Origin of the sequence: Chryseobacterium sp. PMSZPI (genome assembly GCF_002835665.1) — a bacterium.
Classification (GTDB): domain Bacteria; phylum Bacteroidota; class Bacteroidia; order Flavobacteriales; family Weeksellaceae; genus Chryseobacterium.
Window position 1 is genome coordinate 1 of sequence record NZ_PIZV01000039.1, and the last position, 46,328, is coordinate 46,328.

Consider the following 46,328-nt stretch of genomic DNA (forward strand, 5'->3'; position numbering starts at 1 on the left):
GAATAAGCCGATTTCAGAATCCATTGCTGAGGTAGAAAAATGTGCCTTAATGATGAATTATTATGCAGATGCTGAAAATATATTAAAACCGGAAAATATTGAATCTGAATTTACATATTCTGAAGTTCATTATGTTCCAAAAGGAGTAATTTTAGGGGTAATGCCTTGGAACTTTCCTTTCTGGCAGGTATTAAGATTTGCTATTCCTGCTATATTGGCCGGAAATACGGTAGTTTTAAAACATGCTTCAATTTGTTTCGGAAGCGGAAATGCTATCGAAGAAGTTCTTTTGGAAGCAGGGTTCCCTGAAGGTATTTTCCAAAATCTAGAAGTAGGACATAAAGCTGTTAAAGAAATTCTTGAACATGATGTTGTGAAAGGAGTAAGTCTTACAGGAAGTGGAAAAGCAGGTGGAGAAGTTGCCTCAATTGCAGGCCTAAATATTAAAAAATCTTTACTTGAACTAGGAGGAAGCGATGCTTTCATTATTTTTGAAGATGCAGATCTGGAAGAAGCAGCTAAAGCGGGAGCCAAATCAAGACTTCAAAACTGTGGACAGACTTGTACCGCGGCAAAAAGATTTATTATCGATGAAAAGGTTGAAGAAAAATTTTTACCAATCTTTATTGAAGAATATAAAAAATATGAAATTGGAGATCCTTTAAATAAGGAAACCAAGCTGGCCGGAATGGCAAGACCTGACTTAGCAGATGAATTGGAAGCTCAATTCAACAGAGCATTAGAGAATGGCGCAGAAATCATTATTCCTTTGGAAAGAATTTCAGAGAATCAATTTAAACCGGGGTTAATCAGAGTTCAGGAGGGAAATCCAATTCTTAAAGAAGAACTTTTTGGCCCTCTTGGAATGGTGATGACAGCTAAGAACGATGAAGATGCATTACAAATTGCTAATGATATTCCTTTCGGACTTTCTAATTCTGTCTGGACTCAAGACAAAGCCCGCCAATTATTCTTTATTGACAACCTTGAATCCGGAACGGTAAATATTAACAGAATGACAAGTTCTGATCCTCGTTTTCCATTTGGAGGTTCAAAGGCTTCAGGATATGGAACAGAGCTGTCTTTACTGGCTTTAAAAGAGTTTGTAACGGCAAGAACTATTGTAGGTAATTAAGATATTTCTAAATCTATACCAATGTCATTACGAGGAACCGAAGAATCTCTGAGATTCTTTACTTCACTACGTTGCGTTCAGAAATCGAAGATTCGACGGAGTCAATGACAAATTACCTTTTACAAAATATACTGAGTTAATCATCAATACTCTTTTTACATAATAAAATAAAAACTCCCGAAAATTAATTTCCGGGAGTTTTTTATATGCTTTGACAAAAAGTAATTTTGCCTATTGCCTATACTGTTGTTAGTCTCAACGTATTCGTTTTACCACCTTCATACGATGGAGTGGCATTGATGTTGATTACGAAATCTCCAGTTTCAATATACCCATAATTGTGTGTTAGCATATTTACTTGGATAATTGTTTCATCCGTAGACTTCTTCATATCGTAATAGTATGCATGAACACCCCAAAGAAGGTTAAGCATCGTGATTACTCTTCTGTTACCACTATAAACGATGATATGAGAGTTAGGTCTGTGAGCTGCAAGCTGGAATGCTGTATACCCTGAATGAGTCAACGTAACAATAGCAGAAACATTCGTAGTTTTTGCAATTCTTACTGCTGCAAGACATACCCTGTTCGTGATGAATCTCTCATCGATACAGTTGTAATCTTTCTCGATCGGTTCGTTCTTGTGTTGATAGAAGTGAGTGGTCTCAATGTTTTTCACAATTTTAGCCATATTTTCCACAACCTGTACCGGATATCTACCTACAGAAGTTTCTCCTGAAAGCATTACCGCATCGGCACCATCCAATACAGAGTTGGCAACGTCATTTACTTCCGCCCTTGTTGGCGTTAAGCTATTGATCATTGTTTCCATCATCTGTGTAGCAATGATTACAGGTTTAGAATAGAATCTTGCCTTTTCTACCAGGTTTTTCTGGATGGCAGGAACCTCTTCCATTGGAACTTCTACACCCAGGTCTCCACGAGCAACCATAAGCCCATCACATTCCACTAAGATTTCTTCAATATTTTTAACCCCTTCAGGCTTTTCAATCTTCGCAATAATCGGAGTTTTGAATTTGCCGTTTGGATGTTTAGCGATTAATTCTTTCAGGTCAATGATGTCCTGAGCATGACGTACGAAAGAAAGAGCAATCCAATCAACTTCCATGTCCATCATAAAGTTAGCGTCCTGAACATCTTTCTCTGTTAGCGCAGGAAGGGATACCTGTGTATTAGGCAGATTTACTCCTTTTTTAGAGCTTAGCGGTCCTCCTTGAATGGTTTTTGCCTTTACAGTATCTTTTTCGTTAGTTTCAATAACTTCCAATACAAGTTTACCATCGTCGATAAGAATCCTCTCTCCAACTTTTACATCTTGTGGAAACTGTTGATAAGTCATATATACCTTAGTAGAATCTCCCTCCATCTTTTCGTTGGTGAAGGTAAGAATGTCACCAGGATTTAGATAAGAACCTTCTTTTACAACACCTACTCTTAGCTTAGGTCCTTGAAGATCTCCTAGAATTCCCACTGAATACCCATACTCGCTGTTTAGTTCTCTAATTATTTCAATATTTTTTCGAACTAAGTCATAATCTGCATGTGAAAAATTTATTCTGAAAATATCAACACCCGCTTTCATCAGATCTAACATTACCTCCTTCGATGATGAAGCAGGCCCTAGTGTTGCGATAATTTTTGTCTTCTTTAAATACTTATTCATAATACTGGATAATTTGATAAAGTTCTTCGTCAGAACTCAGTGTATAATCTTGAATTGGAAATACAAGATTTTCAGGGAGCAAAATTACGGAAAAATCAGGAAATTGTTCCGAAGTATGCAGAATATATTCTACATCTACCTGATTATTTAATAAAAATTTAATGTTTTCTTCTTCTGTAAAGAGCTCTGTCTGAACTTTTTTTTGCTTACTTTCGGAAGATTTGTTTGAAATAAAAGTGAAGCATGTCTTTGAATACTTGTGGTATGCTTCAAATCTTGGAAAAAAATAATCAAAATAATCTCCGTGGAAAACCAGGTCCTTCTTTCTTGAAAAATTGAGATCATTAGTTTGATTTATTTTATAAAAAAACTCATGAGCGGGTATATCTTTGGCTAATCTTACCAATCCTATGGCAATATCTTCAAATTCTATATCATCGAAATCATAAAGCTTTTGAATTTCCAAGTATATTTTCTTTTTTATTTAAAATATAAAATGCTCTTTGTGCTGCCTTTTCCTCTGCTTTCTTCTTGGATGTTTCTGTTGCATTAGCGATTTTTTCATCACCTAACCATACATAGCATCTGAATACAACGGCTTTATTGGCCTGTATTTCTTCGCAGGTTTCGTACTTGATGTTTACCTTCTTTTTCTGGCTCCATTCAAGCAAGAGACCTTTGTAGCTCACAATTTTATTTTCAAGCTTATTGATTTCGGAAGGCGTTAACAATTTTTCCAAAATGATCTTTCTGCAAGTATCATAATGGAAGTCCAGGTAAACGGCACCGATTAAAGCTTCAAATAAGTTTCCGGAGATATTTTCTCCCAAAGCCGAAGAACTGTTTTGCTTTTGCAAAAGGTTGGTAAGCTTGAGATCTTCTCCTAATTTATTGAGGTTTTTCCTATTAACAATCTTAGATTTCATTTGTGTCAAATATCCTTCATTAGCCTGAGGATAAGTTTGGAACAAATGACAAGAAATAATTGTACCCAAAACAGAATCTCCCAAAAATTCAAGCCTTTCGTAGTTGCTGTCTTGATTTTTAGAAGAATTTTTTAAAGAAAAAGCTTCGCGGTAAAGAGCAATATTTTGTACCTCAGTACCTAAAACTTTACTAAGTTCAGTACTAAGAAAATAATCTCTCTCCGTTAATTGTCTTTTTCTTTTTTTGAGAAGGAATTTAGAAAAGTATTTCTGTAACTCCATTCATTGAATTTAGATTTTCTTAAATAGAACGCAAGCGTTATGCCCGCCAAATCCAAAAGTATTGCTCATGGCTACTTTTACATCTTTCTTCACCGCGGTATTAAACGTAAAGTTTAGTCTGCTGTCAATCTTTTCATCATCAGTAAAATGGTTGATGGTAGGAGGAACAGTACCATGAATAATAGTTCCCAATGCAGCGATAGCTTCAATAACACCTGCAGCCCCTAAAAGGTGACCTGTCATTGATTTAGTAGAATTGATCTGAATGTCATAAGCATGCTCGCCTAATAACTTCGAAATTGCATTGGATTCTGCGATGTCTCCTAATGGAGTAGACGTACCATGCATATTGATATGGTCTACTTCATCAGCAGTTAAGCCTGCATCGTCCAGACAGTTTTTCATTACCAGATAAGCGCCAAGGCCTTCAGGATGCGGAGCAGTCATATGATATGCATCTGCACTCATACCACCTCCTAATAATTCTGCATAAATTGTAGCTCCACGTTTTACCGCGTGCTCATATTCCTCAAGAATGATACATCCTGCACCTTCACCTAATACAAATCCATCTCTGTCTTTGTCAAAAGGTCTTGAAGCTGTTTTTGGATCATCGTTTCTTGTAGAAAGTGCCATCATTGCATTGAATCCACCGACACCACTTGCTGTAACGGCTGCTTCAGAGCCCCCGCACACAATCACGTCTGCTTTTCCTAGCTGGATAAGCATCTTGGAATCAATAATAGCATTAGCTGAAGAAGCACATGCAGATACCGTTGTATAATTAGGTCCGTGGAAACCGTATTCAATTGAGATTTGACCAGGAGTCATATCTGCAATCATTTTAGGAATAAAGAACGGGTTAAATCTAGGGATTTCCGTATTGGCCCATCCTAATACTTCTGTTTCAAATGTTTCCAGACCTCCGATTCCGGAGCCCCAAATTACACCAACTCTGTTTTTATCTACATTATCTTCAATAATGCCTGAATGTACTACTGCTTCTCTGGCAGCAACAAGTCCCAATTGAGTATTTCGGTCCATTTTTTTAGCTTCTTTCTTATCGAAATGCTGTAATGGATCGAAATTTTTCACCTCACAAGCGAACTTTGTTTTGAAGTTTGTGGCATCAAAAAGAGTAATCGGAGCGGCACCGCTCTCACCTTTCACAAGATTTTCCCAGTATTCTTTTGCATTATTTCCTATTGGTGTTATTGCTCCAAATCCGGTTACAACTACTCTTTTTAATTCCATAAACTTTTAAAATTTTCTTTTTTGTTGAAGAATATTATTTATTTACTACTTCTTCGATGTAAGCGATAGCGTGTCCTACAGTAGTAATTTTTTCAGCTTGATCATCAGGGATTTGAATGTTGAATTCTTTTTCAAATTCCATGATTAATTCAACTGTATCTAGTGAATCAGCTCCTAAATCGTTAGTGAAGCTAGCTTCAGGAGTTACTTCTGTTTCTTCAACGTCAAGCTTATCAGCGATGATAGCTTTTACTCTTGATGCAATGTCTGACATAGTAAATTATTTTTTTAATTGTTAGATGGTGCAAATATATAAAATTCTTTACGATAAAACATTTTTTTAGTCTTTTTTGTGGAGAGCAAGCCTTCATTTTAGATATTGATACTTTAGTGTTTTAGTTTTCAGTCGTTTATATTTTACTGTATTATAGCGTATTAAATTTTATTTTCTGATAAACGGCTATATTCTGCAGATAAAATGTTTTGAAAAAAACTGTTTTTTGTCCTTTCGGGAGTAAAAATGAAACGAAAGTCTAAGGTTTTTTACCTATATTTGGATGTTATGAAATTAATACGTTAGCTTTTTTGAATTGACAAATTGTCTTTTTAAAGAGTAGTGGTAAGCACTATTCTTTTATTGTCATATTTTAAAAGCTATAAAAATGAAAAATTTCTTTGAAAGTCCTTTTAAAGGCAAAATCATCCAAGACCATATTCAAAATCCTAATATTATTGCCGGCAAATATTCTTATTATTCAGGATATTACCATGGACATTCTTTTGATGAATGTGCTCGCTATTTACTTCCAGATAGAAATGATGTGGATAAGTTAATAATAGGTTCTTATTGTTCTATAGGTACAGGAGCCAGTTTTATTATGTGTGGGAACCAGGGGCATCGGTATGACTGGATATCGAGTTTTCCTTTCTTTTATTATTTTAATTCAGTATTTCATTCATTTTTGTTAAAATGATAGGCTCTCCATCAGTAATTAATATAGTATGTTCGTGTTGAGCCATATAGCCACCTTTATTGCCTGCCATAGTCCAGCCATCATTAAGCTCTACTGCAATATTGGAAGAAGTTGAAATAAATGTTTCGATAGCCACTACGGAATTCTTTTTAAATCGTCTGGTATCAAAACGGTTTTTATAATTTAATAATTCATCCGGTTCTTCGTGTAAACTCCTTCCTACACCATGGCCACCAAGATTTTTAATGACCTTAAAACCTCTTTTTTTTGCTTCGGTTTCCATTAAGTGCCCTATATCTGCAATTTTTACACCTCCTTTTATATTGTTGATCGCTTTTTTCAAAATATCTTTGGATGCATTCACGAGCTTTTGATGTCCGTGAATATCCTCACCAATAATAAAAGAGCTGCCATTATCTGCCCAAAAACCATCCATTTCTGCGGAAACATCAATATTGATTAAGTCTCCTTCTTTTAGAATTCGTTCTTGGGTAGGAATTCCATGACAGAATTCATTATCTACACTGATGCAGGTCCATCCCGGAAATCCATAAGTAAGATAAGGAGCGGATTTTGCTCCTAAATCAGATAGTATTTTCGCTCCGTACTCATCAAGATCCTTTGTACTCATACCGGGTTTGGCGTATTGAACCATTTCTTTCAATGTATAAGCGACAACATCACTTATTTTCTGCATTCCGGTCAATTCATATTCATTTGTTATGGACATACTATAAATTTTTGCATAAAATTAGCTATTTCTTATAACGTACGGAAATTGTGGTAGTTATTATTAGATAGATTAGTTTTCGCATTGTTTTTGCTGCTCATAATAGATAACCATCTTAAATATTAATATAATGAGCAAAGTAATCGGAATTATAGCCGGAAGTCTGCGTAAGGAATCTTTTTCTAAGAAGATTGCAAAAGCATTACTTTCCATGGTGCCTCAGGGGTTTGTCTTTGAAATTATTTCCATCGGGGAGCTGCCTATATACAATCAGGATTTTGATGATCATAACAATGTTCCCGAATCTTATGTGAAGTTCAGAGACGAAATAAAAAACATCGATGGGATTATTTTTGTAACACCCGAGCACAACAGATCAATACCGGCGGCATTGAAAAATGCATTGGATGTGGCTTCAAGACCGGCGGGTAAAAATAGTTGGGACGGAAAGACTGGGGCAGTATTTAGTAATTCTCCTGGTAATTTATCTGCTTTTGGGGCAAATCATCACATAAGGCAATGTTTTGTTTTTCTTAATATTCTTACCATGCAGCAGCCGGAAGTTTATCTCCCTCATATAGATAAGGTTTGGGACGAAAACGGAAACTTAAAAGATGAAGATACTAAAGCCTTTCTCCAAAAAGCCGTAGAAGCTTATATTGAATGGTTTAAAAAAATAAAAGGGGAATAATTTTCCAGAAAAGCAGTAAATATAAGTCTAGCTTTATTTAAACTTAAAGGAGATTTTGAAAAAATATTCGGAATAGAACCGGGAAAATGGTTGCTTCAAAGAAGACTTCAGCAGGCTTAATATTTTTTTTGAAAAAGGAAAGAAAGCTTCGGAGATTTATCTTGATCTGGGTTTGAAGATTTGTCCCATTTCTCATTTACATTTAAAAAACAATTTGGATTGTCACCCGGTAAATTGTTGTAAAAAAGTTGAAATTGAAAAGAGAGTCTTTCGTTTAAGGCTCTCTTTTTTATTATTTGAAGAAAGTTTATTGTATACTGTTTTGTTAAAAATTATATTGGTTTTCAATGTGTTATGTTGGTGACGTAGATTTGAGATAGTGCTTTTTTTGTATGTTGTCATGATTTGGGATTTACTTTGCTAAAAAATTATCTGAAAAAATTGATAAACTTTTAACCGGGCTATTGTAAGGCCTGATCAATTTTAAAATTGTAATATAATTTAATACACAAACAAGATGAAAAAACAATTATTATTAGCAGCAACAATTGCTGTTTCCTCTATTGCGTACGCTCAAGTCGGAATCAACACAGCTACTCCTAAGGCCACATTGGATGTCGTATCTTCGCCTTCGGACCTTGCGAAAACTGATGGTTTTATAGCGCCAAGGTTAACAGGAGCTGAACTGAAAGCAAAAGATATTAATTATGATACTCTCCAGACCGGTGCGATTATCTACGTTACCCAGGCATTACTTCCTGCTGATACAACAACAAAAACTGTTAATGTGACTACTGTCGGGTATTATTACTTTGATGGTAGTGTATGGAAAGCTTTGACAAGCGGAGGTCAGGAGCCTTGGAATGTTTCAGGGACAAACACCCAGGCATCTGCTAATACTCAGAATATTTATCAAACAGGGAAAGTCGCTGTTGGATTTGATCCGGGAGTAATACCTGTTGGTAATCTTTCTGTTTATGAAAATAATACCTCGGGAACAGCAGGAACTTCCCATGGTATTCAAAATATACTGACCTCAAATAAGCGAGGAGATAAGATAGGAATCTCTACACAAATGGTGGATAATGCTGTAAATGGTGGTGGGTATGTATTTGGTATGTCTTCCGGTACAACTGGTATGGCGCTTTCAGGGAATTTATCGACGAGTGATATGCGGGGTATTAATACGAACGTCCTTGTCTCTGCTTTTAATGGAAATACAGCAAATGTTAATTGGTTGTATGGTTATAAAAGTAATATTGGATTGAATGGAAATGGGATATTTAACATTCCTCAGATTCGAGGATTTATTACTCAATTTGCCCCTAATATTACCGGTACCTTTAATTCAAATGCATCTATAGAGGTAATGAGTTCTTATACTGATTTTATAGGGTCCGGGAATTATAATATTTCCAGATTAACTGGATTGGCTATTACTACCGGTAATAATAACGGGACAAAAAATATTCAGAACTCTTTTGGACTTTTCATAAGTCGATACCGTTTTACCGGAGATACTGCAGCTAACGCTTATAATTTATATTCACAGGGATCGGATACTAAAAATTATTTTGAAGGAAGAATTGGGGTTGGGATCAATACACCTGTTGCACAAATTCATATTGTAAAGCAGGCTTCGGACCTTACCCCTGCAATCATTGAAGGGTGTAATGAATATGCAGATAATGCAGCAGCGGTTTCTGCGGGATTACCGATAGGTGCGTTATATAGAACTGGGGATTTTATAAAAGTGGTTCATTAATTCTGTATCATCAAAACGAAAATAAAATGAAAAATGTGATCAAAGCGAATCATATTTTTCATTTTCTAAATACGTCGATAGTGATATGTGTTTTGTGTTTTTCCATGAACTCTTATTCAGGGGCTCTTTGAATAGCAGTCGCCTTGGTGGCTGCTATTTTTAATTCCGAATAAAAAAGATGATCAAAATTGATAATAAAAAGAAGATTAATTTCTGGATGTACTTTTATATTTTCAGTATTATGTTGGGGTTGTTTATTTTGGTGATATCATGTCTGTTTTATGTTAATTCTATCTATTTGTATAGTATTCGATTGACTATTTTTATATTAATTGTTTTTGCATCGTTTCTTTTTCTTAATCTGAGATATATTGAAATGGAAAATTCTGAAATGGTATTGAGTATAAAAGAATATCATCCGATGGGTGGAAGGTTTTTTCCGCAATTTTATAGGCAGGTAGAGATTCCTATTACGGAAATTCATTCTATAAAAATAGAATTGATCACAAAGAAATTCTTAATTTTTATTGAGAGCAAAACCATAGGAAAAATAATTACCAGAACTTTTGTGTTACAATATATGGATGAGGAGTGTTTACGTAAAATGGATGAATCTTTGAAAGGTTCTATTTGACTTTCAGATTGTTTTGCATATTAGACAATATGGGTTCCATTTGAAAATGGTATTTTTTTTGAATTGCTTAAAATCATAAAAACACAAATAGATATACTGGTGAAAAAAATACTTTTTTTATTCTTTGTAATTTTTATCTCTGTGCATTTTTCAGGACAAAAATATACTTCCAAACAAATAGACAGTTTGGGGAAAATTGCTGCTTTTAATATGCCAAATAAAAAGGAAGCTTTAAAACAACTTTTTAAATATGTTGATATTGCAGATAAAAGAGGTTATGAGAAAGAAAAAATGCGAGCAATGTATCGTGTTACCGTAGTGTATCTTGATCTTGGAGAATATGAAAAGTTAATAGAATATTCAGTACCACTGGAGGATTATGCACGCGAGCTTGATGATCCTTTTTTTGAAATGCTTGCTATTCGTATGAGAGCTGTAGCTTATATGAAATTAGGGATTTATAATAAGGCAGAAAACTTGTTTAAGCAAGCACTAGATAAAGCTTCAAAATTAAAAGGAGATGATTTGTTTGTAGGAAAAGGATCGTTATTTAGTGATTTGGTGATTCTTAGAGGTGAAATGGGAATGTCTTCTGATGATAGTACGTTGGCTTATCTTAGGGAAAGTTTGAGATGGTATGAAAAAATGAAAGACAAGGAAAAAAAAGAAGTACCATTGTTTTCATTGTATTCTAATATGGGGCGTTATTTTTCAGATGTAAATCAGCTTGATTCAGCACTTTTTTACAGCCAAAAGGCAATGAGACTATCGATTTTAAGAAAAGATACGGCAAACTTAGGTTTCATTTCTAGTAATATCGGACTTTTCTACTATAAAGGGAATAAACAAGATAGTGCTCTCTTTTATCTAAAACAGGCTTTATCTATGACCCAACTTAGTACAAGACCCTATCAGCTAAAAGATATTTATGATAATCTTGCTCTTGTTTATGAAAAACAAAAGGATTACAAAAGCTCTTTGTTGTATAGGAATAAATACAAAAGACTGGATGACAGCTTGCGTAATGCAGAAAAGAAAGCTGTCAATAAAGAATCCATACAGACCAATGAAAAAAATAAACAACAAGTCAATCGGTTTTATCTCATATTAGGAGGTGTTTTAGTTATATTGCTTATTATTATATCTTATGCCACAAGATATTTTAAGCGTTATCAAAAGGAAAGAAAAGAAAAGCAACAAAAAGAAGTAATGATTTCCAGTTTGGAAGATAAAGTGAATGATGCTTTTGAGGAAGTTGTTCAATTGGCGAAGTCTGATGATCCTGCATTTCTTTCCAGATTCAAAGAAATCTATCCGGAATTCTATAAAAAACTATCGGAAACCTATCCTTTTCTTACCTCAGGACAACTTAAATTCTGTGCATTGCTTCGTCTTAATTTCTCTACTAAAGAAATTGCTCATTATAATCACTTGACTATTCGAGGAATTGAAACCAAGAAAAATAGATTACGAAAACAATTGAATATTCCATCAGATGAAGACCTTAATAATTGGATGATGCAGTTTTGATGAACAGTAGATATGAAAAAGAGACTTAGTATCTAAGTCTCTTTTAGTGGAGTTGGAGGGATTCGAACCCTCGTCCAAACAAGCAATACATAAGCTTTCTACATGCTTATTCTACTATTGGTTTTCGACTGAAAGCAGAGAGCAGACACCCAACTTTCAGCTTATCTTCTAAAATTTTCGTGCTGTAGCCGAAGCTTCTACAGCCTTATTTCCGCATTCCTATATCCCAGACTCAAATGCCGCAGAACAGAGCATTTGTGGAATATCTTGCTTCCTTACTAAAATCTTCGGGAAAACGCTTGAATCTACTATACTTCGATATTAAGCTGCAAGAGCGAACTCTTCGTTGCCAGTTAAAATTTTGTAGCAAGGGATTATAGAGATCGCGCTACGGTTCTCTGCATGCTTACTTACCCATTGGTCTTGCTGTCGAAACCAGTCAACCCCATGAATAAAGTGAATGCAAAGATAAAATATTTTGTTTAAATACCTTTAATATTATTTATGGCTTTTTTTAATAATAATGATTTTGTCAAATTGTGATTTCAATCAATAATAAAAAGTGAGGCTATTTCAAAAGTTAATTGTTTGATTTTTTTGAGACAACCTCATTTAAATTTTAGTCTCTGTTTTTTAAAAGGACCCACCCGGATAATTCCTCAGGTTTCTTGGTAATTCGGTTTTCCCATGATAATTTATACCAGTAAGTTCCGGTAGGTAAAGGGTTTCCAAGGTATTTTCCATCCCATACAGGGGTCTGTATACTGATTTTGAAAATAGATTTTCCGTATCGGTCAAAAATATTTCCCTCAAAATTTCCATATTTACTAATGGTGGTAAAATCGATTACATCATTAATTCCATCATTATTAGGAGTGATAACATTGGCCATAAAGAAAGTGTAATATTCTGTGTTTGAAGAACAGTTTACCCCTTTGTTTCTTACAGAAATAGAGTATTTTGTGTTTCTGAGTACCTGGAAGATATTAGAAGACTGCCATGTTACTCCACCGTCAATGGAATACTCAAGTGGTGTAACTCCGCTATTCTTCGCAATGATGGTTAAAACAGGATCTTTATAAATCACTTCCAGAATTTGTGGAGTTGGGATATATGAAACCTTCGAACTAAATGTTTTTGAGCAATATCCATTATTTATGGTTACAGTATAAGTTCCTGCAGTGTTTGTGTTAATAGTACGTGTAGTGGCTCCGTTGTTCCATAGGTATGTGTAATTGGCTCCCGGTCCTGCATCCAGGATGGTTGTGTCTCCCTGACAAATTTCGATATCATGTAATGTTGATACAATTTCAGGGACGACATTAATAGTAATATTGGCGGTTGATGTGCAGCCATTGGCTCCGGTGCCGGTTACAGAATATGTGGTAGCACTACTAGGACTTACTGTTTGTGTGTTTCCTGTTCCGGGAAGAGATGCCCATACATAGGTTGTCGCTCCACTTGCTGTTATCGTAACAGATTCTCCTCTGCAAATGGTCAGCTTAGGAGATGAAAGTATAACAGTTGGTGAGGTCGTATTTCTTATAACAGTAACTGATGACTGTTGTACACATCCATTCGGAGTCGCACTGGTAATTCTGAGCGTATAATTTCCTCCATTATTGACGGTTGGAGTAAGGGTATTTCCTCCGGAAACAATGTTTCCACCACCTGTTGCTGTCCATAAGAATGTAGCTCCGGGTTGATAAACGGAAGTGCTGGCGTTTAAAGTAACTTGTGAAGTTGTACAGGTGATTTCTGCAGGTGTAGCTATGTTGATGATAATTGAAGGATCCATTGCCACAGTGACTGATTTTTGATATTGGCATCCTGTAGCTGTTGTCACCGTTGCAGTGTAAGTTCCTGGGGTTGTAATCGTATTTGTATTGGTATTTAGACCATTAGACCAAGAGAAAGTATTCCCTGTGCCTGTTGCTGTGGCAGTTAATGTGGTAGAAGATCCTTGGCAAAACGTTGTGTTTCCTGTAATCTGAAGATTGGGGTTAGTGCTTGCTGTGATCGTTATACTTACAGCGTTGCTTGTGCATGATCCATTGCTATTGGTTAAAGTATATGTTCCGGGAGTGTTGATGGTAATAGATGATGTTGTAGCTCCTGTTGACCAGGTATTGCCTGTTGGTAGACTGGAAGTTAAAGTAACACTGGAGCCATCACATATTGCCTGGGCAGAAGCAGTAATAAAAGGAACGGGATTTACGTTGACATTAAGTTGCAGTTCTGCAACTTTTGAACACGGTGCAGAAGATTTTACTCTGACATAAATGGTTGCATTTCCTGATACATAAGCCGTTGGATTAGCAATAGTATTGGTGTTTCCTGCAACGGCATCTGCCTGCGATATATAATAATCAAAACTTACTCCTGGAGTTGAAGAAATACTGTTTTGAGCTGAGGTAAGATTGAATGTTGCTGTTGTTGAGCTGGAGCATTGGCTTAAGCTGGAATTTTGAACAACGGGAATCACTCCCTGGACAATATCTACAGATTTCTGGTATTGGCATCCCGTCGGAGTTTTTACCGTTACGGTATAAGTCCCCGGCGCAGATACTGAAATTGTGTTTCCTGATGTTCCGTTTGACCAGGTGTAAGTATTTCCTGTACCTGCTGAAGAAGCCGTAATCTGTGTGGGGGATTCACATAATGTCTGGTTTCCTGTGATTTGGACGTTCGGGTCTGATTCTCCTGTAATCGTAATAGAAGCCGGGGAACTGGTACATCCTGTTGAGTTGTTGGTAAGGGTATAGGTTCCGGGATTTGTTACAGAGATAGAAGGTGTTGTTTCTCCATTGGACCAAATGTTTCCTGTAGTTTGATCGGATGTCAAAGTTATATTTCCTCCATAGCAAATAGTAGAGGAGGAAGCTGTGATCGTAGGGGTAGAAACAGGGGTGATATTGAGTTGTATTTTGCTGTCGGAATTGTCACATAAGAGCTGTGTCGAATCTTTAATGGAAACGATGATCGTTGTATTTGAGCTAAATTGAAAGTTAGTAGGGTTGGCAATAGGCGTTGAGCTTCCCTGAATATAATAAGTGAAAATATAATTATTAGGATTGGAAGTAAGTTGAGCGTTGAATGATGTAAGATCTATCGAGTTGGTTCCCGGACAGAAAGATTTTGTAATCGTGCTTTGAAGAACCGGAACTTTGTCTGTGTAAATTTTCACATTTTTAATCGAGTTTCTTGCTGATGCTGCTCCTGTGGATGCGGAAAATCCAAAATATCCCTGTGTCATATTTGCTGCATTTCCTGAAGGTGCAAATGACTGAGACGTGATGGTATTGCCATCAATCCTTACTGTAATGATCCAGTTGGCAGGGGTTGCGGGGTCTATTTGACCTGTTACTTCTACGTGTTTATAATTAGTACCTACAAAGGGTTGTGTAGAATTGAGATCGGGTGAGTGGAACGAACTCCCTGTGGTGTTAAAAAATTCTATATTATTGGTGTTCGTAGTGTTTTGTACTACGCCGTAAGCAAGGTGTACTTTGCTCATTGCACTGCCGGTAGTATTGTTGTAAATATCAAAACCTACCATAAGTCCTACTGCATTCTGTGGAATTCCTAACCCCGATCCTCCCTGACTGGTGATAGGAGGATTTGCAAGATACCAAAAGGCGAAACCATCACCTCTTCCGTAGTTTGAGGTACCATTTCCGTCAATTCTAAAATCAAATTCAACCCTCCATTTATCACAATACTTCAAATTAATAGGATCATTCAGCTTTATGGCTCCGGATTGACTGGTTTGGTCGTTTACAAGCCTGACAAAGTCTCCGCTTACAATTGTACTGGGAACAATAGTCCATCCTGTTGTGTTCACAGGGTTGCCGGTTAACTGATATGTTTGTGATAAAAGCTTGTTATTGATGCAAAACAAGAAGATAATGAAATATAAGAGTAGTTTTTTTTTCATCGATTTAATTGTTGTGTTTTGCAAATATATTTTTTTTATAAACATTGATAATGAGGTGGTTATGTAAATGGTAATGTTGTAAAGGGGATGCTGGTTGATGTATTTCTTTTTTCTTAAAAAAAATCTAATTTTTTACATTAAATTCAATTAAATGTGGAACTTTCGTGATTTTAGAAAAAAAGTTTTGAGAAATATTTTGTAGTTAATGAAAAAAAAAGTACTTTTGCAATCCAAAATGAGATGTAAAATATGTTAATAATTCCAGTAAAAGATGGGGAATCCATCGACAGAGCATTAAAAAAATATAAAAGAAAATTTGATAAAACTGGTACAGTTCGTCAATTAAGAGCTAGACAACAGTTTATTAAGCCTTCAGTAACGTTAAGACAAGCTAGACTAAAAGCGGCTTACAAACAAAGAGCACTTAGCAAAGAAGAGCAGGCTTAAGAATTTTTCTTAACCACATATTAATTCACTTCTTAAATTCTTATATTTGAGAAGTGAATTTTTGTTTTTATACCTGAACGATGTTTGAAAAGTTTTTAGAATATTTACAATTCGAAAAGAGGTATTCTCCTCACACCATTACAAGCTATAAAAAAGACCTTGAAGACTTTTCTCATTTCTATCTCCGAACAGAATCTTCTGAGAATATCGCTAAAGCTGACAAAAAAATAATCCGAAATTTTATTGTAGACCTGAGTGAAAATAATATTTCTAAAAGAAGTATCAATAGAAAATTATCTTCACTCCGTAGTTTTTATCTTTTTCTTTTAAAAATAGGGGAAATTAAGGTTTCTCCTACTGAAGGAGTTTCTTCCCTGAAATTTTACGCAGAGAAGCAAATTCCTATGTCTAAAGAGGAAATGACGGATCTCAATGAAAGAGTCTTTGAACAGATGCATGATGTGCTGGAAAAATGTATCATAGAAGTGCTTTATCAGACCGGTATAAGAAAAGCTGAACTTTGTGGCCTGATATTTGAGAACGTTAATATAGATGAGAATGAATTAAAAGTAATAGGAAAAGGGAATAAAGAAAGGGTAATTCCTATTTCCGAAGACTTGTCTGAACTTCTTAAAAGTTATCTGGAAATAAGAAATCCACAGGCAGAATTTAAATCATATTTTTTTGTGAATAAGAAAGGGAAAAAACTCAATGAAAAATTTGTTTATGTGGTAGTTAATAAGTACCTTAGTCTTATAACAACAAAAGAAAAAAGAAGTCCTCATATCCTTCGGCATAGCTTTGCTACTCATGTGTTGGATAATGGGGCGGAGATCTCCAAAGTAAAAAAAATATTAGGGCATTCCAGTCTTGCCAGTACTCAGGTCTATACGAATGCTAATATTGAACAATTGAAAAAAGTGTTTAATCAGGCTCACCCTCGAGCATCAAAAAAAGAAGAATTATGAAGATTTCAGTACAATCAATTGGTTTAACTCCTCACGAACCACTAGAGACACACATCGACAAAAAAGTAAGTAAATTAGACACCTTCTATGACAAAATTCAAGAATGTAAAGTCTTTTTGAAAGTGGAAAATAATTCAGATAAAGCGAATAAAACGGCTGAAATTATTTTGGCGGTTCCAGGAGATGATATCGTAGTAAAAAAGACAACTACAAGTTTTGAAGAAAGTTTGGACCTTTGCGTTGATACTGCTAAAAAGCTACTAATCAAGAAAAAAGAAATGGCGTAAGAAAAAAAGTTAAAAAAAGTTTATAAAAAATTTGAGAATTCAAAAAATCCGTTCTATATTTGCACTCGCAAAAAAGGAACAGCGATCTTTTGAATTCTTTTTTATATTTGCCTCCATAGCTCAGTTGGCCAGAGCACGTGATTTGTAATCTCGGGGTCGTGGGTTCGAATCCCTCTGGAGGCTCATAAAATATAAACTTTTGGGGAGATTCCAGAGTGGCTAAATGGGACTGACTGTAACTCAGTTGCTTCGGCTTCGTAGGTTCGAATCCTGCTCTCCCCACATTTTATATTAGAAAAAAAACTTGCAAGATTAAATAAAAGTTCTTAGTTTTGCACAGCGTTTACCAATAGTTTTGGAAACAAAATTGCGGAAGTAGCTCAGTTGGTAGAGCGTCAGCCTTCCAAGCTGAATGTCGCGGGTTCGACCCCCGTCTTCCGCTCAACAAAAATCACTTTAACCGGTGGTTTTTTTAACACTGAAATGTGTAGAGTAGAGTTTCTCAATCACCTTCAGTCTAAGTATTAAATGCCTCCATAGCTCAGTTGGCCAGAGCACGTGATTTGTAATCTCGGGGTCGTGGGTTCGAATCCCTCTGGAGGCTCTATTTAATATAAACATGAGGGGAGATTCCAGAGTGGCTAAATGGGACTGACTGTAACTCAGTTGCTTCGGCTTCGTAGGTTCGAATCCTGCTCTCCCCACATTTTATATTAGAAAAAAAACTTGCAAGATTAAATAAAAGTTCTTAGTTTTGCACAGCGTTTACCAATAGTTTTGGAAACAAAATTGCGGAAGTAGCTCAGTTGGTAGAGCGTCAGCCTTCCAAGCTGAATGTCGCGGGTTCGACCCCCGTCTTCCGCTCAATAAAAATCACGCTTTTAGTGTGATTTTTTTAGTTGATGCCGACTTAGCTCAGCGGTAGAGTGCTTCCTTGGTAAGGAAGAGGTCACGGGTTCAAGTCCCGTAGTTGGCTCTCGATTTTCCCGAATTTCTTTCGGGATTTTTTTTGTCCTAATTTTTTTATCATTATAAAGTCTCAATGGGATTTCTTTCATTTACTTTCTCAGATCATTAGGGTGTCGCAGATATTTGTGTAAATAGCCGTTTAATTTGTTTGTTAGAGATATGGATAGTGCTTGTTACTTTCTGTGTCTTTTAACAATTGGAATAAGGGATCAGTCCCAAAAGTTGTGGCAACATAGAAATGCATGAATGTGAATTGAAAAGTATGATTTTCTTATTTATACTTTTGTCTTAAAACAAAAGTATACAAAAATTCAAGACTGGAATCATCCGCTAAAAATTGATATTGACTCCTAAAATTTCCAAACTCGCATGGAGTCAAACCCTTCTTCTTCGACTCAAAATTCCAGCCATGCTCAAACAGTGGAAATTTTTTAACGGATCCAATCTCAATTTTTTTAACGCTTCTGCTTCCTAGGTCAATTAAATATTACCCATTCAAGTCCATCCGTTTTTTATCGTCGTTTTTCTTTGTATTTAATATAAAATTCAAATTCTCCACAACTTTTGCGCTTAATCCGGAATAAGCCGATATTGTGCTTTCCACCTGTTTACTTCTTATCATTTAAACATAAGAAAAGCCGGAAAAGAATTCCGGCTGTAAATACATTGAATAATAGTTTAAGAGTTGATAGGTACTGCTTCCCAGCTTTCCGGAAGTTCATTATCAAGGTCGTGATGAATTAATTTAAGATAATGTCCTTTTCCATTAGCTGTAGCGGGCCATGGAGCTTTCTTACTATAAGTTACCTTATCTGCAATAGCTCCGGCTTTGTCCATAAAAGTAATAGGTTCTCCATCATTGCTTAAATTTCCGCTTGTCCATTGATGTTTATTTAAGTCAGGATATCCGGTAATCAGAGTTATATTCTTGGCCAGCATTAATGTTTTACCACTTTCTAATATTATTCCTTCTGGGAAAGTATAGGTAAATGCATCTGATATTGCATATCCGGATAAATCCAAATGCCCGGCCCCTGCATTGGTGATCAATAGAAATTCTGCATCGGCATTAACTTCCGGTTTGTAATTAATACCCGAAATAACAAATTTTCCTTTTTTATCGGAGATTACTTTTACAGATTTTGAAGCAATAGGTCCCCAGTTATTAGGTGAAAAAGCTCTGGATGTAATAGTATAATCCCCTTCAGACAATGAAAATTTTGAAGTATATAATTGGGCGCTAGGTGAAATACTGCCATCTTTTCCCATAGGGTCGCTACCATCGATGGTGTAATAAATTTTACTGTTTTTATCGTTAGGGTTAATAATTGATATTGTGTTTTTTTCTGTAATCTTGAATTCTGTTTGAATTGTTGGAGCAGAGAAGGTATGGGCTAAATTATATTCAAGCCATTTTTTTAAATTGTATTCAACTCTCTCAGATACCTGAGTAAGAATTCTCGGGTGATCTATGTTTTTCCAATCGTCATATACTTTAGGTATGTTACGATATCCCAAATATGCAGCATCTATTTTATACACAAGATCCAATTCTTTGACATTGTTGATCATATGTTTTTGGATGTTTTTTACAGATAAAGGAGCACCTTCTTTTCCTTGGAAATCACCTGAAGCCGGACCAATATATTTTAACACGGCATCTTTCACCAATGTTTTGAATTCTAAGTTACCTGTTTTAGGATCTGTTTTAGTTCCTATAAAACTACCGAACAGCTGACCGGGTCCTGCTAATGCTACCGTATAATTATCCCATTTAAACTTATAATTACCACCGCCACCAAAAAATCCGATAGGAGGTAATGTTTTTTCTGAAGTAGAATACGCATAGCCGCCAAAGAATGATCCGTCTGTGTCATTAATGATAAACTTTGCTTTCATAAATTGCGGAGCAAGATTATGAACGATGGCTACTGCCTCATATTCATTATCGGTAATCATGTTCATAAGTTGATACTTGATTAAGTCATCAAGATCTACCAGCTCTTTAAAAGCCTGTAGATTTTTATCAGTTACCGCTGCTTTTTTTATTTTTCTCCATAATTCACCGTCTCCATCTTTTACAGCTCCGGGGGCAGGACCATAGATATACATTCCTCCATCCTGGAAGTTTATTTTGGTGTAGTTTTTACCATCATCACAAAAATACTCTTCAATATTCTGCTCATTGAAATCATCCCTCATGGTTCTGACTCCTTTGTATTTTCCATTAATGAAAAGGTGAATATATTTGGTGCAAAGTGCATATTTCCCCATTTCTTTTTTCAGGTTCATGACGATCTTTTCACTATATCTCATAATGCCGGTGTTAAAAACCATTCGGGATGGTCCATCCTGACCTTCTTTAAGCTCTAATGAATTAATTTTATTGGAAGGTGGATTCGGATCATTTTCTATAGGATCAAAAAAATTGTAATTGGCTTTTTTAACTTCCCAGTCTTTGTTGAATTTAAATTTTAATCCCTGATTGGCTGTAAAGGCAATACTTTCCTGACCAAAAGGCCTGATGCCGGCATTGCTGTAAAAGTTTTTATTTCCGGGATTAATATTACTGTCAATATATTCAAATGATACTCTTTGATAAGTTGGTGGAACAACAGCTTGAAAATGAAGATAAGGACTTGAATTAAGGGCTGAAATAGAAATGATTGGAATTTGTAGTAACCCTTGAGCATATTCTTCGGAAGTAATATTGGCTTTGTATTGAAAATTTTCATTCTTGTAATTGTCTTGTAAGATATAAGAATGAGCAATTACTCCTGAATTATTTCCTTTAGCATCAAAAACATAATATTTAACAACGGTAGTCTTCTGAATAGAGATAGGTTTTGTATAGATTGTACCAGTTTTTTCTGAAGGGAAAGAGCCATCCAGTGTATATTTTATAGTACTGCCTTCCGGAGCCATAATCGAAAGCTCAAATCCGGTAGGATAAACTCCTCTGGTGTGGCTTACACTGGTTTCCAGCCTTAAAAATCCTTTTTCATTGGAAGTTTTATAGGTTGAGTTGATGAAAATAGCAAATTCTCCTTTACCATCCGTAAGTCTGCCATAAGTTTGATTGAAAGGAATTTCAGGATATGTCACTTTATCTTGTTCAACAATTTTTCCATTGGCTGATCTGGAAAGGAATAAAGTTCCACCTGAATTGTCTATTTTAAAATTGAGCTGATCATCACCTAATTCCGGAGTTTTATCAGCAATAAATATGGCATATCCTTTCGCTGGAATAACCGTATTTTTAATTTCATAAAGGGTTTTATTATTTTTTTTGTTGGATAAATATACTCCTTCTCTAATATACAGCGGCTGATCATGATCGTTATAAAGCTCTACCCAATCTCTGCTTTCATCAGTTGTACCCTGAGGGGCAATTTCGTTGATATATAATTCAGTCATTAAAGCCGGATCATATATTCCGTCGATCTTTTTAGAATCACCATCAGCCTGTAAAGATTCAATGATCAGTTTAGGAATATAGTTGGTGTCATTGATTTCAAATGAACATACTTTGGTTCCGCTGTTGGAACTTAATCCTACTAGTTTGAAAGCTAAGCTGTTTCCGGATTCCCATCCTCTCCATAGATTTTCTACTATAAGCGCTTTTAAATTAGGAGTCCGCAAGGGCATTCTATCTTTTGTAGTGGCTGCTGCCTGCCATATTACCTTTTGGGAGTTGTATTTTCTTGAAGTAATATCTTTGGTGTTTGTAGAATAAGTTGCTGCATTTCCAATTTCTAAATAAATTTCGATATTGGATGCCGAACTCACTCCATATGCATAAAATTCAAGGTAAGCATCCGTTATTTCTCCATCTTTAGGAATTTGAATGTTTTGAAAACGGAAAGCATTATTTTTAACATCCGGGCGTCCCCCCAAATCCAGATTATTATAGGTTAGAGTCATTTCTCCGGTTGTTTTTTCTCTGGCGTCATCACTTCCGGTTGATACAGGAGTTTTTGAAACATTAACTTTTGATGAATATTTAATATATAAGGTAGGAGCTAAGCCTTGATTTCCATTGAATGAATGCATGGTGAAGGTTCCCTGTCCGTTTCCTGTAATTCTGAAAGACAGCTTAGCTTTACTAACACTATCGGGAAGCATTTCCTTAAGTACGTCTTTAAGATCCGGGCTGGTATATTTTTGAGAAGCAACTACCTTATCTGTAGTCCATACTGCATTTTTCTCAGTATATTTTCTTGCTTTAAGATTAGCTCCTGTAGTAGGGGCTGTTGATGCGGGATAAGGACTAGAGTTTCCTATTTCTCCTCTGATTGTTATTACAGATCCGACAGTACTGTTGTCTCTTCCGCTAAATTCTAAATAGGCATTAATAATTTCCGCATCAGGAGGTAGTGTAATTTCTTCGAAACGGATAAAAGTTTCCTGTGTAATATTTCCGATTTTACCATGAAGCTCAAGTCCCGAGCTGGTGAAGTTTGCTGTGTTATCAGCCATAATTTCTACGTCATGATCACCGCTGATCATGGGGAATTTTAATAAATTTTCCATAAAGAATAATTGTGTTGTTAAGGTTTAAATATATTTCTATTTTTTTATATCAATTTACACGTTTATAGTTATTTATATTAATTTATGATGTAGAATGATATTTTAAATCTATATTTTTTAGTGTGCAATTTAAATCTTTATTGTGTGATATAATTGTTTTTTATTTTAATTTTTTTTTTTATATTCTATAACCTGTTTCTTATTGAAATTTCAGGATTAATGTCATGGAGGTAGCATCTTTTACAAAGGGAATGGGATTGATAGACAAAAAAATGACTAAATTCGTGTAAAATAAATTTTGATGAATATTCTTTTATTAGAAGATGATCTCATTCTGTCTGCTGAACTTTGCAGGTTTTTAGAATCCAATAGTTTTAACTGTGATAAAATCTATGACGGAGAGACTTTTCTTCGCCAGATTAAAAATAATAATTATGATCTCTATCTGCTGGATATTAATGTCCCAAAAATAAATGGACTGGATGTCTGTCAAACAATTCGTTCTTTTGATAAAAATACACCTATCATCATCATTTCTGCCTACGGAGATATTTCAGATAAAAAAGATGCATTTACAAGGCTTGCAGATGACTATCTGGTGAAACCTTTTCAGTTTGAAGAATTGCTTTTAAGAATCAATTCATTGTTGAGAAGGAAAGCACCTGCCGATACATCAGATCAGGATATTATAAGAATTGACGATCTTATTATCAATAAAACAGAACAGAAGGTATATCGGGGTGGAAATGAAATAACGCTTACCTTAAAGGAATTTCAATTGTTGGTATACCTGGCGGAAGCTCAGGGAAGAACGGTTTCAAAACAGCAAATTACTGAACATGTCTGGGAACACAATTTTAACACCAATACCAATACAGTAGAAGTTTATATTAATTTTTTAAGAAAGAAAATTGATAAAGATTTTAAAATAAAATTAATCCATACCCGTTCCGGTTTCGGTTATTATCTAAGTCCATTATAAATAATGTCTTTAAAAAGAAAGATTGCTTTAACGATCAGTATTGCCTTTTCATTGCTCTTTGGAATGGTGATGGCGGTTATTTATCTATCTTTTAATGATTTTAGGCGAGAAGAATTCAAAGAAAGGTTTAGACAAAGACTCGAATTTACTACTCATTTCATCTCAAAATCAAAGGACTTTGAAGAAGAAGCACCTGTTTTTTTTAATGAAAATTCAGATAACATTCTTTTGAATGAGAAGATTTTAATTTTCAATGCAAAAAAAGAACTTATTTATAGTACCATTAAAGATCGGAACGTTACATGGGATAGCGTAATGCTTAAAGAGTTGGACAAGAAAAAAATTATCTATACCGAAAAAACGGTTCCGGAAGTTTATGCAGCACTGCGTCACATCAATGGAGAAGATTATTATATTCTTACCAGTGCTTTCGATACCAATGGAAAATCAAAATTGGTTTATCTTAAGTATCTTTTAATCCTATCTTATGTAATGAGTACCCTTCTTATTGGATTTTTTAGCTATTATTTTGTGGAAAAATTTCTTCGTCCACTGGAAGATCTGAATAAAGAAATTTCTGAAGTTACAGCTCATAAATTAACCACGCAAATTCCCGTTCAGCATTCAAATGATGAAGTGGGTGTTCTGGCCAACTCTTTTAATACCATGATTGCCCGATTGAATGATGTATTTCAGTCTCAGAAAGATTTTACGGCAAGTGCTTCGCATGAAATCCGTACTCCTATCACAAGAATGTCTTTTCAGCTGGAGAATCTGATCAAATTTGAAGAACACTCTCCTAAGACATTATCTTCTCTGCAACAAATTCAACGCGATATTTATCAGTTGTCGGATTTAACCAATTCATTATTACTGCTTACCAAATTTGATAAAGAAAATATTCAGAGTATTTATGAAGAGGTAAGGATTGATGAAGTTATTTTTGAAGCTTTTGAAGCGGTGGAAAAAAGCTATCCGGATCTTAAGCTTGATTTTTTAATTACCGAAGAAACGTCCGAAAATGCATTGCTCACCATAAAAGGGATTCAGTCATTATTAGTTATCGTTTTTATTAATCTGTTTAAAAATGCAGCGTTGTATTCAGACAATACAGAAGTGAACGTTCTGATCACAGAAATCAATGATTGTCTTACTGTAGATGTAATTTCTCATGGGAATGTCATACCGGAAAAAGAACAGCTTAAATTATTTGAAGCTTTTACAAGAGGGGATAACTCCCAAAATATATCAGGATCAGGGCTCGGTCTAAGAATTGTAAAAAGAATTCTTGAATACCATGATGCAGAAGTAGTTTATTCTTCTCCCGCCGACTCTCTGAATAAATTCAGTGTATTTTTCAAAAAATAATCCTATTAATATTCTTCATTTGCTCCAAATTGCCTGAGTTTTTGGGAGAAATTTGGCTTAAATTTTATATGAAAATTCAAATAATGGAGAAAAACTTTTCTATTAAAACTTAATTTAATTGAGCTGTAACCTTAGTATTTAAGGAGATTTTAATTTTTTTTTAAGGATACTTTAAGTTTCTTTTAATCACATCAAAGCAATTTTGTAATTTAAAAAGAAAAAATAATGAACAGAATTGCAGTGCTGTGCCTGGCCATTTCCTCATTCGCGGCGGCACAACAGCAAATGTCTCTTCTGGAATGTGAAGAAGCTTTCCAGAAGAACAATCTTCAGCTGCTTGCTGCGCAGTATAATATCAGCGAGGCAGAAGCAGATATTATTCAGGCAAAAATATGGGATCTTCCTAATCTGTCTGTAGAGCTGAATGCTTTAGACCCTGAAAATAATAAAGTCTTTCATATAGGAGGTACTGGAGCAAAAGAATTTGGTGTCGATCAGCTTTTGGTATTGGGTGGTAAAAGAAAAAATGAAATAGCTTTTGCCAAATCCAACAAAGAGATTGCGGAACTACAGTTTAAAGGACTCGTTATAGACTTAAGAGCACAATTGAGAAATACTTTTTACAGTGTTATTTTTGATGAAAAAAAACAAGAAAATATTGATCTGCAGCTTAAATATATTACCAATCTTCTTAATGCCTACGAAAACCAGAATAAAAAAGGTAATGTCTCACTGAAAGATGTAGTGAGGCTTCAATCGTTGGTGATAGGATTACAAAGTGATAAGACAGAAATTAGCAATGCCATTATTCAACAAAAAGAAACTTTGAAGCTTCTTACCGGAAGCCAGACGGATATAGAGCCTGTTATTTCGGATGAAGAACTGGAACAATTATTCAATAGGCAACCTTTGATTGAGCTTAAAGACCTGCAACAAAAAGCATTGGCAAATAACACCAATTATCTTACTTTCATTAAAATAACAGAAAGCAATCAGCTTAATCTTAAGTGGCAGAAATCTCTCAATATACCGGATTTAACAGTAGGAGCCCGGTATACTCAGCGAGGTGCCGCTTTTGATAATCAAGTGGCTGTTTCTTTCGGAATACCTATCCCATTATGGAAGAAAAATAAAGGAAATGAAATGAAAGCAGGATATCAGATTGAAGAAAGTAAAAAAGATGAAGAAAGACAAAAGGAAGAGCTACTATCTCAAATCAATACTACTTTTAAAACATGGAATAACCAGTATCAGCAATATTATACGCTGAAGCCGCATGATTTTAAAAATATGGATCTTGTGTTCAATGGTATTGTAACTAATTTTCAAAGGGGAAATGTAAGTCTTATTGATTTCACCGACTTTATGGAAAGTTACAAACAAAGCGTTCTACACATTTATGATATGAAAAAGCAAATTATGCTTTCGGCAGAACAACTTAATCAACTAGTACAAACGAAAATCTTCTATTAAAACAATGAAAAAATATATTATTCCCATATTAATAGGTCTATCATTAATGGCCTGCTCCAAAAAAGAGGTGGAAAAACCCAATCAGGCTAAAAAAGGTTTTGAACTTAGCAATACCATGCTGAAGTCTATTTCTATGGCAAAGGTTGAAAAAAAGAATATTGAAAATGAATATAGTTTTTACGGAAAGATTTCAGCAGATAAAAACAGCTATATTGATGTCTATCCACTGGTAGGAGGGAATGTAATGAGCGTAAATGTCGAACTGGGTGATTATGTAAGAAAAGGTCAGGTTCTGGCAACAATTAGAAGTACAGAACTCGCAGAAATCCAAAAAGACGTAAGCGATGCGAAAACAGATTTGGTAGTAGCCAAAAACAATTTACGGGTTGCCAAAGAACTATACGAAGGAAAATTAAATACGGAAAGAGACGTACTTGAAGCGAAAAGCCAATTGCAAAAGGCACAAGATCAATTGCAGAGAGCTACTGCGGTAAGTACGGTTTATAATGTGAATAAAGGAAATATTTATAGTGTTGTAGCACCAATCAGCGGATATATTGTTCAGAAAAGTATCAATAAAGACATGCAGTTGAGAAGCGACAGAAGTGATAATATTTTCGATGTTGCTAACACAACCAATGTATGGGCGATTATGAATGTTAACGAATCTGATATTGATAAAATTAATCTGGGAATGAAAGCTCAGGTTTCTACCCTTTCTTATCCGGATAAGGTTTTTGATGGCAGAATTGATAAAATATTTAAAATTATTGATCCGCAAACAAATGCTATGCAGGCAAGAGTGGTTCTGGATAACGCCAATGGATTATTGATCCCGGATAGTAAAGCCACCATAAAAGTATCCAGTGTGGAAGACAGTACAATGTTGACTGTTCCCTCCAAAGCTGTAATCTTTGATGATAACAAAAGTTTTGTAGTCGTTTTTAAATCAAGAACGGATGTGAAGATTAAAGAAATAAAAGTATTGAAGCAGGTAGGTGATATTACTTATATCGCTGATGGTCTTTCCGAAGGGGAGGAAGTGATTACGAATAATCAGCTGCTGATCTATCGTTCCCTGAACAGCTAACCTAATATTTCTTAATCTATCATGAATAAATTCATTAAAAATATAATTGCTTTCTCATTAAAAAATAAAGCATTTACCTTTATTTGGGTAACGATTCTGGCGGTCTCCGGTTTTATCAGTTTCAAAAATATGCCTATTGAAGCTTTTCCGGATGTTACCAACACTCAGATTGTGATCATTACCCAGTGGAATGGACGTAGCGCAGAAGAAGTAGAACGTTTTGTAACTACTCCTATCGAATTGGCGATGAGTCCGGTCCAGAAAAAAACGAGTGTAAGAAGTACCACTATGTTTGGACTATCTATCGTTAAAATTCTGTTTGATGACGGGGTAGATGATACTTTTGCCAGAAATCAGGTCAATAACCAATTAAGAACTATAAATCTTCCTGATGGGGTAGATCCTGAAGTACAGCCTCCTTACGGACCTACCGGAGAGATTTTCAGATATACTCTGGAAAGTAAAACAAAAGACTCCCGAAAGCTTCTTACTTTGCAAACCTGGGTGATTGATCGTGCTTTAAGAGGAGTTCCGGGAGTAGCAGACATCAACGTTTTCGGAGGGCAAGACAAAGTTTTCGAGTTAAGTATTGATCCGAGAGCATTAGATAAATATAATCTGACACCGCTTCAGGTATACGATGCTGTCACCAAAAGTAACCTTAACGTAGGAGGTGACGTCATCGAGAAAAACGGGCAGGCCTACGTAGTAAGAGGAATTGGTTTAGTGAAATCTATTACAGATATTGGAAATATCACCATTCAGAATGATAATGGAAATCCTGTTTTAGTAAAAAATGTAGCAGAAGTTCATGAAAGCTCTATGCCTAGAGTAGGGCAGGCTGCTTTAAATCATCATGATGACTCTGTAGAAGGAATTGTGGTGATGAGAAAAGGGGAAAATCCAAGAGAAGTTCTGGTCGGCGTAAAAGCGAAGATTAAAGAGTTAAACGAAAAGATTCTTCCGAAAGATGTAAAGATGGTAACTTTCTATGATCGTGATAATCTAATGGATTTTACCACACGTACCGTAATGCATAATTTGATTGAAGGGATTATACTGGTAACGGTAATCGTTTTGATTTTTATGGCCGATTGGAGAACAACATTAATTGTTTCTATTATCATCCCGTTATCCTTGTTATTTGCGTTTTTATGTTTAAAACTTGCGGGAATGAGTGCCAATTTGCTCTCATTGGGAGCTGTAGACTTTGGGATTATTATCGATGGAGCCGTCGTCATGGTGGAGGGACTCTTTGTAATGCTGGATCATAAAGCCCATAAATATGGAATGGAGAAATTTAATAAGCTTGCAAAAGGAGGTTGGATAAAGCAAACCGGAACCGGTTTAGGAAAAGCGATCTTCTTTTCAAAATTGATTATTATCACTTCCCTGATCCCAATTTTCTCATTCCAGAAGGTAGAAGGAAAAATGTTTTCACCTCTGGCATTTACTTTAGGGTTCGCATTGATGGGAGCTTTGATTTTCACATTAACTTTAGTTCCGGTACTCTCACATCTTCTTTTAAATAAAAATGTAAAAGAAAAGAATAATCCATTCGTGAATTTTTGGGACAGGATTGTATTAAAAGGCTTTAATATTACTTACAAAAATAAAAAGATGAGTATGATTGTGGCTATTTCATTTCTTGCCCTGACATTGTTCTCCGGGAAATTTCTTGGAACGGAATTCCTACCACAACTTAACGAAGGCTCACTTTGGATTACTGCAGAAATGCCGATGAGCTCGTCATTAAAAGAATCATTGAAGACAGCAGATCTTTTAAAGAAAGACATTATGAGTTTTTCTGAGGTAACTGATGTTTTAGCACAAACAGGACGAAGTAATGATGGTACGGATCCGAACGGATTCGGATTTGTACAGTTTGCGGTAAACCTTAAGCCCAGGGAAGAATGGAAACGTAAAATTACGTATGAAGAATTAATTAATGAAATTGATAAAAAATTAAGAAGTTACCAAGGAATTACTTTCAACTATTCCCAGCCGATTTCAGATAATGTGGCAGAAGCTGTTGCTGGATTTAAAGCTGAGAATGGAATTAAAATTTATGGTGATAATCTCGAAACTCTGGATAAATTGGCGCATGAAGTGTTAACAAAAATCAAAGATGTAGACGGAGTGAAAGATCCGGGAATTATTAAAAATATCGGTCAGCCGGAAGTAAGTGTGGTTCTCGATAGAGATAAAATGGCAGCTTACGGAGTAATGCCCGCAGATGCTCAGGCTGTATTGGAAATGGCTTTCGGAGGAAAAACAGCTTCAGAAATGTTTGATGGAGAAAGAAAATTCCCAATCCGTCTTCGTTATTCCCAAGAGTACAGAATGGATGAGAACGATATTGCTTCTTTGATGGTGCCTACACAAGACGGGGCAAAGATTCCTTTAAAAGAGATCAGTAATATTGTTAAAGATAATGGTGCTGCGTTTATTTATAGGGATAATATCAAAAGATATATAGGAGTGAAGTTTTCCATTCGGGATAGAGATTTAGGAGGGACAATTGCTGATGCACAGAAAAGAGTAGCGGAAATTGAACTTCCGGATGGGTATTCCGTAGGATGGACAGGTCAGTTTGAAAACCAACAACGTGCTTCTCATAGACTCGCTCAGGTGGTGCCGGTAAGTATTCTGATGATTTTCTTCTTATTATTTGTCCTGTTTGGAAATATGAAGGATTCTCTTCTGGTATTGGCTAACGTTCCTTTTGCTTTAATTGGAGGAATTATAGCTTTACATGTTACCGGAATCAATTTTGGGATCTCTGCAGGGGTAGGAATGATTGCCCTTCTGGGAATCTGTATACAAAATGGAGTGATACTTATTACAGAGTTTCATCAGAATGTAAAAGATGGGATGGATATAGATGCCGCTATCCTCAATGGAGTGAAATCCAGAACAAGACCCGTGATCATGACAGCCCTTATGGCGTCTATCGGGTTGATGCCGGCTGCTTTATCCACAGGTATCGGGTCGGAATCCCAAAAACCTTTGGCAATTGTAATTATTGGAGGACTTATTACAGCAACTGTACTTACATTGCTTATTTTCCCAATTATTTTCTGGATCTTTAATAGAAGAAAAAGACTTCGCCAAGCGTAATTATTCTTTCATTTATATCATAACGAAGCCTGGAATATTCTGTATTTCAGGCTTTTTCATAAAAGGTTTCAGAAAGTTTTTTTCAATCAGGAAAATTATGTAAATTTGCAGTCTCAATACGTTGAAATATAAGGTTTGTCCTTCACTGGATGATAATATTGAAAGTTTTTTTAATAAAAAGTTTTTGGTATTTAAAAATTCATTATATTTGCACACCGAAAATTTGAAAAACAATAAATAAATAATTTTAAATCATGGCAAAGGAAACGTTTAATCGTAACAAACCACACTTGAACATTGGTACTATTGGTCACGTTGACCATGGTAAAACTACACTTACTGCAGCTATCAGTAGTGTATTAGCTAACAAGGGTCTTGCTGAGAAGAAAGATTTCTCTTCTATTGACTCTGCTCCAGAAGAAAAAGAAAGAGGTATCACTATTAATACAGCTCACATCGAGTACGAAACTGAAAACAGACACTATGCACACGTTGACTGTCCAGGTCACGCCGACTATGTTAAGAACATGGTAACTGGTGCTGCTCAGATGGATGGAGCGATCTTAGTATGTGCTGCAACTGATGGACCAATGCCTCAAACTAGAGAGCACATCCTACTTTGCCGTCAGGTAAACGTGCCAAGAATCGTTGTTTTCATGAACAAAGTTGACATGGTGGATGATGCTGAGCTTTTAGAGCTAGTTGAACTTGAACTTAGAGATTTATTATCTACTTACGAATATGACGGAGATAACTCTCCAGTAATCCAAGGATCTGCTCTTGGTGCTCTTAACGGAGACGAGAAGTGGGTTAAAACTGTTGAAGAATTAATGGAAGCAGTTGATACTTGGATCGAACAACCTGTTAGAGATCAGGATAAGCCATTCTTGATGCCAATCGAAGACGTATTCTCTATTACAGGTAGAGGTACTGTAGCAACTGGTAGAATCGAGGCTGGTGTTATCAACACTGGTGATCCAGTAGATATCGTAGGTATGGGTGATGAAAAATTAACTTCTACAATTACAGGGGTTGAGATGTTCAGAAAAATCCTAGATAGAGGTGAAGCTGGTGATAACGTAGGTCTATTGTTGAGAGGTATTGAAAAAACTGACATCAAGAGAGGTATGGTTATCGCTAAGAAAGATTCAGTTAAGCCACACAAAAAATTCAAAGCTGAGGTTTATATCCTTTCTAAAGAAGAAGGTGGACGTCACACTCCATTCCACAACAAATACCGTCCTCAGTTCTACGTAAGAACTACTGACGTTACAGGTGAGATCTTCTTACCAGAAGGTGTAGAAATGGTAATGCCTGGTGATAACTTAACAATCACTGTAGAATTGTTACAACCAATCGCTCTTAACGAGGGTCTTAGATTCGCGATCAGAGAAGGAGGTAGAACAGTTGGTGCAGGTCAGGTTACTGAAATCATCGAGTAATTATCTTAAAAATAAAAAAAGCTTCCGTAAGGAATCTCTTTACGGAGCTTTTTTAATCTACGGGCATCGTCCAATGGTAGGATACCGGTCTCCAAAACCGTTGATCAGGGTTCGAATCCTTGTGCCCGTGCAAATATAAATTATGAGTTCATTTGTTGATTTTTTAAAAGGTTCTTATAACGAATTCAGACATAAAGTTGAATGGCCAAAGTGGGCTGACCTTCAGTCATCTACTATTGTAGTGACTATTGCGACAGTGATTTTGGCATTATTTACCTTTGGAGTTGATGAATTGTTTTCTAAAGCAATCAGCAACATCATCGGAATACTAATCAACTTGTTCAATTAATTAAAAAGTATTTTCCATAATGAGCGAATTGAAATGGTATGTGCTGAAAGCTATCAGCGGACAGGAAAATAAAGTGAAAAACTATATTGAGACAGAAATCAAACGTCTGGGGTTTGAGCAATATGTTACTCAAGTGGTTATTCCTATGGAAAAGGTTATTCAAATTAGAAACGGTAAAAAAGTTCCTAAAGAAAGACCTTACTATCCTGGCTACTTGATGATTGAAGCTGACCTGATGGGAGAGATTCCTCACGTTATCAAAAATATTCCGGGAGTTATTTCTTTCTTAAGTTTAACGAAAGGAGGTGATCCTGTTCCGATGAGAAAATCAGAAGTGAACAGAATGCTTGGAAGAATGGATGAGCTTTCAGAATTTGCAAGCGACGTTGAGATTCCATATGTAGTAGGTGAAAACGTTAAAGTAATCGATGGACCTTTCAACGGATTCAATGGTACAGTTGAGAAGATTCTTGAAGATAAAAAGAAAATTGAAGTTTCAGTTCTTATCTTCGGTAGAAAAACTCCAATGGAACTTAGCTACATGCAAGTAGAAAAAGTATAATACATTACTTATAAAAATATAAAGACTGCTGTTTAGGCAGTCTTTTTTATTTCCCTATTTTCAGCCTCTAAAATAAATATCTTACGGATATATTTCAATTTTCACTAGATAAAAATATGGGCGATATTCTTTTTCCCTATCGTTTGAGTTTTAATTAATTTTTGAAAACAGTTTTATTATATTTATTTTTATAAATCCTTGTTTCATTGCTTCTATATAGCACTTTACTGAAGTGCAATTATCACTATTGTGTGGATAAAGACTGTATTTGTTTGTTTTTAAATGCTTTCTGTTATATAATTTACTTCTTGTGGCATGTTTATTGTAATTTATCAATTGAGTAATCCATAAAACTTTATATTTTTCTTATTTAACGCATTTTCTTCAAGAGTGCGGATATTTTATGTGTTTAAGCGTAAAAATGTATGTAAGAATTATATTAGGAATTAGGAATATTTATAAACACAAACTTTAAAATAAACACATAACCCAATGACAAAAATTATTTCGATGATTCTTTTGGTGGGAGGAGTATGCCTAAATGCACAAGTTGGAATTAATACTACAACCCCTGAAAAAGAACTCTCCGTAAATGGTACAATGAAAACGTCTGGAATGGTTTTCAAGAAACCAATGGAAAAGCTAGGTGCTGATGAGAATTATACTTTCATTATTAAATCTCCGGCCCCAGAGAATAAAATTACGGCATACAACGATTCTTTCGTTCCTAATTCGCCGGCTCCGATTAATCTTGTTCAATTCAAGGTCACCTGTGATCCTACAGATAAAGATTGGGTTAATCAATTTGATACTAAAATCAATTCAAATAAGTTTCTTGTTGTGATTTCCTCTTTTGGATTTACTCAGCCAACCAGAACTTATTCTGCAGACTGGCTAACACCGGTACCTCAGATTTTTGCCTATTCTTCAGGGGGAACCTGGAAACTAAAAGCGGATTACCAAGGGTTTTCTCCGGATTCTTCTTTTCCTACAGGAGTATGGACGCTTAACCTGTTGGTATTTGACCGGTCATATGCTAAAGATTTTAATTCTACCCAAAGTCTTGGAACTTCTACCACAGGTGCGGCTGCAGCTCCATTAATTCAATAAAAAACACAATTACTATATGAAAAAAATTATTGCGATCTGCCTGATGGCTTTTGCTTCTTTAGGCATTAAAGCTCAGGTGGGTATTAATACAAATACACCTAAAGGAACCTTAGATGTAGAAGGGGAGACTTTAGTGGAGTCCTATTTAATAGATACTGAAAATACAAAGGCAAGCGGAAATTATCTTCTTCTTACCCGTTCAAAAGATACTTCACCTGTAGGTAAAGTAAAGCTGTTGGATATATCGCTCCGTAATGTGGCGCCCGTAAATATGTATAATGTTGTATTGAGAAATGTGAATCAGGATGAAGTGGTAAATCTCAATACAGGATTAGATGCTGATAAATATGTAGTGGCAATTACAGGTGCAGTTTTTACAGGGGCGGTTTCAGCGGCAAATATGACAACAACGCCTAAATCTTTTGGCTCTTATTCTACCGAAGTTACTCAGATAACAAGAGCAGGGAAAAAATACCATGCGATCAATTTAAGTTTTAAAGGAGCAGGAACTGTTTCATCACAAAACGGAACATGGACGCTCACATTGAATGTTTTTGAAAAATCATTAGTAAAAGATTGGGGAACTTTCAATGGTTCTGTATCAGCATCCGCTTCACCGGCTTACTCAGGAGTTTCAACCAATACGCCTTTAGGGCTTCAATAAACACAATATGAAAAGAAAAATTTATATCACTATAATCATGTGTCTGGGATTATTTTTGAATGCCCAGAAAGGAAAAGTAGGAATCAATACAGCAAATCCTACTGAAACACTTGATGTAAACGGGAAAACGTATACAAATGCTTTGTATCTTAGAAATCCGGGAGAACCTACAATGACGGGAGGTAGTTTTTTGGCAACTTCTCAGAATGCTATGCAATTGTATGATCCGACATTAGAAAGCAGTGGACTGTTTAATTATCTTAAACTAACCCTTACAGGTATATCCGGTACCGGAATTGCAGATTATGATACAAAAATAGATGCTAATAATTTCCTTGTAGTGCTTCACAACTATTCTTTTAAATTGAATGATGGAAGTACGAATGTTATGTTAGATTATGGAGATAATGGAGTGAATGACAACAAACAGGGATCTCCTGATGTCGCAGCATTCAAAAGTAATGGAACCTGGCATATAAAAGCAAGATTTACAGACAGTAGGATTATAGCAGCTACTTCGGCAAATCCTACGAGAACTTATAATAATTTTACGGTAGATCTTTACTTGATGGCTTATAAAAGATTGATTACAAAACAAAATATTAATGATATCAATGCCGATCTGGGAGGAACTGATGGCTCTGCGCAGACAATTAACAAACCATCGGGTTTTTAAAAATACTCTTTAATTATAAAAGAGAAAAGAGGACATTTACAATAAATGTCCTCTTTTTTGATTCATTATTGATGATATTGTAAATATTTTGCTGCTTTGTTGTATTGGGGTTGTATTCTGTGTTGTTTTTTCAAATGATTTTATAATTTTATATTGAATTATAACTTTATGGAAAAATTTTTACTTTTTATATCATGGTTGTTGTTTACTACTACTTTCTGTTTTGGACAGAATAAAAAGGAATATGAACAATATATGAATATGGCTAATGAGCTGAAGTTTAAAGATTGGAAAAAAGCAGAACTTAATATACAGGAAGCTCGGAAGAAAGTTTCAGATAAAGATTTGGGTGATTTTTATATAGATGCAGCTAAAATATACAGCGATGTAAACTATTTTGATTTGGCCCTGGATTATTCTGCTAAAGCTCATCATTTGTTTGTGGACAAAGACGAAGAAAAAACGGCTAAGGTAGATGGAGTTTTCGCTTATGTCTATTCACAGCTTAATGATACGAAAAGAGCTATTGCTTATTATAAGAAACTTTTACGTTTTTATCAAAAGCAAAGAAAAGAGGAGGAAACCGTAAAATCATTGAATAATCTCGGAAACGCTTATCTCGTACTTTCAAAACTGGATTCGTCACGCTATTATTTCGAGAAAGGATTGGCAACCTTTGAAACATATGAGAACCCTGTTTTAAAAGCTTTTGTATTTTCAAATTTTGGAAAGCTCAGTTTTATCGAAGGTAATGCTTCAAAAGCAGAGAACTATCTGGTAAAAGCAAAAGATATTTTAAAACAAAATAATATTGAGGATAATAAATCCAATTATCAGGTTAATAATAATCTGGCTAATTTTTATATTGAAACACAAAACCCGGAAAAAGCATTGCTCTACGCCAGAAACCTTAAAGACTATGTGGTTCCTAACGCTATCAGTTTTGATAATACTAATTATTTGAGGACTTTATATAAAGCATATCAACTTAATAAAGACTATAAACTTTCTACTGAAACTTTTAAAAAATATGATTCAATACGAGAGTTGTTGAATGTTGAGGAAAAAGCGGTAAACGTGGAAAGAGTCAAAGTGCAACATGATTATGAATTGCAAAAAAGGTTGTATAAAATAGAACAAAGCAGAAAGAATACACTTTATATTGTAATGGTGATTGTTCTTTTGTTAGTTATTATCATTTGTATTTTATGGCTAATCAATTTCAGAAATAAAACAGAGAAACTTCGTCTTGAGAAAAAGCTTATTGAAAACAGAGAAAAACAATTGGAAATAGACAATCAAATGAAAGAGAAAATGCTTGTCTATAAATCTATGGAGCAATCCAAGATTGAAGAAATTTTTAAGTCCATTCTTGAACAAATAAATGTTTTGAAATCTAAACTCGGGCATCATGAAATGAATGAGGTTTCAAAAATTATTAATGAGATTAAGTTGAATACCAAGAACGACTCGTGGGGAGATTTTGAATATCACTTCCTGAATATTCATGAATCGTTTTATGAAAGTTTAGATACTAGACATCCCGGGCTGACAAATTATGATAAAAGGCTTGCGGCCATGCTGAAGTTAAAACTATCAACAAAAGAAATATCCAATCTATTGAATGTAACCCCTAAAACAATAGAAAATTCCAGAACCAGATTGAGGAAGAAAATGAATTTAACCAATACTAAGGAAGATTTGGCTCATTATTTAAATGATTTATAATTTATTGTATATCATTAGTTTAATTTAAAGTGTGTGGAAAAAGTGTGGTGGATTTTATAAGGTAGGTGGTAATTGTGTGGGCTATTTTGAATATGATTGATGAGCATTGTATTCCTTTGTTTCATACTTAAAAACAATACCACTATGAGAAAATTACTTACTCTTTTTATTATTTCATTGATGAGTTTCTTAGGAAAAGCACAATGGAATCCTGTACTGAATGAAAATCTTATGATAACCAATCCGGGAGGAGCCTCTTTCTCGGCAACTACAAATGATGGGAAAACTTATATAGGATATTGGAAAAGTGTACCGGCTCCAACAAACTTTGAATTATGGCTTCAGATTCTGGATCAAAACGGAAATAAGATTCTGCCTGGGAATGGAACTATGATTAGCAATCAGATTCCAATGGGAACCTATACTGTTTTTGAAAAAACAGCAGTAGACTCATCGAATAATCTTTACATTGGCGTTACCGGAACAGCATCAGGAACGCCGGGATATGTTTTTAAAATCACACCACAAGGGACTTCAGTCTGGCCAAATGGGATTAGTTTAGGAGAAGCTTATCTTCCAACGATTCTTCCATTGTCTAATGGTAGTCTCTTAGTCGCATATTGGCCCTCAAGTCAAAAATACACTAAGGTGCAAATGTTTGATGCTACAGGCCAGCCGGTATGGTCGACGCCGGTTCAGATTATGTCTGACGATATTACTAAAAATACAATTCCTTCTGATCTTTTTGAATTATCTAACAGTAATGCATGTGAAATCATTTTTCATAAGCAACCGTCTTTTGGTACAACCAGCTATTTGTTTGCTCAAAAAATTAATTTGAAAAATGGAAGTACTGTCTGGAACGCTCCTGTACAGATTGCTTCTAAAACCACAGCATATAATGCAAAATATCAGGGCGTAGTGGATGGAGAAGTGGTTTATTATGGATATAGTAGTGGACAAGGGGGAAGATTTGATGGATATCTTCAGAGAATCAACGCGGACGGGACTCTTCCTTGGGGAATAGGCGGCGTTGATTTTGATACCAACCAGACTTATTTCGAAAAAGATATGAAAATAGCTTTTAGTCCGGGGTCTCCTTATATATGGTCTATTTCTAATTATAGCTCTTCTTCACAAGGGCAGAATGGGGAGTTTGTACAGAAATTTGATAAAAATACAGGAAGCCGCCTTCTGACAGATCATGGTAAGCAAGTATTTCCGATCGATGATATTTCAATGTTTCACTATAGCGATATGTACCTTGTGAATGATAGCCCATTCTTTGTGGTACAGAAAAAAGAAGGAACATCTCCTCTTACTGTTTCATTAAATGCTGTATTGTTAAATAGTAATGGTGATTTTGCATGGCCACAAAATTATCTTCCGGTTGCGACTTTTGTAGCGTCTAAATCATATGCTAATGTGTTAAAACCAATCAATGGGCAGAGTGTTGTTGTCTTTCAGGAAAAGAAAGCAATGGACAATGCCTCTACTATATATGCACAGAATCTGATTTTACCTAATAATATGTTGGCTACTCACGAAACTCCGGGAAAAAATTTTTCAATTAAAATTTATCCAAATCCGGCAACAGATGTAATCCATATTGATGGTGTGAGAGACCAGGAGTTTTATATTTATAATGCTGCAGGCCAATTTGTAAAAACTGGAACAATGACGCAAGGTAAAATAGAAGTGAGAGAATTGATAAAAGGGCAATATATTTTAAAGCTAAAAGAAAAAGAAGAAGGAGTGAAATTTATCAAAAAATAACTGAGGTGAACATAGAAAGTAAAAGTGAAGTAAAGATAGAGGAGAGCAATATTGGCTCTTCTTTATTTTTTAATGGCTCAGAATAAAGAAACATGAAGATCAAAAATATGATACTTCTGATAAAAAAATACAAATACAAAAATTAAACTTTTTAAAAATCAGCAATATCCGTTTGCTATTTCAAAAATATTTTATACTTTTGCAGTCCAAAAAGTAGGTTTATCATAGGTGAGTACGATAACCTACTGAATAATAAATGCTTCCAAACTCATTAATTATTCAAATTTAAAAAACAAACAATGGCTAAGAAAGTCTTTAAAATGGTAAAGCTTCAGGTGAAAGGTGGCGCAGCTAACCCTTCTCCACCAGTAGGTCCAGCATTGGGTTCTGCAGGTGTGAACATCATGGAGTTTTGTAAGCAATTTAACGGAAGAACCCAAGATAAGCCAGGGCAAGTTTTACCTGTAGTAATTACAGTATACGAAGACAAATCTTTTGAATTCGTTATTAAAACTCCACCTGCAGCGATCCAATTAATGGATGCAGCTAAAATCAAGGGAGGTTCTGGTGAACCAAACAGAAACAAAGTAGGTTCTGTAACTTGGGAACAAGTAAAGAAAATCGCTGAAGATAAAATGGCGGATCTTAACTGTTTTACAATGGATTCTGCTGTTTCTATGGTAGCAGGTACTGCTAGATCTATGGGATTAAGAGTAACAGGAACTAAACCAACTTTTAACGCTTAATACTTAAAGAAGAAATGGCAAAATTAACTAAAAAGCAAAAGGAAGCTTTAAGCAAAGTAGAAAAAGGAAGAATCTATAACCTTGAAGAAGGTTCAGCTCTTGTAAAAGAAGTGAACACTACAAAGTTTGATGCTTCAGTAGATATCGCTGTAAGATTAGGTGTAGACCCAAGAAAAGCAAACCAAATGGTAAGAGGTGTTGTATCTCTTCCTCACGGTACTGGTAAAGATGTTAAAGTTTTGGCTTTAGTAACTCCAGATAAAGAAGCAGAAGCTAAAGCTGCTGGTGCTGACTATGTAGGTCTTGACGAATATTTACAAAAAATCAAAGAAGGTTGGACAGATGTTGACGTTATCGTTACTATGCCAGCTGTAATGGGTAAATTAGGTCCATTAGGTAGAGTATTAGGTCCAAGAGGTCTAATGCCAAACCCTAAATCAGGAACTGTAACTATGGAAATTGGTAAAGCAGTAACTGAAGTAAAGGCAGGTAAAATTGATTTCAAAGTAGATAAGTATGGTATCATCCATGCTGGTATCGGTAAAGTATCTTTCGATGCTGCTAAGATCAAAGAAAATGCTCAGGAATTAATCCAGACATTGATCAAAATGAAACCAACTGCTGCTAAAGGAACTTATGTGAAGTCTATCTATTTGTCTTCTACAATGAGCCCGGGTATTGCAATCGATACTAAATCTGTTAACTAATATTAAATCCTTAAGACAATGACAAAAGACCAAAAAGTTGTAGCGATACAAGAGATCAAAGATTTGCTTCAGGATGCAAAAGTAGTATACGTAGCAGATCTAGAAGGTTTGAACGCTGCTAAATCTTCTGATTTCAGAAGACAAGCTTTCAAGCAAAATATCAAAGTAAAAGTAGTAAAAAATACACTTTTACAAAAAGCAATGGAGCAAATCGAAGGAGTAGATTACTCTGAGATGTTTGTATCTTTCAAAGGAAACTCAGCTTTAATGATTTCTGAGACAGCAAACGCTCCTGCAAAATTAATCCAAGGATTCAGAAAGAAAGAAGAAAAGCCAGCTTTGAAGTCTGCTTTTGTTCAAGAAACTTTCTATGTTGGTGACAACAACCTAGACATGTTGGCTAACATCAAGTCTAGAGAAGAAATGATCGGTGAAATCATCGGATTACTTCAGTCTCCAATCCAGAGAGTTGTTTCTGCTCTTCAAAACAAACCTGAAACTGTAGAAGCTAAAGCTGAAGAAGCTGCTCCTGTAGTAGAAGAAACTCCTGCTGCTGAAGCTCCAGAAGCTGCTGCAGATAGCACTGAAGAAACAAGTGCTGAATAATTACACTCAAAAAATTAAATAAATAATCAACAAAAACATTACAACAATGTCAGATTTAAAAAATTTAGCTGAAACGCTAGTAAACCTAACTGTAAAAGACGTAAACGAATTAGCTGCTATCCTTAAGGATGAGTACGGAATTGAGCCAGCTGCTGCTGCTGTAGTAGTTGCAGGTGGAGCTGCAGGTGATGCTGCTGAAGAAAAGACTGAATTCGATGTAATTCTTAAGTCTGCAGGTGCTTCTAAATTAGCTATCGTTAAATTAGTAAAAGATTTAACTGGTGCTGGTCTTAAAGAAGCTAAAGATATCGTAGACGGTGCTCCAGCTCCAATCAAAACTGGTGTATCTAAAGACGAAGCTGAAGCTCTTAAGAAGCAATTAGAAGAAGCTGGTGCTGAAGTAGAATTGAAATAATTTCAATTTTATTATACATATAAGAGCCCGGGCATTTGCCCGGGCTTTTTTTATTGTAAATAATTATAAATCTTATGTTTAATAGATAAATGTATTAGAATATTATTGCATTTATTTTGTAAATATTTTTTTATTATTGATTATTTTTTTTATTTGACTGTATTTTATTAAATTTTATCTATTGTTTTGTTGTTTTTAGTATATTTTTATCTGTAAAATATTGTTTTAATTAAAATATTATTATATTTGTATGAAAGAACACAACACAATTTGGATAGAAATTATTTTCTTTCTTACAACCATAGCATAGTTTTTCTGCTATCATTATTGGCTGTAGGATTAAGCACTAGGTTTGTATTTGAGGCAATGAATAAGCTTGAATTATCTTATTGCGTCGATATACATACTCATGACCTGGATCACTCTTTACTAGATTCTACATCCAAGGTCTCAAATAATAAAAAAAATTGCATCGGATTGGATATTCATCACCACCATGATAGGTTAAGATGTATATTAGATAGCGAATTTTCTCAAAATAATTCTCCTGCAATTGAGGATATTGATTTTTTTCTAACTTCTTTAAAAGATATAAGGTCTGCCATCCTTTGGGAAAAGTGGATGTATCTTCCATTGAATAATAAGGACGAAATTGTTTATTGGAAAGAGAATGGAAAAATTAATATCAATTCTTATAGTCTTATTGATGGCTTTAAGTTTATCATTAAAATTCCTGATAAACTAGAGAACTTCTAGTATATTTCTTTGATTTTTTACTTTACTAGTTTCATTGATTTTATCGATGGAAAACAAGAGAAATGTCCATTTTCTAAACACACACACAAAAAAAACAACAAATATCATTACAAATGAAAAACAAATTATTCGCAATCTCACTTTTATCGGTGAGTGTATCAATCTATGCACAGGTTGGGATCAATATTTCACAACCTAATGCTAGTCTGGATGTAGTAGGCTTCCCATCAGACAATACCAAACTTGATGGGGTTATTGCACCAAGGCTTACGGGAATACAATTAAAAGCTAAAAATTATACGACGGCTCAAACCGGAGCAATAGTATATGTGACGGCAGCAGAAACAGCTCCTGCCGGACAAACTGTAGATGTTATAACACCTGGTTACTATTATTTTGATGGTATGAAATGGGGAAATTTAAATGCAGACTGGCGTACAGTAGGGAATAGTGGTACAGTAGCTACATCGTCAGCATTAGGAACAGATATTTCCAGCGGAAACTATTTGGGGACAAGTGATGGGCAGAACCTGGTATTGGCTACCCAAAAAAATGTAAAAGGCATACTTGATGTAAACGGAACACTACAAGGTGGGAATTCCAATAATACAACGGGGTCTTATGCTGCTTTTGCTTGGGGATCAAATAACACAGTGAATGCAATATCATCAAATGTTGCTATCGGAAGAAATAATACAGCCACGGCAAATGCCGCTAATTTTCCGGCTGTAGCCATTGGAGCTAATAACTCAGCAACCAATGGAGCGAAAATTATCGGAAATTCTAATACTGCAACAGGAGCTAACCACCTTGTATTTGGAAATTTAAATACTATTACGGGTATAACAGGCCTTACCTTAGGAAATAACCATACAAATAAAGGAGGAATTGCTATTGGTAGTGGTAATACCGTAGAGGTAAATAGTATTGCACTGGGATCGGCAAGTTCAGCCATAGGGGGGCAGTCTATGGTGATTGGTTTTACAGGATCATCAGGGGCCGGCCAATCGGTATACGCTAATAAATCACACGCTTTTTTTAACATATCGAACGGAACAGATACCATTGTAGGAATTAATATGATCCCTACAGCCGATACTGCAACAGGAGCGGCTCTTCAACTGAAAGGTATTGCAACATCGGGAACAGCCTGTTCGAGTAAAGAAGAAGGAGCGATTCGCTATAATTCTACAGCTAAAGTACATGAAGGCTGTAATGGAACCTCCTGGAGAGCTTTATATTAACTCAAACATAAACACAAACCAATAAAAATAAAAAAAATGACCAAAAAATTATTCGAGAAATTAGGCGCAGTCCTTATGACATTAATTTTGTCTGCTGTGGTATTTGCCCAACAAGGGTATGAGCCTATCCGTGGGATGGGAGTAGAAGCAAAACCGGTAAATAATTCCGGAATCTGCTTAGCATGTTATAGCGGAAGTATGAATCCGGTGGTGGACGCCAACCTGGATAATAGTGTAAGTATGGGGAACTTTGCTTCCCTTGTGAGTGGGAACGGGATATCGGTTAAAAACAATAATACATCTTATCCGGCCGGATATATTACCGGGTTTAATGTAGATCTTGGAACAAGTATTATTACGATTGATCTTTTAAGTTCTCTAAGAATCAGTACTTATAAAAATGGTGCTCTTCAGGAAACTACTACAAGCAGTTCATTACTTTCAGTGCCTGCATTTGGAGGGAACAAAAACAGAATATTCTTACATTTTAAAACATCAAAGGAATTTGATGAAGTAAGACTATATCAAACGAATGTTCTTTCCGTGTTCAGTGCTATGAATGTGTATTATGCATTTGCTTTTGATCCAACCAAAGTGCCTACTGAAAAGAATGGTATTTGTGATGACATCATTGCAGGAAGTGGAGTAGATGGGAATGTGTCTGGAGAAAGCAGTTTCCTTGCGCCGCTTTCCTATGTTCAAAATAAAGAAAATATCGGAGACGGAAATAAAAATTCTTTCGGGAAAATTGTTCTTCCAATAGGAGTATTGGGATCTTATTCAGTAGGTGTTCTTGATAAAAACCAAATATATCCTGCAGGAAACAGAGCCGGATTTGTAATTGAACCGGATGATCAGGGGAAATTGATAAGTGCAGAATTTTTAAAGAATCTTACTATCGAAACTTATCTATTTGGAGAAAAACAGGAATCTAAACAATTGTCAGACGGAGGAGGATTAATTAATATTAAACTTTTGAGCTATGGATCAGGAAAACAAAAAGTTTCATTCACAACAACTAAACCTTTTAACGAGATTAGATTAAAAGTAACTCAGACGGTAGGGTTCAATTTAGGAGCTCTTAAAGTATATTATGCTTTTGAAGAGCCTGTATCTTGTGATTGTGATGATAAGATTCAAACAAGTGGTTCTTCAATTCCCGGAAATGTTGTGAATGGATTTGGATGGACACAGTCGGGATTAGGGTTTTTATCTCCAAGGTTGGACAATCCGGGAGCAGTAGTAGATACAGACCCTTCCAATTATGCAAAGCTGACTTTTCCATTATTGGGAACTTTCCTTTTCTCAGCAAGCTTAACAGTAGGAGCTAATAATACTCTGCCGGCTAATACAGTGGCAGGATATACGGTTGAAAAAACTGGTGGGCTTATAGGAGTAAGCATTCTGGATGCTGTTGTCGTTCAATTCTACAATGGAAATACTTTAACAGATACCTTTACTTCAGGAAGCCTTGTTACAGGAAACTTTTTTACCAATGGGTCTAATAAATTCTATATAGGAGGTAGAGCGACCAAACCTTTTAACAGGATTAAGATTACTTTCAGCTCTTTGCTTTCAGTCAATTTAGCTCAGGGATATAATATCTATAATGCATTTGCAAGTAAAGATGATGATAACGACGGAGTTCCAAATTGCTTTGATCGTTGTCCTGGAGGAGATGACAGCATTGATAATAATGGTAATGGTATTCCTGATTGTGCGGAAGGATGTACAGTAGTAAATGATAAATCTCCGGCATTGGATACGGATGGAGATGGTATTGTAGATGCTTGTGATCTAGACTCTGATAATGATGGTATTCCGGATTCTATAGAAGATTTTGATAAAAATGGAAAATTCGAAGATGATGATGCAGAAGGAGATGTATTGGTTACACCAGTGCTAGGTGATGGTATTCCGAACTACCGTGATCTTGATTCTGATAACGATGGAATTCTGGATTTGTTTGAATCAGGTATCCCGACATCAGTAATTAACCAAATTGATGCTGATCATAATGGTATTATTGATAGTGGCGTTGCAGTAGGGAAAAATGGTCTGGCAGATATATTGGAAACATATCCGGATTCTGGGGTATTAAAATATTCTATTAGAAATACGGATGGAGATAATATTCCTGATTTCCTTGATATCACTTCCAATGGTTCAGATCCTGATTTATATCAGATAGGAAAAGCTAATTTAGATACCTTGGGAGGAGGATTTATCTCTACAATCGATGATAAAGACAAAGATGGCATCCAGGCTGTTGTAGATACGGATCTTGTGAGGAGAGGGGCGCCAAATTCACCACTTTCTCCTTATGCTTCATTGTTAAAAAATGCACTTACAAGCTCCGCAAAACTTGCTGGAACTTCTGAAATAACGGACGTGGCTAATGATGTTAAAGTGTATCCGAACCCTGTAAAAGCAGGTGAAAAACTTATGATAACATCGCCGGAAGAGGGTATTTATACTTTATTCTCGGCGGAAGGAAAAGTCGTTAAGACGGATAAGTTCACTATCCATGAAGGGGTTGATACATCTTCATTACCTACGGGAATTTATATCATTAAAATTGAAACTAAATCAACGGTAAAATCTTATAAAGTTATTGTGAAATAACAATAAGAGATTTTATGTTAATAGGGAGGCTGCTCGTTATCGGGCAGCTTTTTTATTTTTAATGATTGTCTCGTCCTAATATAGCGTTACACAAAAAAAAGTAATGTTATGGAATCATTTAAAAATCAGTATGTAAAACGGAG

At 35.4% G+C, this 46,328-nt stretch carries 36 protein-coding genes, 8 tRNA genes, 1 other RNA gene and 1 pseudogene; 37 read left to right on the forward strand and 9 right to left on the reverse strand.

The features are described 5' to 3' along the window. The coding region (locus CW752_RS08380) for an aldehyde dehydrogenase family protein (RefSeq protein ID WP_101239293.1) at positions 1–1,135 on the forward strand (1,135 nt) is incomplete at its 5' end. Positions 1,136–1,373: 238 nt separating this feature from the next. Here the strand turns inward: CW752_RS08380 and pyk are convergent. The 5 genes from pyk to CW752_RS08405 are packed head-to-tail and all read right to left on the reverse strand — an operon-like array spanning position 1,374 to position 5,555. After that, positions 1,374–2,819: a pyruvate kinase gene (pyk, locus tag CW752_RS08385; protein ID WP_101239294.1), complete on the reverse strand. Its 1,446-nt coding sequence runs from the start codon at positions 2,817–2,819 to the stop codon at positions 1,374–1,376. Continuing rightward, the gene (locus CW752_RS08390; RefSeq protein ID WP_101239295.1) at positions 2,812–3,285 is read right to left on the reverse strand and encodes an IPExxxVDY family protein; all 474 of its coding nucleotides are present in this window, start codon (positions 3,283–3,285) and stop codon (positions 2,812–2,814) included. The genes pyk and CW752_RS08390 overlap by 8 nt, the downstream gene beginning before the upstream one ends. Further along, the gene (rnc, locus tag CW752_RS08395; RefSeq protein ID WP_101239296.1) at positions 3,263–4,027 is read right to left on the reverse strand and encodes a ribonuclease III; all 765 of its coding nucleotides are present in this window, start codon (positions 4,025–4,027) and stop codon (positions 3,263–3,265) included. Before rnc ends, CW752_RS08390 begins: the two co-directional genes overlap by 23 nt. A gap of 9 nt (positions 4,028–4,036) precedes the next feature. After that, positions 4,037–5,281: a beta-ketoacyl-ACP synthase II gene (fabF, locus tag CW752_RS08400; protein WP_101239297.1), complete on the reverse strand. Its 1,245-nt coding sequence runs from the start codon at positions 5,279–5,281 to the stop codon at positions 4,037–4,039. Between the two features lie 34 nt (positions 5,282–5,315). Continuing rightward, the gene (locus CW752_RS08405; RefSeq protein ID WP_002976354.1) at positions 5,316–5,555 is read right to left on the reverse strand and encodes an acyl carrier protein; all 240 of its coding nucleotides are present in this window, start codon (positions 5,553–5,555) and stop codon (positions 5,316–5,318) included. A gap of 388 nt (positions 5,556–5,943) precedes the next feature. Between CW752_RS08405 and CW752_RS08410 the strand changes: the two are divergent. Then, positions 5,944–6,216, forward strand: a pseudogene (locus CW752_RS08410) (type B chloramphenicol O-acetyltransferase); the annotation flags it as partial. A 4-nt stretch (positions 6,217–6,220) separates the two neighbouring features. Here CW752_RS08410 and map read toward each other — a convergent pair. Beyond that, positions 6,221–6,985 carry a type I methionyl aminopeptidase gene (gene map / locus CW752_RS08415; protein ID WP_101239298.1) on the reverse strand — a complete coding sequence of 255 codons (765 nt, stop codon included), beginning with the start codon at positions 6,983–6,985 and terminating at the stop codon, positions 6,221–6,223. Positions 6,986–7,115: 130 nt separating this feature from the next. Between map and CW752_RS08420 the strand changes: the two genes are divergently transcribed. The 4 genes from CW752_RS08420 to CW752_RS08440 all read left to right on the forward strand — a co-directional run bounded on the left by CW752_RS08420 (position 7,116) and on the right by CW752_RS08440 (position 11,605). Continuing rightward, positions 7,116–7,676, forward strand: coding sequence for an NADPH-dependent FMN reductase (locus CW752_RS08420; protein ID WP_101239299.1), 561 nt, complete (start codon positions 7,116–7,118; stop codon positions 7,674–7,676). A 517-nt stretch (positions 7,677–8,193) separates the two neighbouring features. Beyond that, positions 8,194–9,441, forward strand: a complete 1,248-nt coding sequence (locus CW752_RS08430; RefSeq protein WP_101239300.1) for a hypothetical protein — start codon at positions 8,194–8,196, stop codon at positions 9,439–9,441. 376 nt (positions 9,442–9,817) lie between these two features. Further along, positions 9,818–10,075, forward strand: coding sequence for a hypothetical protein (locus CW752_RS16750; RefSeq protein WP_133121667.1), 258 nt, complete (start codon positions 9,818–9,820; stop codon positions 10,073–10,075). 99 nt (positions 10,076–10,174) lie between these two features. Then, a complete protein-coding gene (locus CW752_RS08440; RefSeq protein ID WP_133121668.1) occupies positions 10,175–11,605 on the forward strand; it encodes a hypothetical protein in 1,431 nt (476 codons plus the stop codon). A gap of 44 nt (positions 11,606–11,649) precedes the next feature. Here the strand turns inward: CW752_RS08440 and ssrA are convergent. Next, positions 11,650–12,052, reverse strand: a transfer-messenger RNA (tmRNA) gene (gene ssrA / locus CW752_RS08445). 172 nt (positions 12,053–12,224) lie between these two features. Beyond that, the gene (locus CW752_RS08450) at positions 12,225–15,542 is read right to left on the reverse strand and encodes a T9SS type B sorting domain-containing protein (protein WP_101239303.1); all 3,318 of its coding nucleotides are present in this window, start codon (positions 15,540–15,542) and stop codon (positions 12,225–12,227) included. 249 nt (positions 15,543–15,791) lie between these two features. Here CW752_RS08450 and rpsU point away from each other — a divergent pair, with 249 nt between their 5' ends. The 10 genes from rpsU to CW752_RS08500 all read left to right on the forward strand — a co-directional run bounded on the left by rpsU (position 15,792) and on the right by CW752_RS08500 (position 18,220). Further along, complete coding sequence (gene rpsU / locus CW752_RS08455; RefSeq protein ID WP_034687383.1) at positions 15,792–15,989, forward strand: 30S ribosomal protein S21; 198 nt, start codon at positions 15,792–15,794, stop codon at positions 15,987–15,989. A gap of 80 nt (positions 15,990–16,069) precedes the next feature. Then, entirely contained in the window at positions 16,070–16,957 is an 888-nt protein-coding gene (locus tag CW752_RS08460) for a tyrosine-type recombinase/integrase (protein ID WP_101239304.1), read from the forward strand. Continuing rightward, positions 16,954–17,244 (forward strand): HPF/RaiA family ribosome-associated protein, encoded by a 291-nt coding sequence (locus tag CW752_RS08465; protein ID WP_101239305.1) that lies wholly within the window; start codon positions 16,954–16,956, stop codon positions 17,242–17,244. The genes CW752_RS08460 and CW752_RS08465 overlap by 4 nt, the downstream gene beginning before the upstream one ends. 109 nt (positions 17,245–17,353) lie before the next feature. Then, positions 17,354–17,427: transfer RNA gene (locus tag CW752_RS08470), tRNA-Thr, on the forward strand. A gap of 18 nt (positions 17,428–17,445) precedes the next feature. Continuing rightward, positions 17,446–17,526, forward strand: a tRNA-Tyr gene (locus tag CW752_RS08475). Between the two features lie 87 nt (positions 17,527–17,613). Beyond that, a tRNA-Gly gene (locus CW752_RS08480) sits at positions 17,614–17,686 on the forward strand. Positions 17,687–17,774: 88 nt separating this feature from the next. Beyond that, positions 17,775–17,848: transfer RNA gene (locus CW752_RS08485), tRNA-Thr, on the forward strand. Positions 17,849–17,867: 19 nt separating this feature from the next. After that, positions 17,868–17,948: transfer RNA gene (locus CW752_RS08490), tRNA-Tyr, on the forward strand. A gap of 87 nt (positions 17,949–18,035) precedes the next feature. Continuing rightward, positions 18,036–18,108, forward strand: a tRNA-Gly gene (locus CW752_RS08495). A gap of 40 nt (positions 18,109–18,148) precedes the next feature. Then, positions 18,149–18,220, forward strand: a tRNA-Thr gene (locus CW752_RS08500). A 671-nt stretch (positions 18,221–18,891) separates the two neighbouring features. On the opposite strand, the gene CW752_RS08505 is transcribed toward CW752_RS08500, so the two are convergent. Further along, the gene (locus tag CW752_RS08505; RefSeq protein ID WP_101239306.1) at positions 18,892–22,746 is read right to left on the reverse strand and encodes a lamin tail domain-containing protein; all 3,855 of its coding nucleotides are present in this window, start codon (positions 22,744–22,746) and stop codon (positions 18,892–18,894) included. A gap of 301 nt (positions 22,747–23,047) precedes the next feature. Between CW752_RS08505 and CW752_RS08510 the strand changes: the two genes are divergently transcribed. The 21 genes from CW752_RS08510 to CW752_RS08615 all read left to right on the forward strand — a co-directional run bounded on the left by CW752_RS08510 (position 23,048) and on the right by CW752_RS08615 (position 46,185). Next, on the forward strand, positions 23,048–23,728 hold the full coding sequence (locus CW752_RS08510) for a response regulator transcription factor (protein WP_101239307.1): 681 nt from the start codon (positions 23,048–23,050) through the stop codon (positions 23,726–23,728). Positions 23,729–23,731: 3 nt separating this feature from the next. Next, positions 23,732–25,096: an ATP-binding protein gene (locus CW752_RS08515; RefSeq protein ID WP_101239308.1), complete on the forward strand. Its 1,365-nt coding sequence runs from the start codon at positions 23,732–23,734 to the stop codon at positions 25,094–25,096. 225 nt (positions 25,097–25,321) lie between these two features. Continuing rightward, positions 25,322–26,569, forward strand: coding sequence for a TolC family protein (locus CW752_RS08520; RefSeq protein ID WP_185117600.1), 1,248 nt, complete (start codon positions 25,322–25,324; stop codon positions 26,567–26,569). Between the two features lie 4 nt (positions 26,570–26,573). Continuing rightward, positions 26,574–27,659, forward strand: coding sequence for an efflux RND transporter periplasmic adaptor subunit (locus tag CW752_RS08525; protein WP_101239309.1), 1,086 nt, complete (start codon positions 26,574–26,576; stop codon positions 27,657–27,659). A gap of 21 nt (positions 27,660–27,680) precedes the next feature. Further along, positions 27,681–30,779 carry an efflux RND transporter permease subunit gene (locus CW752_RS08530; RefSeq protein ID WP_101239310.1) on the forward strand — a complete coding sequence of 1,033 codons (3,099 nt, stop codon included), beginning with the start codon at positions 27,681–27,683 and terminating at the stop codon, positions 30,777–30,779. A gap of 254 nt (positions 30,780–31,033) precedes the next feature. Beyond that, on the forward strand, positions 31,034–32,221 hold the full coding sequence (gene tuf, locus CW752_RS08540) for an elongation factor Tu (RefSeq protein ID WP_101239312.1): 1,188 nt from the start codon (positions 31,034–31,036) through the stop codon (positions 32,219–32,221). Positions 32,222–32,280: 59 nt separating this feature from the next. Beyond that, a tRNA-Trp gene (locus CW752_RS08545) sits at positions 32,281–32,351 on the forward strand. Between the two features lie 12 nt (positions 32,352–32,363). Continuing rightward, entirely contained in the window at positions 32,364–32,570 is a 207-nt protein-coding gene (gene secE / locus CW752_RS08550) for a preprotein translocase subunit SecE (RefSeq protein WP_047493559.1), read from the forward strand. A gap of 19 nt (positions 32,571–32,589) precedes the next feature. Then, the gene (gene nusG / locus CW752_RS08555) at positions 32,590–33,132 is read left to right on the forward strand and encodes a transcription termination/antitermination protein NusG (RefSeq protein ID WP_002976412.1); all 543 of its coding nucleotides are present in this window, start codon (positions 32,590–32,592) and stop codon (positions 33,130–33,132) included. 492 nt (positions 33,133–33,624) lie between these two features. Then, positions 33,625–34,242 carry a hypothetical protein gene (locus tag CW752_RS08560; protein WP_101239313.1) on the forward strand — a complete coding sequence of 206 codons (618 nt, stop codon included), beginning with the start codon at positions 33,625–33,627 and terminating at the stop codon, positions 34,240–34,242. 16 nt (positions 34,243–34,258) lie between these two features. After that, the gene (locus CW752_RS08565) at positions 34,259–34,906 is read left to right on the forward strand and encodes a hypothetical protein (protein WP_101239314.1); all 648 of its coding nucleotides are present in this window, start codon (positions 34,259–34,261) and stop codon (positions 34,904–34,906) included. Positions 34,907–34,913: 7 nt separating this feature from the next. Further along, a complete protein-coding gene (locus CW752_RS08570) occupies positions 34,914–35,582 on the forward strand; it encodes a hypothetical protein (protein ID WP_101239315.1) in 669 nt (222 codons plus the stop codon). 168 nt (positions 35,583–35,750) lie between these two features. Then, a complete protein-coding gene (locus CW752_RS08575; protein WP_101239316.1) occupies positions 35,751–37,310 on the forward strand; it encodes a tetratricopeptide repeat protein in 1,560 nt (519 codons plus the stop codon). A gap of 144 nt (positions 37,311–37,454) precedes the next feature. Continuing rightward, the gene (locus tag CW752_RS08580; protein WP_185117601.1) at positions 37,455–39,086 is read left to right on the forward strand and encodes a T9SS type A sorting domain-containing protein; all 1,632 of its coding nucleotides are present in this window, start codon (positions 37,455–37,457) and stop codon (positions 39,084–39,086) included. Positions 39,087–39,385: 299 nt separating this feature from the next. Then, positions 39,386–39,832 carry a 50S ribosomal protein L11 gene (gene rplK / locus CW752_RS08585; protein ID WP_047099700.1) on the forward strand — a complete coding sequence of 149 codons (447 nt, stop codon included), beginning with the start codon at positions 39,386–39,388 and terminating at the stop codon, positions 39,830–39,832. Positions 39,833–39,846: 14 nt separating this feature from the next. After that, entirely contained in the window at positions 39,847–40,539 is a 693-nt protein-coding gene (rplA, locus tag CW752_RS08590) for a 50S ribosomal protein L1 (protein ID WP_002976422.1), read from the forward strand. Positions 40,540–40,557: 18 nt separating this feature from the next. Further along, positions 40,558–41,145: a 50S ribosomal protein L10 gene (gene rplJ, locus CW752_RS08595; RefSeq protein WP_101239318.1), complete on the forward strand. Its 588-nt coding sequence runs from the start codon at positions 40,558–40,560 to the stop codon at positions 41,143–41,145. A gap of 46 nt (positions 41,146–41,191) precedes the next feature. Continuing rightward, complete coding sequence (rplL, locus tag CW752_RS08600) at positions 41,192–41,560, forward strand: 50S ribosomal protein L7/L12 (protein ID WP_101239319.1); 369 nt, start codon at positions 41,192–41,194, stop codon at positions 41,558–41,560. Between the two features lie 246 nt (positions 41,561–41,806). Beyond that, entirely contained in the window at positions 41,807–42,316 is a 510-nt protein-coding gene (locus CW752_RS08605; RefSeq protein ID WP_133121669.1) for a hypothetical protein, read from the forward strand. A 113-nt stretch (positions 42,317–42,429) separates the two neighbouring features. Next, positions 42,430–43,560 carry a hypothetical protein gene (locus tag CW752_RS08610; protein ID WP_101239321.1) on the forward strand — a complete coding sequence of 377 codons (1,131 nt, stop codon included), beginning with the start codon at positions 42,430–42,432 and terminating at the stop codon, positions 43,558–43,560. Between the two features lie 36 nt (positions 43,561–43,596). Then, positions 43,597–46,185 (forward strand): T9SS type A sorting domain-containing protein, encoded by a 2,589-nt coding sequence (locus CW752_RS08615; protein WP_101239322.1) that lies wholly within the window; start codon positions 43,597–43,599, stop codon positions 46,183–46,185. Positions 46,186–46,328: the final 143 nt, after the last annotated feature.

Coding starts and splice junctions, on each gene's coding strand:
- CW752_RS08520 (WP_185117600.1), top strand. CDS start 25,322: ATGAACAGAATTGCAGTGCTGTGCCTGGCCATTTCCTCATTCGCGGCG.
- CW752_RS08560 (WP_101239313.1), top strand. CDS start 33,625: ATGACAAAAATTATTTCGATGATTCTTTTGGTGGGAGGAGTATGCCTA.
- rnc (WP_101239296.1), bottom strand. CDS start 4,027: ATGGAGTTACAGAAATACTTTTCTAAATTCCTTCTCAAAAAAAGAAAA.
- CW752_RS08530 (WP_101239310.1), top strand. CDS start 27,681: ATGAATAAATTCATTAAAAATATAATTGCTTTCTCATTAAAAAATAAA.
- rplK (WP_047099700.1), top strand. CDS start 39,386: ATGGCTAAGAAAGTCTTTAAAATGGTAAAGCTTCAGGTGAAAGGTGGC.
- CW752_RS08525 (WP_101239309.1), top strand. CDS start 26,574: ATGAAAAAATATATTATTCCCATATTAATAGGTCTATCATTAATGGCC.
- CW752_RS08460 (WP_101239304.1), top strand. CDS start 16,070: ATGTTTGAAAAGTTTTTAGAATATTTACAATTCGAAAAGAGGTATTCT.
- CW752_RS08420 (WP_101239299.1), top strand. CDS start 7,116: ATGAGCAAAGTAATCGGAATTATAGCCGGAAGTCTGCGTAAGGAATCT.
- CW752_RS08515 (WP_101239308.1), top strand. CDS start 23,732: ATGTCTTTAAAAAGAAAGATTGCTTTAACGATCAGTATTGCCTTTTCA.
- CW752_RS08405 (WP_002976354.1), bottom strand. CDS start 5,555: ATGTCAGACATTGCATCAAGAGTAAAAGCTATCATCGCTGATAAGCTT.
- rplJ (WP_101239318.1), top strand. CDS start 40,558: ATGACAAAAGACCAAAAAGTTGTAGCGATACAAGAGATCAAAGATTTG.
- CW752_RS08510 (WP_101239307.1), top strand. CDS start 23,048: ATGAATATTCTTTTATTAGAAGATGATCTCATTCTGTCTGCTGAACTT.
- CW752_RS08465 (WP_101239305.1), top strand. CDS start 16,954: ATGAAGATTTCAGTACAATCAATTGGTTTAACTCCTCACGAACCACTA.
- CW752_RS08610 (WP_101239321.1), top strand. CDS start 42,430: ATGAAAAACAAATTATTCGCAATCTCACTTTTATCGGTGAGTGTATCA.
- CW752_RS08575 (WP_101239316.1), top strand. CDS start 35,751: ATGGAAAAATTTTTACTTTTTATATCATGGTTGTTGTTTACTACTACT.
- CW752_RS16750 (WP_133121667.1), top strand. CDS start 9,818: ATGGAAAATTCTGAAATGGTATTGAGTATAAAAGAATATCATCCGATG.
- tuf (WP_101239312.1), top strand. CDS start 31,034: ATGGCAAAGGAAACGTTTAATCGTAACAAACCACACTTGAACATTGGT.
- rplL (WP_101239319.1), top strand. CDS start 41,192: ATGTCAGATTTAAAAAATTTAGCTGAAACGCTAGTAAACCTAACTGTA.
- CW752_RS08565 (WP_101239314.1), top strand. CDS start 34,259: ATGAAAAAAATTATTGCGATCTGCCTGATGGCTTTTGCTTCTTTAGGC.
- fabF (WP_101239297.1), bottom strand. CDS start 5,281: ATGGAATTAAAAAGAGTAGTTGTAACCGGATTTGGAGCAATAACACCA.
- CW752_RS08450 (WP_101239303.1), bottom strand. CDS start 15,542: ATGAAAAAAAAACTACTCTTATATTTCATTATCTTCTTGTTTTGCATC.
- rpsU (WP_034687383.1), top strand. CDS start 15,792: ATGTTAATAATTCCAGTAAAAGATGGGGAATCCATCGACAGAGCATTA.
- CW752_RS08430 (WP_101239300.1), top strand. CDS start 8,194: ATGAAAAAACAATTATTATTAGCAGCAACAATTGCTGTTTCCTCTATT.
- rplA (WP_002976422.1), top strand. CDS start 39,847: ATGGCAAAATTAACTAAAAAGCAAAAGGAAGCTTTAAGCAAAGTAGAA.
- CW752_RS08505 (WP_101239306.1), bottom strand. CDS start 22,746: ATGGAAAATTTATTAAAATTCCCCATGATCAGCGGTGATCATGACGTA.
- CW752_RS08570 (WP_101239315.1), top strand. CDS start 34,914: ATGAAAAGAAAAATTTATATCACTATAATCATGTGTCTGGGATTATTT.
- secE (WP_047493559.1), top strand. CDS start 32,364: ATGAGTTCATTTGTTGATTTTTTAAAAGGTTCTTATAACGAATTCAGA.
- CW752_RS08615 (WP_101239322.1), top strand. CDS start 43,597: ATGACCAAAAAATTATTCGAGAAATTAGGCGCAGTCCTTATGACATTA.
- CW752_RS08580 (WP_185117601.1), top strand. CDS start 37,455: ATGAGAAAATTACTTACTCTTTTTATTATTTCATTGATGAGTTTCTTA.
- map (WP_101239298.1), bottom strand. CDS start 6,985: ATGTCCATAACAAATGAATATGAATTGACCGGAATGCAGAAAATAAGT.
- pyk (WP_101239294.1), bottom strand. CDS start 2,819: ATGAATAAGTATTTAAAGAAGACAAAAATTATCGCAACACTAGGGCCT.
- nusG (WP_002976412.1), top strand. CDS start 32,590: ATGAGCGAATTGAAATGGTATGTGCTGAAAGCTATCAGCGGACAGGAA.